Here is a 55386-nt window from a genome sequence, read left to right on the forward strand (position 1 = left end):
TGAACAGACGCTGTTCGGCGATGCGCGCGTTGTGGTGCCGGCCGAGGCCGACGCGGTCGGCGATGCGTTAAGCAAGCTGCTATCGGAGCCAGCCGAACGCATGCGCCTCGGCCGCATCGGCCGCGAGCGCATCGGCGAACCCGGCGCGGTGAATGCGATTATCGAGACGCTGGTGGAGGGCTAGATGCCCCTTCACCTCGCCCCTCCGGGGAGAGGTCGGCGCCTCGCGCCGGGTGAGGGGCCTTCCCCATGCACAACACCCACTGTCTTTCCTTCCCGTGTGCTTGACCCGCGGGCCACTCTCAACCTCGCACGAATGGCGAGAGGCCCGCGGATCAAGTCCGCGGGAAGAGCAGAAAGGGTAGGCGCGGGGAGATGCCTGTTCCCCCTATGCCTTATCCGTCTCCGGCTCCAGCAACCGGTGCAGATGCACGATAAAATACCGCGTCTGGGCGCTGTCCACGGTCATCTGCGCCTTCTGCTTCCACGCCGTATAAGCGGTGGCATAATTGGGATACAGCCCCACGATATCGACGGCGCTCAAGTCCGAAAAGGTCACGCCCTCGATGCTCGACAGCTCGCCGCCGATCACGAGATGGAGCAATTGTTTGGGTGAGTCAGTGGCCATTCTGCCGTCCGTCCTTAAGTTGTCACAGGCTGCGATAGCGGGGTTTCCGAAGGGCAGCCGTAGACCTTGATCAGCGCCGCATGCACCAAAGGTTGTAGGCTCATGTCGCCGAGCGCCGCAAGCGCACCGTGGCGCACATCACGTTTGTTGAAAACGGGGAACCCGGTGCACACGTCGGAAAAGTTGATGCCGGCCTCGTCCAGGATCAGCGCCGCCGCCGCGATATCCCAATCCTGCGAGCCGCGCCGCGATACCGCCGCATCGATCTTGCCCGTCGCCACCTGCACGAGCCGATAGGCCAGCGACGGATAGGCGGGGCCGCGCACATAATCCAGACCCGCCGCCTGCATTTCCTGATGCACCGCGCCCGGCGCCGGAATCAACGGTGCCGATCCGGCCCGTCGCCGCCGCACCAGCGGCTCGGCATTGAGCCGTGCGCCGCCACCCTTGACCGCGTCATACATCTCATTGCGTGCCGGCGCGAAAACGACGCCCGCGATCGGCACGCCGTTTTCCACCACCGCGAGGCACACCGTCCAGCTATCCTCGCCATTGATGAAGCCGCGCGTGCCGTCAATCGGGTCGACCACGAACACGCGCGTGCAGGACAGGCGGGAGGGATTGTCGACGGTCTCTTCGCTGAGCCAACCATAATCGGGCCGCGCGGCTAGCAGCGCTGCGGCCAGATAACGGTCCACCACGATGTCGGCTTCGCTCACCGGCGAGGCATTTTCCTTGGTCCAGGTCTTCAGTTCGCGCCGAAAATAGCTGCTCGCGATGATCCCCGCCGCCACCGCACAGGAGCGGAGCAGTTCAAGATCTTCTTTTGCGGAAGTGGGCGGCTTGGTCATCGCCGTGGCTTTTAGGCGGTGGCCGGGCTTTGGACAAGGGCGGCGCGCGCGGTGGCGATCAACACCCTGTTGGGTCTGCGTCCAGTATCTTCAAACAGATAGCGCACGATAGCTTCAACGTGGCGGAAATTTGCTGGTTAATGCCCCCGCAAAAGACCCGGTTAATTGCTTCCTACACCTGGTTATACCCTGCTAACCCTCTCGGAAAACAACATAAACTTAACCGAACCGATTAAGGGGGCAGGTAAGGGGACGCGCTATGGTGACCCCACGAAAGAGAGCGCCGACAAGTTCTCGAAGTTGACAGGAAGGCATACGAAAATGGTTCATGGCGTAGGAATGGAAGGCGGCTCGGTCGTACTGGCATTTGGCAAGCCGGCAGTGATCGACAAGCGCTTCATGGCGGCCAATGACAATGGACCCAAAGAGCCGGTCAAGACCGTGACGGTGCGCAAGCAGCTCGAAAAGAGCGGCGTGGCCATCAAGATCAAGGTCCCGGTCGATGAGTTCATCGGCGTAGCGGTATCCACCGCCATTTCGGAGGAGGGCGTGCTGACGTCCTCGATCGAACTGGTGCATGGCGATAGCGAACTGAATTATCGCGTGTTCGAAGAAATCGGCAATCACAACGTCGTCGCCGAATGGCAGAACTGGGGCCGCAAGCTGCGTCTGCCCCTGTTCATCAAGGCCGGCGACGGTGCCTATATGCCCTATTCGCAGCAGGTCGACGGCGTGGCGCTCGGCGCTTCCGCTTCCCGCCGCAAGATGGCCGCCGATGCCAACCGGCGCCCCCGCTTCCTCAACCGCCGCAAGCCCGGCCAGGAAGCCAACTAGTTTACCCGCCCCGACAGAGCGCTGCATCGCTCCCAAGGGTTTGCCTCCAAAGCACGCTAAAGCCGGTCCCTTGGGGCCGGTTTTTGGCGTTTTGGGTCACTGTCTCCGGTGCTTCCCCAACCTCTGTCCTTCCCGCGGGCTTGACCCGCGGGCCACTATCAGCGCTCGCTAGACTTTGTGGGTGTGGCGAGAGCCCCGCGGGTCAAGCCCGCGGGAAGGCCAGTGGTTGGGGGATGCGTGGTGGGAAAAGCGGCGCTTGGTGGAGGAGCCAGTGCTCAGCGCCCTACCAAACCCACTCCGCCAGCAGCGCCAGGCTCAGCGCAATGCCTACCAGATTGTTCGACAAAAACTTGGCCAGGACATTGCCGGGGACATCCTTGTCGAACGTCTGCACCTGCCAGGCCAGCAGCCCGGCGGCGATCAGCGACAGCACCGCGAACACCAATCCTGCTCCAGCCACGATTGCCGCCGCCAACCACAGCACATAGGCGATGCCGTAAAACACCCCGATCAGCAGCCTCGTCTGACTGCCGAACAGGCGGGCTGTGGATTTGACGCCGATCAGCGCGTCGTCCTCGATATCCTGCAGCGCATAGATGGTGTCGTAGCCAATGGTCCAGGCGATGCAGCCGAAATACAGCAGTAGCGGCGCGAGGCTCAGCCCCCCGGTCTGCGAACTCCAGCCCACCAGCGCGCCGTAGGAAAAGGCGAGCCCCAGAAACGCCTGTGGCCACCAGGTGACGCGCTTCATGAACGGATAGATCGCCACCAGTGCCAGCGACGCGACGCCCAGAATCACCGTGAAACGGTTGAACTGCAGCAGGATGAGGAAGCCCAAAATCGCCTGCGCGGCGAGGAAGGCGAAGGCCTCCCGCGTCGTCACCTGCCCGGATGGAATCGGTCGCGACCGTGTGCGGGCGACCTTTTCGTCGATATCGCGGTCCACCACATCGTTGAAGGTGCAGCCGGCGCCGCGCATCAGCACCGAGCCGATCAGCATCAGGATCGCCGCGCGCCAATCGAACCCGCGCGCAGGATCGGCGATCGCGGCCAGCGACAACCCAAAGACGCAGGGCCAGAACAGCAGCAGCAGAGGAATCGGCCGGTCCCAACGCGCCAGCCGGGCATAGGGTTTGAGCCAGTTGGGGGCAAAGCGGTCCACCCAATTGGTGTTGTGTGCATCGGCAACTTTGCCGGCCGGCGGAATAGTTTCAGACATCGGTAACAGACCTTCTGACGCGCTGGATGCCATCCCTCGCCCCTTGCGGGAGAGGGACAGATTTTCTGCGTTCAGCAGAAAATCAGGGTGAGGGGTTCTCTCGACGCATACAGTGGTTATGGTGGCTCGCAAACCCCTCATCCGCCCCTTCGGGGCACCTTCTCCCGCAAGGAGAGAAGGGAAAGTGCCCAGACCATGCCCCGCACCCACGCTTCCCTGCCGCGCCTCTATGTCGAGCCCCATCTGGGGCAGGGGGCCTCGATCGCCTTGGGCAAGGAGCAATCGCTCTATCTCGCGGCGGTGTTGCGCAAGACCGTCGGCGACGAAGTGGTGCTGTTCAATGGCCGCGACGGCGCCTGGCTTAGCCGCCTGACCAGTGATTCCAAGAAGTCCGTCACGCTCGAAACCGTCGAGCGGGTCGCTGCCCAAACGCCGGTATCCAATCTCTGGTACGGCTTCGCCCCGCTTAAGACCGAGAGGCTGGACTACGTGATCCAGAAGGCCACCGAAATGGGCGCCGGCACCATCGCGCCGGTGCTGACCAAATTCACCCAGGTCAGCCGCCTCAAGCATGAAAAGCTGGTCGCCAACGCGATCGAGGCGGCCGAACAATGCGAAGTGCTGAGCGTTCCGGTGGTGGCGGCCGAGATCACGTTCGCCAATTTGCTGGCGAGCTGGACCACCACGCAGGGCACCCGCAAGCTGATCGTGGCCGACGAAAGCGCCGCCTCCGCCTCACCGGTAGATGCCATCGCCGCACTGCGCGGCACTCCCATCGGCCTGCTCATCGGCCCCGAAGGCGGCTTTTCCGATGAGGAACGCGCTCAATTGCGCGCGCAACCCTTTGTGATCCCAGTCAGTTTAGGCCCGCGAATCCTGCGTGCCGATACTGCCGCCGTTGCCGCCTTGGCGGTGATTCAGGCAATCATCGGCGATTGGCGATAAAAGGCGATTGCTTTCATCCCGGCGGACGCTATGTTCGCGCCCACTCCTGACCCCTCAGCCTCAGAGGACTTTATGGCCGGCGCCGAAAGCATTTCTCCCCCCATCGAATCGCGTGCCGACCTGATCGAGGCGATGGCCAAGGGCAGCAAACCAGCATCGCAATGGCGCATCGGCACCGAGCACGAAAAGCACGTTTTCCATACCGATCCGCTGCGCCCCGTCGCCTATGAGGGGCCCAACGGTATCCGCGCTCTGCTCGATGGCATGTCCGCGGCGACTGGTTGGCAACCCTTCCTCGACGAAGGCAATCCCATCGGCCTTTGGGACAAGGACACGATGGGCGGCATTTCGCTCGAGCCCGGTGGCCAGTTCGAACTGTCCGGCGCGCCCCAGCCCGACCTGCATGCGACGGCGCATGAAACGGCCGAGCACATCCGCGTCGCCAAGGAAGTTGGCGCGCCCCTCGATATTCATTTCCTCGGCCTTGGCGTGACGCCGCTCTGGAGCGTGGCCGAAATCGAGCGCATGCCCAAGTCGCGCTACGGCATCATGGCGCCCTATATGGACAAGGTCGGCACGCTCGGCACCTCGATGATGTTCCGCTCCTGCACCGTCCAGACCAACCTGGATTTCTCGTCCGAAGCCGACATGGTCAAGAAGCTGCGCGTCTCGCTGGCGCTGCAGCCCGTGGCCACCGCACTCTTCGCCAATTCGCCCTTCGTCGATGGCAAGGACAGCGGTTATCTCAGCTATCGCAGCCATATCTGGCTCAATACCGACAACGACCGCACCGGCATGCTGCCCTTCGCCTTCGAAGAGGGTTTTGGCTTCGAGCAATATGCCGACTATGCGCTTGATGTGCCGATGTATTTCGTCCTCCGCGATGGCCACTACATCAACGTCGCCGGCGAGAGTTTTCGCGCTTTCCTCAAGGGCGAACTGCCGCAATTGCCGGGCGAAAAGCCCACCAAGCGCGATTGGAATTATCACCTCGGCACCATTTTCCCCGAAGTGCGCCTCAAGACCTTCCTCGAAATGCGCGGTGCCGATATGGGCGACGAAAAGTCCGTCACGGCATTGTCGGCCTTCTGGGTCGGCCTGCTCTATGACGAAATTTCGCTTGAAGCCGCCTATGAGATGATTAAGCCCTGGACCCAGGCGCAGCGTGAAGAAATGCGCCGCGAAGTGCCCAAGCACGGGCTCGCGACCCCGTTCGACCGTTCCAACCTCTACGACATCGCCGCCCAGGCCGTTGGCATCGCCGAAGCCGGCCTCGTCCGCCGCGGCATCCGCAACGCCGAAGGCAAGGACGAAACCATCCACCTGGCACCGCTGGAAGAAACCATCCGCCTGGCCAAGTCGCCGGCCGAGCGATGGCTGGATTTGTATCGCGGCGAGTGGAATGGCGATCTGACCAAAATCTTCAAGGCGGCAGAGATTTAGGCGGCACGCCCTCGTGGTTCGAGGCTCGTAAGAACTCGCACCTCACCATGAGGGCTACTGGAATACCGAGCCAGCAGTAGCCCTCATGGTGAGGTGCGAGCCTTCGCGAGCCTCGAACCACGAGGGCGTGGCACCGACCTCACTTCGTCTGCAGCTCGAACACTCGCTTGCCGGCCCAAGCCCCCAGCGCAATCAAGATCAGCGCCAGCATCAATCCCAGCCCCACCTCGAACGTCCCCACCTCGCCCCGGAACAGCGCCCGCACCGCATTGACGATGTGCTTGAACGGGTTGACGTCCGACAGCAATTGCAGCCATTGCGGCGCCAGGCTCATCGGCAGCAAAATGCCCGACAGCAGCAGGATCGGCAGCGACACCATGTTGACCAGCGGCGCAAAAGCGTCCTCGCTCTTCATCGCCAGCCCTGCCGAATAGCTGAAATACGAGAACGCCGCGCCCAGCAGCCCGATCATGATTATGCCCAGCACCGCCGCACCCACCGGGACGCGCAGCCCGAAAAACAGCGCGCAGACGATCAGGATGATCGCCTGGACCACCAGCACCACAACGTCGCGCAGCACCCGCCCGGTGATCAGCGCGGTGCGGCTGGCCGGTGACACCAGTTCCCGATCAATCACCCCAGACCGCCACTCGGCGATAATGCCGAAGCCGACGAACGCCCCGCCGAAAATGCCGAGCTGAACCAGCAGTCCCGGTACAAACACCGTCCACGCATCCCCGGGCGGAAACCCCGGCGCATTGGCCAGGGGCACCAGCAACGGCCCGAACAGCGTCAGATACAAAATCGGCTGCAACACCCCAATCGCCACCCACATCGGCTGCCGCAACGACAGCCGCATGGCGCGGGTAAACACAGTCCAGGTATCGGAGAAGAAGGTCATGATCTTGCTAGCCTCTATTTTGGAAGGCATTGAACTTGCAGTCGTCACCCTCCCCCTTCGCGGGGAGGGATCAAGGGTGGGGGATGTCTAGCCCCGATCTGGCATCGTGGCTCCGAACACCCCCACCCAACCTCCCCCGTCGAGGGGGAGGAGCCGCATCGCGGATGCGGCTACACGTGCGCTATTCCCGCAGCGACCGCCCCGTCAGCGTTAAAAACACATCATCCAGCGTCGGCCGGTTCACCTCGACGCCAATCGCTTCGATCCCCGCCTTGGTGAATTCCGCCAGCAGAACCGGCAGCGCCGAGCCACCATCCGGCACATGAAACCGCACGATATGCCCATCCGCCACCGGCACGTCCGCCCCCGGCAACATGCCTGCCACACCCGCCGCCTCGACTGCGTCCTCGGCTCGCCGCAGCGTCAGCGTGATCGTATCGCCCGAAACGCGCTTCTTGAGTTCCGCCGGCGTACCCTCGGCAACGATCTTGCCCTGGTCGATGATCAGGATGCGATCGCTCAGCGAATCGGCCTCGTCCATGTAGTGGGTGGTAATGAACACCGTGGTCCCCATCTCGTCGCGCAGCTTGCGGATATGGGTCCACAGGTTCGCCCGGCTTTGCGGGTCCAGCCCCGTCGACGGCTCGTCGAGAAACACCAGTTTCGGCTCATGGATCAGCCCCATCACGATATCCAGCCGCCGCCGCTGCCCTCCCGACAGCGAGCCGCAATTGCGGTCCCACACATCCGCCAGGTCGAGATCAGCCAACAGTTTTCGCGCCCGTGCCTCGGCGGTCTTGGGGTCGATGCCATAGAGCTTGGCATGGCTGACGATTTCCTCGCCCGCCCGCGCTTCCGGAGCCGTCGAGCCCGCCTGGCTGACATATCCAATCGCCCGGCGCACTCCCACCGGATCGCCGCGCAGGTCATGCCCCGCCACCACCGCAGTGCCGCCAGTCGGCTCCAGCAACGTGCACAGCATCTTGAGCGTCGTCGTCTTGCCGGCCCCGTTGGGTCCAAGAAAGCCGACGATTTCGCCGGCTCGCACCGACAGATCGACCCCGCGCACCGCCTCGATCGATTTGCCCTTCGCCTTGTAGGTCCGCTTCAAGTCCCGTGCTTCGATCATCGCCGTATCCATTCGAACTCTCCGTCGTCCCGGTGCACTCAGACAAATTGCTTAGGTCCCGCTCAGGGCAGAACATGTCAGCAGCCTTGCGCCGAGAACTATCTTGATCTATAATTATCTTATGAATCAAGATAACCAAACGTCAAGCGATAATTTGAATGCCGGCGTCTGGGCGACTCCGCAGGGGGCTCGTCTGCAGCAGGCGGTTCGCGCCAACCAGACCGCCAGCGACATGTTCGATGATTGCCTGGCTCGCTTCATGGGCATCAACCGCACCGACGCGCGCTGCATGGACATTATCGAGCGCCACGGTCGGGTCACCGCAGGCCAGCTGGCAAGCGACAGTGGCCTTACCACCGGGGCGGTGACCGTCGTCATCGATCGGCTCGAAGCCATCGGCTATGTCGTGCGCGAGCGCGATCCCGCGGATCGCCGCAAGGTCTGGATCAAAATCACGCAGCTGGCCGGAGACTTGTCGGACCGGCTGTTCAGCCATTTCCAGCTGATCGGACCGGCCATGCTGGCCCGCTTCACGCCCGATCAGCTCGCCGCCATCATCGAATTCCTCGAGGTCGGCAGCCAGATCAATCGCGATCTATCATTCCTACTCGAACAGCATGTCCAGCGCGGCACGCTCTCGGCGGAGACGCGCATGATCAACGCCCGCGCCTTCCAGCGCGATGCGGGCGTGAAGATGAAGGCCATAGTCGCGGCACTGGAAAATGGCGGAAAGCTGGAGGACTGAGGCGCTACTCCGCCGCTTCAGCCAGCGGCACGCGCGTATCCAGATTGCCCATGGACTGCACGATGTGGTTGGCCAGCACGTCGTAAATCCCGCCATAGGCGTGGCTGCCACGCATCAGCGCGATTTGCGCATCGCCCAGTCGGGGCAGGCCATGTTCTTCGCCCAGCACTCGCATGCCCGGCTGCAGTGCGCTTTCAGGCAAAAATCCGACGGCCAGGTCCGACAGCACTGCGCTCGAAATCGCCGTAGCGTTGGATGACGTATAGGCGATGCGGTAATCCTTGCCGACGCGGTTGAGCGCCTCCACGGCATCGACCCGCCAGATACAGGTCTGCGATCCGCTCGCCAGCGGCATCGGCTCGCTCGCCAGTGCACGCCCGCCATGGCTGGCCACCCAGAACATCTTTTCGGTGCGGAAGAGCTCGCCGAAATTCTGGTCGGTCCCCTGGGTGAAAACGATCAGGTCGTACTTCCCCGCCTTCATCCCCTCCAGCAATTGCTCGGACGCCATGCAGGCGACGTCGACGGCAATCTTGGGATGGGTGCGCTGAAAACTCGATAGAATCACCGGCAGCAACCGCACCGCATAATCGTCCGGCACCCCGAAGCGGATCGAGCCCGCCAGATCCCCTTCAGAGAAGTGGTCCATGATTTCGGCATTGGTGCGCAGCATTTTTCGCGCCCGCGCATACAGCACTTCGCCATGCTGGGTCAGCGACACGCTACGCCCGTCGCGCGTCAAAAGCGGGTGGCCCAAACGCTCTTCCAGGCGCTTGATCTGCATCGATACGGCCGATTGGGTCTTGTTCACCCGCCGCGCCGCTTCGGTGAAACTGCCGCAATCGGCGATAGCGCAAAAGCTCTGCAATTGGTCCAGATCGAGGGGGGCGGTCATCGGATGATCCCATCACTGAAATTGATCGAGTGAATGAAATCTATTTGTTAGACGAATGGATGTCCAGAGCGTTATCTCATACCCATCGGCGCCAAAACGGCGCTGAATCCCGCCGGTCCCTTCGGCAAAACAATATTTCTGGAGAATTCCCATGGCTCTCTCGCTTTCCGGCGAGCGGCCCTCCGCGGCCGCCATGCCCGTCAGTCCCTTCGCCGTGCTCGTCCGCTGGGTTGCCAAAACCCAAGCCGCGCGCACCCGCCGGACTGCGCTGGCCGCCCTATTGGAACTGGACCACAATCGCCTCAATGATCTTGGCATCGATCGCCAGGACGTGGTCGATGCCATGCGCCTCAATGGCACCGCTGCCGGCCGTAGGCTGACCGCCGCCCGCGCCGTCAAAGCCCGGCTCTGAGCGAATAGCACCAGCTTATCGCTGCGATCTGGTGTCGCAGCGTGATGGCTGCCTTGTTTCTGACGAAACCGGCGCTCACCACATCCGGACTGGAGTGCCCCCGGCTTCAGTCGCGCTTGAAATTGCGCATGGTTTTCGCCATGTGCCTCCTCGTTGGCATGAATTGTCCGTCCGGATTGCTCGTGCCATCTCCCGGGCCGGTTTTGCCACCGGCCTATCCTGATGACTTGCCGGATGAGCGCCTCGCGCTTGTCCGGCTTTTTTGTTGGGCCCGGCCAAAAAATCTGTCTCCTATGTCGGAAAGCATGTTGGTCACTCGTCGCTAGGGAAAGCCCGCCAACACGCAATCCTCTGGAGCCGCCTCCCATGACCCCGACCATCACTGCCTTTGAAAGCTCGCCCGATCGCGGCCGGGGACTGGCGCGTGACATGCGCGTTCGCTGGGCGCTCGAAGAAGTCGGCCAGCCGTACGATGTCCGGCTGGTTTCGTTCAAGACGATGAAGGAGCCTGCCCATCTGGCGCTCCAGCCGTTCGGGCAGATCCCCACCTACGAGGAAGGCGACCTCGCCCTGTTCGAGACAGGATCCATCGTGCTCCACATTGCCGAGCACCATGCGGGCCTGTTGCCGGAGGATGCCAATGGCAGGGCGCGCGCCATCACCTGGATGTTTGCAGCCGTCGGCACCGTGGAGCCGCCGATCCTTGAATTGGAGACCCTCAAATTCAGGGAGGGCGACAAGCCCTGGTTCGAACAGCGCCTGCCGCTGGTCAAGGATCGCATCCGCGACCGGCTGAACCAGCTTGCCGCTCGCCTTGGCGATGCCGATTGGCTCGACGGCGCCTTCACCGTCGGGGATTTGATGATGGTGCACGTGCTGCTTAGGGTGCGTCCATCGGGTCTGCTGGCGGAATTTCCGACCCTCGCCGCCTACACCGCCCGCGCCGAAGCCCGACCCGCCTACCTGCGGGCGTTCGCTGCACAATTGGCGGTTGCGACGGGCAAGTCACCAGTCAGCTAAAGCTGACGCCCAGCTCGGTCTCGCGCCGCCAGATCACCTTGCAGGCAAAGCTGCGCTTGTCGTCCAGCACTAGTTGGAATGTGTCGGGAACGCCGATGATGCTGGCCACACGCAATTGCGCGCCCGCATCCGAGAGATTGCGCACGGTGCAGGCAAAGGTCGAAAACCCGTCATTGACCACGATCCGCGCGCCCTTGAGCGTGCGTTGGCGGGGGAGGGCGCGTCGTTCCGCGTCCATGAGGCTACCTCGCGACTAGAGCGTTTTCACGGGAGTTGGGCGAACCCATCCTTGAAGCCGTTCAGCGACACCGGAATGCCGATGCCCTCCTCGGGGGTCTTGAATACCACGAAAATGGCGTCCTTGCCGGTCGACAGCGTGTCGATCATCTTGTCGTCGAGCACCACCTCGGCGACGCAGCCATTGGGCAGGCAGCGCACGAAGGCGACGCGGCCCATATCCTTGCCATCGACATTGAGGCCGAGCCCGTTCGGCAGCAGCACGCCGAGCGGCGCCAGCACTCGCAGCAGGCGCGCCTGTTGGTCGGCGGTCTTCAGCACAATCACCGATAGCCCCACATTGGGCTGGTCCTCGGCCATCACGTTCTGGATGATGGCGCATTGCTCGAAGCTCGCGCCCGGGGGCGTGTCGCAGCTCATCTGCCAGTCGCCGAACTGAGCGCGTACCACGCCCTGGCCGAGAGCGGCGCCCCCGGCGAGCGCCAAAACCGTCGCGGTCAGCCCTGCGAGGACCAGATTGCGCTTCAAAATCGCCATCACTCGATCAATTCTCCCGTCGAATCGCGCAAGCGCGAGGACTAATGCCTGTTTCCGACAGGTGCCTTGCCCTGTCAACCAAGCCCGATTTGCGGGCGATATGGGCTGCAAAGTGCGGCGAGGGTGAGGCCATTTTCAAGGGGTGGGCACATTATGACGCATGGGGATGGCGTATCGGCAGAATGGACTTGGCTCCGGCGATGTGATTTAGCTCGGAGTTGAGTTTAGCGCTCCGAGGTTGAGTCGGGGCGGCGTTTGCTATGCCGCACTTTACCCCTCAATCCTGGCGCCGCGCACCAATGGCAGTCTATAGGGGGTTTTCGGTGACCGGACAGTTCAACAGGCGTTTGGGAGCCGTAGCAGCCGCCGCGCTGTCGTTCCTGCCAGCAGTGGCATGGGCGCAGGAGGCAGTGCCCGAGAGTGGCAGCCAGCCATTGCCCGGCGAGTACTCGCTCCAGCGTTCCGTGACGCCGATCATGGACTCCATCGTCGCCTTCCATAACGGCATTCTGCTGTGGACATGCGGCCTGATCGTGGGCCTGGTCCTGGTTCTGATCATCATCGTGGCCGTGCGCTTCAATGCCAAGGCCAACCCGGTCCCCTCCAAGACCACCCACAATACCCTGGTGGAAATCCTCTGGACCGTGCTGCCGATCATCGTGCTGATCGTCATCGCTATCCCGTCCTTCGGCGTGCTGTCGGACCAGCTGACGACGCCTGACGGGCAGCGCAAATATCTCGGCTCCAACATCTTCTCGTTCGGCGATGTCGCGGTTCCTGCCCCTGAGCTGACCGTCAAGGCGACGGGCAACCAGTGGTACTGGGATTATGAATATGTCGACCAGGCCAAGAGCTTCTCGTCCAACATCCTTGGCGAAACCGATCCGAACGGCCAGGGCGTCGACCGTCCGACGCTGAAGCCGGGCCAACCGCGCCTGCTGGCGGTGGACAATGAGCTGGTCGTGCCGGTCAACACCACCGTGCGCGTTCAGGTGACTGCCGATCCGGGTGGCGTAATCCACGCCTTCGCGGTGCCTGCATTCGGCATCAAGATCGACGCCGTTCCCGGCCGTCTCAATGAAACCTGGTTCAATGCGCGCGAAACCGGCATATTCTATGGCCAGTGCTCGGAACTGTGCGGCAAGGATCATGCCTTCATGCCGATCGCTGTGCGGGTCGTGACCAAGGAAGAATTTACTGCGTTCATGGCGTCGTTCGAGAGCAGTGGCGACTATGCGACCGCCAATGCCACCCTCGCAGCAGTCAAATAAGAATAAGGGTTAGGGGACTTCAGCCATGGCCGACACTACTCATCTAGAAGCACATGCAACCGGCCACGATAGCGCCGCTTCGCATGACCACCACACCCCGACCGGCTGGCGGCGCTACGTCTACTCGACCAACCATAAAGACATCGGTGTGATGTATCTGTGGTTCGCCGTGATCGCAGGCATCGTCGGTGGTCTGCTCTCCGGCTTCATGCGCATGGAGCTGCAGGAACCCGGCATCCAGATTTTCCACGGCCTCGCAGCCATGGTCTACGGCATCAATGGCGACGCCGCCGTCGACGCCGGCAAGCACATGTACAATGTGTTCACCACCGCCCACGCCCTGATCATGATCTTCTTCATGGTCATGCCGGCGACCGTCGGCGGCTTCGGCAACTACTTTGCCCCGCTGATGATCGGTGCCCCCGATACCGCTTTCCCGCGTATCAACAACATCGCCTTCTGGCTGTTGCCCCCCGCTTTCATCCTGCTGCTGATGTCCTTCTTCTTTGCTGGCCCCGATGGCGCCAACATGAACGGCACCGGCGGCGGCTGGACCATCTATCCCCCGCTGTCGACCACCGGCCAGCCTGGTCCGGCCATGGATTTCGCGATCCTGGCGCTGCACGTCGCCGGTATCTCCTCGATCCTGGGTGCGATCAACCTGATCACCACCATCTTCAATATGCGCGCTCCGGGCATGACCATTCACAAGATGCCGCTGTTCGTGTGGTCGATCCTGGTCACCGCCTTCCTGCTGCTGCTGGCTTTGCCGGTGCTCGCCGGCGGCATCACCATGCTGCTGACCGATCGCAATTTCGGCACGGCCTTCTTCAAGTCCGATCAGGGCGGCGACCCGGTGCTGTTCCAGCACCTGTTCTGGTTCTTCGGGCATCCTGAAGTGTACATCATGATCTTGCCGGGCTTCGGCATCGTCAGCCACATCATCTCGACCTTCAGCCGCAAGCCGGTGTTCGGCTACCTCGCCATGGCCTACGCCATGGTGGCGATCGGCTTCGTCGGCTTCGTGGTGTGGGCTCACCACATGTACACGACGGGCCTCAGCCTCGACGTTCAGCGCTACTTCGTGGCCGCCACCATGGTCATCGCGGTGCCGACGGGCGTGAAGATCTTCTCCTGGATCGCCACTATGTGGGGCGGCTCCATCACCTTCAAGACGCCCATGCTCTGGGCCATCGGCTTCATCTTCCTGTTCACCGTCGGCGGTGTGACCGGTGTGGTGCTCGCCAATGCCGGCGCCGACCGCGTGCTGCACGACACCTACTATGTGGTGGCTCACTTCCACTACGTGCTGTCGCTGGGCGCCGTGTTCTCGATCTTCGCGGGCTGGTACTACTGGTTCCCGAAAATGTTCGGCTACATGTACAAGGAAACCCTGGGCAAGATTCACTTCTGGTCGATGTTCATCGGTGTGAACCTGGTGTTCTTCCCGCAGCATTTCCTCGGCCTAGCTGGCATGCCGCGCCGCTACATCGATTACCCCGACGCCTTCGGCATGTGGAACCGCGTCTCCTCGATCGGCTACTACATCACGTTCCTGTCCATGCTGGTGTTCTTCTACGCCACTTGGGAAGCGTTCCGGGCCAAGCGTCCGGCTGGTGATAGCCCGTGGGGCGATGGCGCGACGACGCTGGAATGGACGCTGAGCTCGCCTCCGCCGTTCCACCAGTTCTCGACCCTGCCCAAGATCGACTCGACCAACGTTCACTGACGAAACCATGGGCCGCCACTGGCGGCCCATCCAACAAAGGCAAGGCGCGTGGCATTTATCGACAACTCCAACAGCATTCCCGCTCCGGCGGGCGAGGCGCGGGTAGAGGACTACCTCGCGCTGCTGAAGCCGAGTGTCATGTCGCTGGTGGTGTTCACCGCCATTGTGGGCCTGGTGGTGGCGCCCGGCGCCATCAATCCGGTCATCGCCGTCATCGCCATCCTTTGTATCGCCATCGGGGCAGGGGCCTCGGGCGCGCTTAACATGTGGTACGATAGCGATATCGACGCCATTATGAGCCGCACCGCCAACCGTCCCATCCCCGCCGGCCGCATCACCCGCGAAGAAGCGCTGGTGTTCGGCCTCGTGCTCTCGGTGTTCTCCGTTGCCCTGCTTGGCCTCGCTACCAATTGGGTCGCGGGCGGCCTTCTCGCCTTCACCATCGTTTTTTACGCCGTCATCTACACGATGTGGCTCAAGCGCTCGACGCCGCAGAACATCGTCATCGGTGGCGCGGCCGGCGCTTTCCCGCCCATGGTCGGGTGGGCCGCCGTCACCGGCACCATCTCCATCGAGAGCGTGGCGCTGTTCATGATCATCTTCCTGTGGACCCCGCCCCATTTCTGGGCGCTGGCGCTCTACAAGCAGTCCGACTACGGCGCTGCCGGCATCCCGATGATGCCCAACGTCAAGGGCGAAGCCTCCACCAAGCTGCAGATCCTGGTCTATTCGGTACTGCTGGCCGCCTCGGCTCTGGTGCCGACGATCCTCGGTTTCTCCGGTCTCGTCTACACCGTGGTCGCGGTGCTGACCGGCGCCATGTTCCTCTGGCTCGCCTGGAAGCTGTTCCGCGCCGAGGATGGCGTGCCGATGCGCAAGGCCGCGCGCACGCTGTTCACCTATTCCCTCAGCTATCTCTTCATCGTCTTTTTCGCGCTGCTGACCGACAATCTGCTAACGCGTTTTGGGAGTGTCATCGGATGAGCGCGCCAAACGAAATCCGCGAAGTCATCATTTATCCGCCCGAGATCGAAGCCGCCCGCGCCAAGGTGCGCCGTCGCCGCTCGCTCGCGCTGGGCGCGGCCCTGGCGCTGTTCGCCATCACCTTTTACGTGCTGACCATCATCAAGATGGGTCCGGCGCTGTTCGACCGGGCGATCTGATGGCCACAACGACGACCCTCCCGCCGGTGACCCCGCAGATGCGCCGCAACCAGCGCGTCGGCTTCATCTGCCTTGCGGTCGTGGCCAGCATGGTGGGCGTCGCCTATGCGGCGGTACCGCTCTACCAAATGTTCTGCGAAGCCACCGGCTATGGTGGCACCACCCAGAACGCGTCGAGCAATCCCAAGGGCGTCATCGCTCGGTCGATGACCGTGCGCTTCGACAGCAATGTCGATAGCGGGCTGAACTGGACCATTGTGCCGTCCAAGCCGATCACCGACGACATCGGCAAGGTCGACACGGTCAATTTCGTGGCCACCAACAATTCCGACCACGCGGTCACCGGGCAGGCGATCTTCAACGTCTCGCCCGAACGCGCCGGCTACTACTTCAACAAGATCGAATGCTTCTGCTTCACCGAGCAGACGCTGCAGCCGGGTGAAACCGTGCAGATGCCGATCGTCTTTTTCGTCGATCCCGATCTGGCTCAGAACGCGGAACTCGACACACTCAAAGAGCTGACGCTCTCCTACACATTCTACCCAGTCAAAAAGGGAAGCTGAACAAATGGCCGCGATTGAGGTAAATCACGACTATCACATGGTAGAGCCGAGCCCGTGGCCGTTTGTCGGCTCGGTGGGCACGCTGATCATGGCGATGGGCGGCGTGTTCTGGATGCACCACTGGACGCCGTGGGTGTTCCTCGCCGGGCTGGCCATTGTGCTCTACACCTTCTTCGCGTGGTGGAGCGACGTCATCAAGGAATCCACCACCACCAAGGCGCATACGCCCGTGGTGCAGATGCACCATCGCTACGGCATGATGCTGTTCATCGCCTCCGAAGTGATGTTCTTCGTCGGCTGGTTCTGGGCGTATTTCGATGGCTTCTTCCGCCACAGCGATGTCGAGCAATATGCCCGCGTTGCTGCCACCGGCGCGTCCTGGCCTCCGACCGGCGTCGAACTGTTCGACCCATTCCACCTGCCCCTGTTCAACACCCTGATCCTGCTGACTTCGGGCACCACCGTCACCTGGGCGCACCATGCGCTGCTCGCCGGCGACCGCAAGGGCCTGCGCTGGGGCCTGGTGCTCACCATCGCGCTCGGCCTGCTGTTCTCCTTCGTGCAGTTCACCGAATATCGCGAAGCCGCGTTCTCGTTCGCCGGCAACATGTATGGCGCCACCTTCTTCATGGCGACCGGCTTCCATGGCTTCCATGTGATCATCGGCACCATCTTCCTGATCGTCTGCCTGATCCGCGCCGAGCGCGGCCAGTTCACCCCGGAAAAGCATCTCGGTTTCGAGTTCGCCGCCTGGTACTGGCACTTCGTCGACGTGGTCTGGCTGTTCCTGTTTGCCTCGATCTATGTCTGGGGCAGCTGGGGCGTTGCGGTCGGCCACGGCGGCTGATCGAACGGCATCGATTTTCTCGGGGCGCAGCACATGCTGCGCCCCGAATTTTTTGAAGGCACCCACGTGACGATTAGTCCCCAGCCGTCACCCTTCCTGGTCGGCCTCCTGTGCCGTTGCCCGCGCTGTGGCAAGGGCAAGCTGTTCTCCGGCTACCTCAAGATCGCGCCGGCCTGCTCGGTCTGCGGCCTCGATCTCAAATTCGCCGACAGTGGCGACGGCCCCGCTGTGTTCGTGATCTTCCTCGTCAGCCCGATCATCATCCTGCTGGCGCTGATCACCGGCGCCTTGGTCAGCATTCCGCCTTACATGCACCTGATCCTGTGGATACCCGCCACCATCATCCTGTCGGTTGCCTTATTGCCTCCGTTCAAGGCGACTTTGGTGGCGCTGCAATATCGCCACGACGCACATGAAGGGCATCAATGATGGCCGAAGCAGTTTCAGCAAAACGTCTCAGCCCCGTGCTGCGCTGGAGTTTCGTTGCCCTGATGGCGGGCCTGACCATGGTCTTCGCCTGGCTCGGCGTCTGGCAGATCGAGCGGCTGGCCGAAAAGGAAGCGCTGATCGCCGCCGTCGCCGAACGCCTCAACTTGCCCCCGGTGCCCCTGCCGACCCAGGCGCAATGGGCAACGCTGGATCTGGAGAAACTCAATTTCTCTCCCATGTCGCTCACCGGCACCTTCAAGAACGACCAGGCCGTCACCGTCTTCACCAGTCTGGTTGACGGCAAGGGCCCGGCCTCCGGTCCCGGCTATTGGGTCGTCACCCCCTTCGTGCTGCAAGACGGCGGCACTGTCTTCGTCAATCGCGGCTTCGTGCCCGAAGACCTGCAGGAAGCCGCGCTCAACGACCCCGGTGCGCCGCAGGGCCTCGTGACCATCACCGGCTTGCTTCGCCCGGCCGAAACCGCCGGCTGGTTTGTGCCCGAAGCCAATACCTCCGATCGCATCGAATGGGTCCGCGACCCCGCGCGCCTCGCCGCCATGGTCGATCCGGCTCTCGCGCCCTTCGCCCCGTTCTACATCGACCAATCCGCCGGCGCTCCGGGCGTGCTGCCGCAAGGCGGCGAGACGATAGTCGAGTTCCCCAACAACCACCTCGGCTACGCCTACACCTGGTTCGGCTTCGCCATCATCACCCCGATCATGCTGGGGTTTTGGTTGTGGCGACAACGGCGGGTGAAGCCGTAGGTCCAACAGTCGTCACCCCTCTCCCCTTGCGGGAGGGACAGCTTGCGACGCGTTCAGCGGAGCAAGCAGGGTGAGGGGTTTGTCCCCCCACGCGCGGTGATTGTGCCTAGCCGCGATCCCTCCCAACCACCGGCCCTTCCCGCGGACTTGATCCGCGGGTCTCTAACAACTCGTGCCGTATTGAGAGTGGCCCCCGGATCAAGTCCGCGGGAAGGGCCGGTGGGTGGGAGAGTGGGAGAGTGGGTGCCAAGAGCATCACCCACATGCCAGAAGAAGGGGACGCGGCGGTAGAGGTTGCGCCTCGCCCCTCGTTTGACTAGGTTGCAACAATTCTAAAAGGGCTCTTCCCCTCGATGCAGTTTGTTTCTACGCGCGGCCAGGCGCCGTCGCTCGGCTTCTCCGATGCAGTGCTGGCCGGCCTTGCCACCGATGGCGGACTCTATGTTCCGCAATCCTGGCCCCAGATCAGTCCCGACGAAATCGCCGGTTTCGCCGGCAAGCCCTATAGCGAGGTGGCCTATGCCATCATCTCGCGCTTCGTCGGCGATGAGATTGCCCCGGCCACGCTGAAGTCGATCATCGACGGCGCCTATGCCGGCTTCCGCCACCCGTCGGTCGCGCCGCTGGTGGAACTGGAGCCCGGCCACTTCGTGCTCGAGCTGTTCCACGGTCCCACCTTGGCCTTCAAGGACGTGGCCATGCAGTTCCTCAGCCGGGTAATGGACCACATCCTCACCACGCGCAAACTGCGCGCCACCATCGTCGGCGCCACCTCCGGCGATACCGGCTCTGCCGCCATCGAGGCCTTCCGCGGCCGCGACACCACCGATATTTTCATTCTGCATCCGCTTGGCCGCACCTCCACCGTGCAGCGCCTGCAGATGACCACCGTACTCGATGCCAACGTCCACAATATCGCGCTGCAAGGCACGTTCGACGATTGCCAGAACGTCGTCAAAGCCCTGTTCAACAATCATCGCTTCCGCGACTCGGTGCGCCTCTCGGGAGTGAACTCCATCAACTGGGGCCGCATCGTCGCGCAGATCGTCTATTATTTCACTGCAGCCGCTTCCCTCGGCAGCCCGCAGCGCAAAATCAGCTTCACTGTGCCCACCGGCAATTTCGGAGATATCTTCGCCGGCTACGCCGCCAAGCGCATGGGTCTGCCGATCGATCGCCTGATCATCGCCACCAACGCCAATGATATTTTGGCCCGCACCATGGCCACCGGCCGCTACCAGATGGATGGCGTCGAGCCCACCATCAGCCCCTCCATGGACATCCAGATTTCCTCGAACTTCGAGCGCCTGCTGTTCGACGCCGCCGGCCGCGATGCCGCCGCCGTCAACCGCATGATGGATAGTCTCAAACAATCCGGCGGCTTTGCCCTGCCGGACTCCGCGCTGGCCAATATCCGCGCCGAATTCTCCGCTGGCACCACCGGCGAGGCCGAGACCCGTGCTGCCATCGCCGCGACCTACAAGAATTCCGGCTATCTGCTCGATCCGCATACCGCCGTGGGCGTGCATGTGGCCCGCAATGAACGTCAGGGCAGCACCCCCATGGTCACGCTTGCCACCGCCCATCCGGCCAAATTCGCCGATGCGGTGACAGAGGCTAGCGGCATCGCGCCGGCCCTGCCGACATGGCTCGCCGATTTGCATCAGCGCGAGGAACGTCTCAGCGTCCTTGCCAACGACCAGGCTGCGGTCGAAGACTTCATCAGGGCGCGCACGCGTGCCGCATAACACAAGCATCGGGTGGTCGCTGACCGCCGGTGCCGGGAGGATTGCGTGAGTCTACAATCGACAACCCTGGACAACGGCATGGTGGTCCTCACCGATGACATGCCCCATCTCGAAAGCGCCTCGCTGGGCGTCTGGGTCCGGGCCGGCGCTCGCAGTGAGCGCAAGGCCGAGCACGGCATTTCCCACCTGCTCGAACACATGGCGTTCAAGGGCACGACCTCCCGCACCGCCCTGCAGATCGCCGAGGCGATCGAAGACGTCGGCGGCGATCTCAATGCCGCGACCTCGATCGAGCACACCGGCTATTTCGCCCGCGTGTTGAAAGAGGACGTGGTGCTCGCCGCCGATATCCTCAGCGATATCCTCCAGAATTCCCTGTTCGATGAGAAGGAGCTGGAGCGCGAGCAGCAGGTTATCGTCCAGGAAATCGGCGCCGCGCGCGATAATCCCGACGATCACGTGTTCGACCTGTTCCAGGCCGCCGCCTTCCCCGAACAGCCGATCGGCCGCACCATTCTGGGCACGGTCGAATCCGTGCGCGAATTCAAGCCGGAAGTGATCCGCAAATACCTGAACCGCAACTATGTGGGCGACCACATGGTCATGGCCGCCGCCGGGAATGTCGATCACGACGGGCTGGTCAAGGTCGCCGAACAGCGCTTTGCCACCCTCAAGGCCAATGGTGCGCCCGCGCCCCAGCGCGCCGAATATAAGGGCGGCGAGGAGCGTCTCGTCTCCGAGCACGAACAGGCCCATATCGTCATCGGCTTCGAAGGCCGCGCCTATAATTCGGACGGCTTTTACGCCGCCCAGGTGCTGGCTTCCATTCTGGGCGGCGGCATGAGCTCGCGCCTGTTCCAGGAAGTGCGTGAAAAGCGCGGCCTCTGCTATTCGGTCTACGCCTTCCACTGGGCCTTTGCCGATAGCGGCGTCTTTGGCGTCGCCGCCGCCACCGGCGAGGAGGAGGTCGGCGCCCTGGTGCCCGTCGTCATCGACGAGTTGCGCCGCGCCACCCAGACCATCACCGACGAAGAAGTGATCCGCGTCCGCAACCAGATCCGCGCCGGCCTGCTGATGTCGCTGGAAAGCCCCTCCGCCCGCGCCGGCCAGCTCGCCCGCCAGCAGATCCTGTGGGGCCGTCCCATCCCGATGGCCGAAACCGTGGAGCGCATCAACCGCATCACCGCCCAGCGGGTCAAGGATGTGGCCGAGCAGATTTTCCTGTCCGGCACGCCCACCCTGGCGGGCATCGGCCCCATCGCCGCCTTGCCCGATCTCGAGGCCGTTGGCGGCCTGCTCAAGCGCTGAGCGGGCCCACGCGATGATTTGGCCCTGGTCATCGCCGGCATCTCTGATCAGCCTCAAGGGCCCGCGCCTGCTGCTGCGTCTGCCCCAGCATGGCGATTACCAGGCCTGGTACGGCCTGCGCAAAACCAGCCGCGACTTCCTCAAGCCGTTCGAACCACGCTGGACCGAGGCCGATCTGGCGCGCTCGGTCTTCACGGCCCGCGTCAAGCGAGCGCGTCAGGAGGCCGAAGACGGCAGCGACTATTCCTTCCTGATCTTCACCACCACCGGCGGCAAGGAAACCCTGGTCGGCGGCATCACCCTCTCCAATATCCGCCGCCGCGCCGCGCAGTTCGGCAATCTGGGCTATTGGATGGGCCGCCAATTCGCCGGGCAGGGGATGATGACCGAAGCGGTCGGCATCACTTTACCCTTCGTCTTCGATAGCCTCGACCTGCACCGCCTCCACGCCGCCTTCCTCCCCGGCAATGCCGCCTCCCGACGCGTGCTGGAAAAGAATGGCTTTGTGGAGGAAGGTTTTGCCACCGGCTACCTGCAGATCGACGGTCGCTGGGAGGACCACGTGCTCTTCGGCCTCACCCGCGAACGCTACGAAATGCGCCGCCGCACCCGGCATGCCTGAGTGTTGTTGCCAAACGGCAACATGGCTCAACGCTTGTCGCATGGGGCAATCCCCGCTACCAAAGAGCGCTCCCCTCAAGAGGACACCGTCATGGCCGCGACGCCGAAACAGTCGAGCGCCGTTTCGCTGCCATAATGAAGCCTAGCGCAGGATATAATCGCCTCTGATGCGTCACCTTTTTGCACTCGCGATGTGTCTTGCGTTCGCGCTCGGAATCCTCGCTCCAGCCGCTGCCTTCGAAGTGATTTCCGTCCCCGAGGACGTCAACGCCGTCAATCTGTCCGATGTCGTCGAAGTCCAGCAGGGCGCCGAGGGCAAGGTGCAATTGTCGACCGCTCCCGGCGAAGATGGCATCATCCGCCGCATCGAAGTTTTGGCGACCCAGCAGGGCAGCAATCCCGATTGGGCGCTGTTCGCGCTCAAAAACGAAAGTGACCAGCAGATCGAGCGCCTGCTCGTGGCGCCATTCTTCCGACTGCCCGGCTCCGGCGTCTTCAGCCCCGATCTGGGCGATGACCGCATCAATGCCCTCACTCCTAGCGCCGGCATTCGCCCGGTCCGGCTGGCCGATCCCGAAGCCGACGTCTTCGAGGTCACCCTCGATCCCGGCGCCACCGTCACGTTCGTGGCCGAACTCACCTCCGGCCAATTGCCCGAACTCTATCTGTGGCAGCCCAATGCCTACCGCGACTATGTGAACTCGTTCACCCTGTTCCGCGGCGTGGTGCTCGGCGTCGCCTCGCTGGCCGCGGTGTTCCTCACCATCATGTTCGTGGTCAAGGGCCGCGGCGTCTTCCCCGCGACCGCAGCCTTCGCCTGGGCGGTGCTGATCTACCTGCTGATCGATTTCGGCGTCCTCGGCCGCTTGCTCGGCCTGAGCAGCGGCGGCATGCAGCCCTTCCGCGCCGCCTCGGAGGCTGGCATAGCCACGACTCTGGCCGGATTCCTGTTCATCTACCTCAACCTCCACCGATGGCATCTGCGCTTCATCCATCTGGCGCTCGGCCTCGCGGCGCTGTTCCTCGCGCTCTTCGCCTTCGCCTTCTTCCAGCCCGCCATCGCCGCCACCATCGCCCGGCTGGTTCTGGCGCTGCTCGGCGTCTCCGGCTTCTTCCTGATCCTGCTGCTGGCGCTGCGCGGCTACGACCGCGCCGTGCTGCTGGTCCCCACCTGGATCATCCTCATCGCCTGGCTGTTCTATGGCTGGCTGGTCATCACCGGCCAGGTCTCCAATGACATCGCCCAGCCCGCCGTCGCGGGTGGCCTCGTGCTTCTGGTCATGCTCCTCGGCTTCACCTCGGTGCAACACGCCTTCTCGGAAGGGCAGGTGTCCATCGGTACCCTCTCCGAAGTCGAGCGCCGCGCCCTGGCCCTCACCGGCTCCGGCGATTTCGTCTTCGATTGGAACATCGAGCGCGACCGCGTCTCCGTCTCCGACGAACTCGCCACCCGCCTCGGCGAAAAACGCGGAGCCCTCCGCGGCGCCATCAAACGCTGGCTCGATCGTGTCCATCCCGATGACCGCGACCGCTTCCGCACCGCCTTCGATACCCTGGTCGAACTGCGCCGCGGCAAGGTCTCGGCCGATATGCGTATCGCCGGCCACGACGGCAGCTACCGCTCCTTCCGCATGCGGGTAAAACCCGTGCTGGGCGGCGACGGCCAGGTCAACCGCATTGTCGGCACCCTGCAGGACGTCACCGAGGACCGCGCCTCGCGCGAGCGCCTGCTGCACGACGCCGTGCATGACAGCCTCACGGGCCTGCCCAACAAGCAGTTGCTGCTCGACCGGCTGGAGCGCGCCCTCGTACGCGCCCGCACCCCCGGCGGCACCAAGCCGGCCGTGTTCCTCATCGATATCGACCGCTTCATGGACCTTGAGGAGCGCATCGGCCATTCCGCCGCCGATTCGGTGCTGCTGGCCGTATCGCGCCGCATTGCGCGCATCATGCGCCCGCTTGATACTGTGGCGCGTGTGTCCGGCGACCAGTTCGCCGTCATCCTCGCCTCCGAACAAGCCGCCGGCAAAATCGCCGAAACCGCCGAGCAAATCCGCAAGGCCCTCAAGGCCCCGTTCAATTTCGGCGACCGCGATCTCACCCTCTCAGCCTCCATCGGCGTCACCATCTATGACAGCAATCCCGCGAGCGCCGCCGACGTGCTGCGCGATGCCGAACTGGCCATGTATTATGCCAAGCGCCTCGGCGGCGACCGCATCGAGGCCTATCGCGCCTCGGCCCGCTCGATTTCCGCCTATAACCGCGCCAGCGAAGAAGACCTCGAACGCGGCATGAAGCAGGGCGAATTGCAGGTCCAGTTCCAGCCGATCATGGATATCGTCTCGGGGCGCATAGCCGGGGCCGAAGCCCTGATGCGCTGGCTGCACCCCACTCGGGGCATCGTCGCGCCCTCCGAATTCATCACCCTGGCCGAACGCTCCGGCCAGATCGAACGCCTGGGCCGCATCGCCTTCGAGCAGGCCGCCTACCAGACGCGCGACTGGATGACCTCGATTCCGGGCCTGCCGGAAGAATTCTTCGTCTCGGTCAATCTGTCCCCCGGTCAGCTCGCCGCGCCGAGCCTGCTCAACGATATTCGCGCCGTGATTGCCCAAAATCCGGGGATTGCCAATCACCTCAAGCTTGAACTCACCGAGTCCCAGGTGATGACCAATCCCGAGCATTCCGCCTACATGCTCGAAGCGCTGCGCGGCATGGGCCTCGGCCTGGCGCTGGACGATTTCGGTACTGGCCATTCGTCGCTGAGCTACCTGCACCGCTTCCCCTTCGACACCATCAAGATTCCAGCCGATTTCGTGAAGATGGGCGATACCAATGGCATCGGCCACACCCAAGGTCCGATCATCAGGGCCATCGTAGCCCTCGCCAACGATCTCGATCTCGCGGTGATCGCTGAGGGCGTCGAAACGCCCGAGGAAGTCGAGCGCCTGCGCCAGTTCAATTGCCGCTTCGGCCAGGGCTTCGCCTTCGGCGCCGCCATGACCGCCCCCGAATTCGGCAAACAACTAGCCGCCCAGGTCGCGCGCCTGCCGGCTCGTGAAACGGCCAGCTAGACAAGCCGTGCCGATGGGCCGAACGACGCGGCTCACCAGGCTCAATCGACACTCAGAATTTCTGCAGTGTTGCGGCGCTACCAACTAGCCCCACCCGCCGTCCTTCCCGCGGGCTTGACCCCCGGGCCACTAACAGTCCGGCACGCATGGGCGTGGGCCCGCGGATCAAGTCCGCGGGAAGGCAGTGGGTGGGTGAAATCGGTCAACTAGACGCGCGCTTGGGGCAAGTCCTTAGGCGTGCCCAGCATCCGGGCTCAACGTCGCCCGCGTAATATTCAACATCCCCAGCGCGGCGTCGTAGCGCCGTTCCACCGGCGTCTCGAACAACAGTTCGCGCGAGAACGGCACAGTCAGCCAGCCATTTTGCGCGATCTCGCCCTCGAGTTGCCCTGGCGCCCAGCCGCAGCAGCCCAGCGCGAACAAGGCCGCTTTGGGTGCCGGCCCGAACGCCATCGCCTTGAGAACTTCCAGCGTCGCCGTCAGGCAGATATTGTTGGCCACCTCATAGGTGTTGCCGCTGTTGAAATCGGGCGAATGCAGCACGAAGCCGCGCCCCTTTTCCACCGGGCCGCCGCGCATCACCGCGCGCTCGCGGATCGCGTCGGGCAGTCGGATGATCATGTCCGGATCGCCCAGGTCCAGCTCGTCCAGAATATCGGCGAAGCGCATGTCCAGTTCATGGTTGACCACGAGGCCCATGGCGCCATCATCGCTGTGACCGACGAGAAAGATCACGCTCTCGGCGAAGCGCTCATCTGCCATGTCGGGCATGGCCACCAGGAATTGTCCTTCGAGTGAGTTCATGGCGTCATTCTAAAGCCTACGGCCCGCCCTGCCAAGCGAGTGCGCGCCCATGCACCCCTGCCGGCTTCACGAAGCCATGAACATCGGGCGCTAGGCGGCGCCGATATCCTGGGTTACACGAGTGCCCATGCGCATTTACCCTAAAGCTATTTTGCTGCTCAGCCTGATCGCCACGCCGCTCGCGGCAGCCGAAACACCGTGGCAAACGGTGGCGCCGGGGGTCACCATGCGCCTCGTCAGCGCCGGCACCGTCAAGCCCGATGGCACCACTTGGGTCGGCGTGGAATTGAACATGCCCCAGAACACCAAAACCTATTGGCGTATCCCGGGCGAGACCGGCCTGCCCACGCAACTCGATTTCGCCGGGTCGCAGGGCGTTACCGGCGACGCGATTTCGTGGCCCTATCCCGAACGCGACCAGTCTGAGCGCTATCTCGATTACGTCTATCGCGGCCCCACGCTACTGCCCGTCCAGCTGACCCTCGATGCCGCCACCGCGCAGATCGAGGTCGCCGTGGTGATGGGCGTCTGTTCCGATATCTGCGTGCCCGCCCAGGCAAAGTTCAGCCTGCCGGTGGATGGCGCCAAGGACATGCCCAATGGCCTGCGCATCCGCCAGGCCGTGGCCATGGCGCCGATCGCCTGGGCAGACGCAGCCCAGCCCATTGGCGATGTGCAATACCGTGCCGCCGATCAGATGCTCCTGGTGCACGTCACCAATCCCGCCGTCGATCCGGATTCCCTGATCGTCGCCACCGCGGATGGCGCGCCCTTCTTTGGCGCGCCGCAAAAAAGTCCCGAACCCGATCTAGTTCTGATCCCGGTTTTGGGCAAAACCCATGAAATTAACTTGGAAAACCGCCCCGTTCAGCTCACATTCACTACTGATATGGGAGCATATGAAATCACCCGGCCGGTTCAAACGGCCGAATAAGGTCACGAGGGCGATCGGGAGCAGGGCGCAATGCCTTGCATGCGGGGGCAAAGCCGCATATCCGGGTTCCCAACAATTCAAGCGTCGCCGGCAGCGGGCAAAGCCGCCGGTAATGAAGGGGCATATTCCTATATGATCGAGCGCGGTAATCCGGTCCCGTCGGTGCGGGTCAAGCTTGTCGATGCCAATGGCATTGCCGATACCACCAGCGACACCGTCCTCGGCACCGGCTTGGTGGTGTTGTTCTCGGTTCCCGGCGCCTTCACCCCCACTTGCCACGTCAATCACCTGCCGGGCTTCATCGCCAACCATGCCAAGCTGCGCGCTGCCGGGATTACCCGCATCGTCTGCGCGGCGACCAATGACCATCACGTCATGAAGGCCTGGGCAGAGGCCACGGGCGCCCTCGGCAAGATCGATTTCATCGCCGACGGCAATGCCGAACTCGCCAAGGCCTTGGGCCTGGCCAAGGATTTCAGCGGCAGCGGCATGGGCACGCGCTATGCCCGCGCCGCCATGATCATTCGCGACGGCATCGTCGATAACGTGTTCGTCGAAGACGCGCCCGGCGTGTCGGCCAGTGGCGCACCGGCCATCCTGATGGCGCTCGAAACCGCCAACAGCTAGTATCTGCGTTAGGAGACGATTTCATGTTCAAGTCCACCCTGACCCTGGCTGCGCGACGTGGTCTTGCCCTTGGCGCCACCGGGCTCGTCGCGGCAGCGCTAGCCGGTTGCAGCATGGGCGGCATGTTTGGCGGCGGCTCACCCGCAGCTGACGCCAACCTGGCCAATTCCAGCCCCAGCGCTACCGCGATGGCCCAGGCCCAGACCAGCGCACTTCCGGCAATCGCCACCGCCTGTCCGCCCATCAAGGTACGCACCGGTACCGAAGCGATGTTCTATTATGGCAATGGCAAGGTCGGCGATCCGCGCACGCTGCAATATCAGGGCGTCATCGATAAGAGCACCCGCAATTGCGTGGTCTCCAATGGCCTGATCACCGTGCAGATGGGCGTCGAGGGCCGCGTCCTGCTTGGCCCCGTCGGCACCCAGACCTCGGTCACCGTGCCGATCCGTTTCGCCGTCGAGCGCGACAAGCAGGCCGTGTTCTCGGAAAAATATCAGATCCCGGTCGCCATCACCCCGCCGGCGCAATCGGGCGACTTCATCAAGGTTGTTCAGAACGTCGCCATCCCCTATCTGGGCGGCGAGGACATCACCATCTGGGTCGGGTTTGATACCGGCAAGTAAGCGGCTGGCCTCTGTGATGGTCCAGTAGGGCACATCCCACCCGCCACGTTGGGGGCACCATCGCATCCCACCCCCCGTTCTTCCCACGGGTTTGACCCGTGGGCCTCTAACCCCACCCACAAACCTTCGGTGTGCGAGGATAGCGACCCGCGGATCAAGTCCGCGGGCAGCATCGTGGTTGGGGAACGCTCGCTGACAACCGGCGAAGTTACTCCGCCGCTTGCGGCAGCTCTTCCGGCCGTTCCCAGCGCAGGATTGGCGAGCGCGCCGCCCGCGTCTCGTCCAACCGGCGCCGTGGCGCCTTCATCGGCGCGGCGGTGAACCGTTCCGTATTCCCCGCCTTGGCGTCGGCGGCCAGTTCTTCCATCACCTCACAGAACCGGTCCAGCGTCTGCTTGCTTTCGCTTTCAGTCGGCTCGATCAGCATCGCCCCATGCACCACCAGCGGGAAGTACATCGTCATCGGATGGAAACCCTCGTCGATCAGCGCCTTGGAAAAGTCCAGCGTGGTGACGCCAGTGCCGGCCAGGAACGTATCGTCAAACAGTGCCTCATGCATGGTCGGATAGTCGCCGAACGGCACCGAGAAGGCATGGGCGAGCCGCGCCTTGATGTAGTTGGCATTGAGCACCGCATCCTGCGCCGCCTGCGCCAGCCCGTCGCCACCGTGCGACAACATATAGGTCAGCGCCCGGACATACATGCCCATCTGGCCCTGGAACGCGGTGATGCGCCCCAAAGAGTCACCCTCGGCATGCTCGACCAGTTCAAGAACTCCAGCATGCTGGCGCACGAACGGCACCGGAGCGAACGGCGCCAGCGCCGCCGACAGCACCACAGGCCCCGCACCCGGACCCCCGCCGCCATGCGGCGTCGAGAAGGTTTTGTGCAGGTTGATATGCATCGCATCGATGCCCAGATCACCCGGCCGCACCACGCCCATGATAGCGTTGAAGTTGGCGCCATCGCAGTAGAAGAACGCCCCGGCATCATGCACAGCCTGAGCGATTTCAATGACTTGCGGCTCGAACAGGCCGCAGGTATTGGGGTTGGTCAGCATAATCGCCGCCACGTCGGGCGACAGCGCATCCTTGACCGCCTGCACGTCCACCGTGCCATCGTCGCGCGCCGGGATCGGCTTGACGGTGTAGCCCAGGAATGCCGCCGTGGCCGGATTGGTGCCGTGCGCACTCTCGGGCACCAGCACGATACGGCGATGGCTCTGCCCCGCCGCATCCTGCGCCGCCTTGATCGCCATCATGCCGAGCAGTTCGCCATGCGCGCCGGCCTTGGGCGTCAACGCCACGGCCGCCGTATTCGTCAGCGTCATCAACCAGTTAGCGAGCTGGTTCATCAGCTCCAGCGCGCCCTGCACGGTCGAAACCGGCTGCAGCGGATGGATATCGGCGAAGCCCGGCAGGCGGGCGATCTTCTCGTTCAGCCGCGGATTGTGCTTCATCGTGCACGATCCCAGCGGATACATGCCGCTGTCGATTGAGTGGTTCAGCCGGCTCAGCCGCACATAATGCCGCATCGCCTCCGGCTCGGTCAGCCCGGCCAGATCCAGCGCCGACTTGCGCTCGAAGCCGCCGAGGCGACTGGTTGAAATCTCCGCATCCGGCAGATCAACGCCCGAATGCTCGGTATCGCCAATCTCGAACAGCAGCGGCTCGTTCGGCAGCATCGAGGAGCCCGAGGTGGAGGCGAAGCCAGAAGTGCCGGTGCCGGTCGGACGGCCTTGCGTATTCATGCTCATGCCAATTCCTCCGTCAGCGCCGCCACCAGGGCCGCGATATCCTCGTCGGTCGTCAGCTCCGTCGCCGCCAGTACCAACAGGTTGGCAACATTGGGATTTTCCGGCTCCAGCCGGCTGACTGGCACGCCAGCCAAGATGCCCCGTGCGGCCAAGGCCTCGACCAATGGCGCTGCCGGAACAGCCACGCGAATGGTCATTTCGTTGAAGAACGTCTTGTTGAGCAGTTCTACGCCCGGAATACCGGCCAGAGCGTCAGCCAGCGCACAAGCCCGCGCATGGTTGAGCCGCGCCAGCTTGGTAAAGCCGGCCTCGCCCAGCAGCCCCATATGGATCGAGAACGCCAGCGCGCACAGCCCGGAATTGGTGCAGATATTGCTGGTCGCCTTCTCGCGGCGGATGTGCTGCTCGCGGGTCGACAGCGTCAAAACAAAGCCGCGCTGCCCGTCGGCATCCACGGTTTCGCCGCACAGCCGCCCCGGCATCTGCCGGATGAATTCCTTGCGCGTCGCCATCAGCCCCAGATACGGGCCACCGAAGTTCAACGCATTGCCGATCGACTGGCCCTCGGCCACAACGATATCGGCGCCATAGGCACCCGGAGATTCCAGCAGGCCCAGCGAGACGATCTCGGTGACGACTACGATCAGCAACGCGCCCTTGGCATGGGCGGCGTCGGCGGCGGTCTTGAGATTGCGCAGATGGCCGTAAAAGTCCGGCGTCTGGATGACGATGGCGGCAGTCGTCTCGTCGATATGATCGAGAATATCGCCTTGGCCTTCCGGCGACGCCGACAGGCATTCCAGATCAGCGTCGTCCTTGAGATAGGAGCGCACCACATCGCGATAATGCGGATGCAGCCCACCCGACAGCACGATCTTGTTGCGCCGCGTCAACCGCCGCGCCATCAGCACAGCCTCGGCCGTGCCGGTCGAACCGTCATAGAGGCTGGCATTTGCCACATCCATGCTGGTAATCTTGGCCACCTGGGTCTGGAATTCGAACAGCATCTGCAGCGTGCCCTGCGAGATTTCCGGCTGGTACGGCGTATAGGCCGTCAGCCATTCCGAGCGCTGGATCAGATGATCGACCGTCGCCGGCACATGGTGGCGATAAGCGCCGGCACCAACGAAAAATGGGCCATCGCTGCCCGCCCGGTTCTTGCCGGCCAGCGCCTTCATATGCGCCTCGACGAGGTATTCTGGGCTGTGCTGGGGCAGGTTCAGGTCGAACGTTTTCAGTGCCTTGGCCGGCACGGCGCTGAACAGCGCCTCGATCGAGCTCGCGCCGATCACGCCAAGCATCTCGGCGCGTTCGGCATCGGAATGGGGGAGGTAACGCATGGGATCTCTTGCTTCTTACTTCGTCAAATCGGCATAGGCCGCGTCATCGAGCAGGCCATCCAGCTCGCCCGCTTGGCTGATGGCGATCTTGTAAATCCAGCCGCTGGCTTCCGGATCAGAATTGATGAGGCCGGGATTGCCGGACAGTTCGGCGTTCACTTCGGTCACCGTGCCCGACACTGGCGCGTAGATTTCCGAGGCGGCTTTGACCGACTCGACCACCGCGGCCTCATCGCCCTTTTTCAGCACCTTGCCGACGCTGGGCAGTTCGACAAAGACGATGTCGCCCAGGGCGTTCTGGGCGTAGGGCGTGATGCCCACAATGCCGGTTGAGCCCTCGACGCGAATATACTCGTGGTCCGGGGTGAATTTGGTGGTCATGATCGATCCCTCAACTAGGATTTGGCTTTGCGGAAATAGCGGTGTGGTACGAAGGGCGTGGCAGTCACCTGTGCCGGTTGCATGCGGCCGCGAACGCTGACCTGCAATTGCGTGCCCGGCGCGGCATGCGCTGGCGGCACAAACCCCAAGGCAATTGCCCGGGCTAGGCTAGGGGCAAAGCCGCCGCTGGTGACCTTGCCCACGACCATGCCCGAGGCATCGAGAATTTCGGTGCCCTCACGCGCTGGCGCGCCTTCGACGAACAGGCCGACGCGGACGCGAGACAGCTCTCCGCCGAACTCTTTCAGGATGCGCGCGGCGCCCGGAAAGTCGGCGCTCTCGCGGCGGCGCTTGGCGACGGCGAAATTGAGTCCCGCTTCAGTTGGAGAGACCGTTTCGTCCAGGTCATGCCCATAAAGCGGTAGCCCGGCTTCAAGACGCAGGCTGTCGCGCGCGCCGAGCCCGATCGGCTTGACACGTTCGTCGGCTAGCAGGGCATCCCACATCGCTTCGGCCATGCTGGCCTCGCAGAGGATTTCGCAGCCGTCCTCGCCGGTATAGCCCGAGCGGGCGATGATCAGCTTGGTGCCGTTCCACTCGAACGGCGCATAGGTCATGAAGCCCAGCTCGGCAACACCGGGAACAATGGTGTCCAGAACGGCAACTGCCTCGGGTCCCTGCAGGGCCAGAAGGGCGCCGTCATCGGCGCGAGTCAGCTTGGCTTTGTCGCCGGCAGCCTTGGCGATGATGTCGAAGTCATTGTCCTTGGTGCCGGCATTGACCACGATATAGAGCGAACCGGGGAACAGCGGCGAGCGAGCCACCATCAGGTCGTCGATTGCGCCGCCGGTCTCGTTCAGCAACAGGGTGTAGCGTACCTGACCGGGCTTCAGCCCCTTGATGTCGCCGCAGACCAGCGGCTCCACCAGCGCCGCGACTGCAGCATGATCGGCATCGGCGTCGCCGCTTGGATTGTTCAGCGTCAGGAAGCTCGGCCCCATGTGGCTGACGTCGAACAGGCCCGCATGCTCGCGGGTCCATTTATGCTCGCCCATGATGCCCGTGGGGTACTGCACCGGCAGGTTATAGCCGCCAAACGGCACCATGCGGCCACCGGCGGCGACGTGCTTGGCATAAAGCGGGGTGGTTTTGAGGTCTTCGACTGGTTCGGACAAGCGGCGCTCCCGGCAAATGGACACTGCGGACATTCGTTCCCGAACGCCGTGGTGCCCCCTCTGTCCGCTGAACCTGAGAGATTTCCCGGCCGCCTATGGGCCGGTTGCTCCTTCGGTGAGGCGTGTGCGCCTGCTTTCCAGAGTTTTCGTCGAACTGCGGTCCATTTGCCTGAGAGTTTCCGGGGCGGTTGCTCCTTCGGCGCTGGACTGAACCAGCTCTCCCGCAGTCATCGGCACCATGGGGGAGATTCCTCAGGGCGTCAATCGCGCTGCGGGGCAGGGCACAGGGAATTGTGCCACGCCCTCGTGGTTCGAGGCTCGTAAGAACTCGCACCTCACCATGAGGACTACTAGAACCTCGCAATTCCAGCAGTCGTCCTCATGGTGAGGTGCGAGCCCTTCGCGAGCCTCGAACCACGAGGACGTGGCACAATGTGCCCGCCCAAACAAAAAGGCGGACCTTGTGGCCCGCCCCTAATTCTCACGCTTGTCGCCAAACCTTAGTTCAGCTGCGTACCAACATCCTTGATGGCCTTGCTGACCAGATCGTCGCCCTTGCTGGCCATTTGCTGGCTGAGCACGATGCGAGCGGCTTCCACGGTCAGGTCGGCGGCGCGGGCGCGCACTTCGCCGAGTGCCTGGGCTTCAGCCTGGGCGATCTTGTCCTGCACTGACTTGGTGCGGCGGGCGATCAGGTCGGTCAACGCCACATTGGCTTCTTCGGCAAGGCGCTTGGCCTCTTCCTGGGCGGCAGTCACGATGCCGGCGGCTTCGCCTTCGGCAGCGACGCGCTTGTTTTCATAGTCGACCAGCAGGGCTTCGGCTTCCTCGCGGAGGCGCTTAGCTTCGGCCAGGTCGGTTTCGATCTGAGCGATGCGAGCGTCGAGCATCTTGGTGATCATCTTCGGCAGGCCGAAATAGATCATGATGCCGATGAAGATCACCAGCGAGATGGTGGCCCAGATGGTTGCCCAGCTGGTTGCGTCGATTGTCGAGAAGTCCATCCGAGCTACTCCTTGGCCGCGGTGGCGACAGCGTTGCGCGCCTCATCGGCCGAAGCCGAACCGGTGAGCTGAGTGACCAGCGCCTGCACGGTATCGGCGGCGATTTCGGACACATGGCCAAGGGCCTCGGTCTTGGTCGCCTGGATGCTGGCTTCGGCATCGGCGACCTTCTTGGAGAGGTCGGCCTCGACCGCTTTGCGCTTGCCGTCGATATCGGCCTTGATGGCGTTGCGGGTTTCTTCGGCAATGGAGTGCGACTTGGCGCGAGCCGCGGCGTGGGCGGCCTCATAGGCTGCAATCGCCGCGTCGGTCTTCTGGCGGGCCCCGTCGGCTGCGCTCAGATCGCCATCGATCCGGCTCTTGCGGTCTTCGAGGATGGAGCCGATGCGCGGCAGAGCCAGCTTGCTCATCGCGAAATACAAAATTGCGAAGGTGATCGCCAGCCAGATCAGCTGGGTGCCAAAGCTCGAAGGATCGAACGGCGGAAATACTTCGGAATGTTCACCGCCATGCGCCTCTGTGGTCGCGTGGACAGCACCACCCTCGGCAGATGCATCGACAGCCGCCTGGGCGACGAGCATCACTGGAGTTTCGGTTGCCATATTGGTCTACCCATTGGTGAGCCGGCTCGAAAGCCTTCGAAAAAAGCGGCAGCCCGGAGAAATTTCCCCCCGGCCGCCGCTCCTAATGAACGAACGCTGATATCACACTGCGAACAGCAGGAGCAGGGCGATCAGGAACGAGAAAATGCCCAGAGCTTCGGTCACGGCGAAACCGAAAATCAGGTTACCGAACTGGCTGCCGGCGGCAGAAGGATTACGCAGGGCGCCCGACAGGAAGCTGCCGAAGATGTTGCCCACGCCGATAGCCGCACCGGCCATGCCGATAGCTGCAATACCGGCACCGATGTACTTGGCGGCAATTGGATCCATTTGAATACTCCTTGGAGACCGAAGATTTGGGTTTCTGCCGTCCGGCCACCGTGGCCGCACGAATAGCTAGGCAGTCAGATTAATGCGACGGATGGATCGCATCATTGATGTACATCGAGGTCAGCACCGCAAACACATAGGCCTGCAAGGCTGCCACGAGGAATTCGAGCGCCGTGATGGCGACCGTCATGATCAACGGCAGCGATGCGCCGAGGAACCCGAGAACGCCCAGCGAGCCGAGCGAATAGATGAAGCCCGCGAACACCTTGAGCGTGATGTGGCCCGCCAGGATATTGGCGAACAGACGCACGGAGAGCGAAATCGGGCGCGACAGGAACGAGACAACCTCGATCGGCACCACGATGGGCAGGACATAGCCGGGAACGCCAGCCGGCACGAACAGCTTGAAGAACTTGAAGCCGTTGCGATAGAGGCCGTAGCCGATCACCACGACGAACACCAGGATGGCCAGGGCGGCCGGCACGATGATGTGCGAAGTGGTGGTGAAGAAGAACGGGATCATGCCGAACATGTTGGCCATCAGCACGAACATGAAGAGCGAGAACACGAAGGGGAAGAACTTCATCCCCTCGGAGCCGGCGGCCCCTTTGACCATATTGGCCACGAAATCATAGAGTAGTTCGGACACTACCTGTGCCCGGCCGGGCACCAGACGGCGGCCGGCGGTCGAGCCGAGCAGGAAGATGACGATCAGGCCGACCGTCAGCACCATGAACAGGGCCGAATTGGTGAAAGCGAAGCCGCCTTCGCCGCCGAGCGAGAAGATATTGGTCAGTCCAAACTGATGGATCGGATCGACTTTATTCGGATCGGCCACGCCCAAACCCCGGTCTAGTTATCGTCTTCATCATCCGTGCTCGAACCTAGGTCCGAACCCGGTGGCGGCGGCGCCGCCTTGTTCATTTGTGTCACCACGCGGATGACATTGAGAATGCCTGCGGCGAAGCCCACCAGTAGGAGGATGAGCAAGCCCCACGGCCGGGTTCCCAAGCCGAGATCGACCAGATAACCCAGGCCCGCTCCCACCAGAATAGCGGCGATGAACTCGGTGCCGATGCGCATGCCGCGCGCCATACCGCTCATGTCGCTGGGAGACATGTTCGAGGCTCTGTTGGCCTCGACATTGCGTTCCCTCTGGGCTGAGGCAATACGCGATGCAAGATCGCGCGTCACCCCTTTGGCACTATCGGGCTGACCGTCGGTATCTTGCGGTTTTGGCATCCGCTCGCTCCCCTTGGCCGGCCACTCCCGTGTGTTCCGGGGCGCCTTTATTAGTCGCGCGCAACATAGGGAAGGGCAGTTGGAGTGTCAAGACGAGGCTGATCGGCTTAACATACTGATGTGTATGGTATTTTTGGCTTGGCAGCAGGGTGCGGCATGCTGTCCACAGCTAATCGTGGCGAAGTCTGGGCAGGGCGCAGAGGATTCTCTGGCTAAACCGCCTCGCGGAAGCTCTCGGCCGTGGTCAAATCCACCGAAACCAGTTGGCTGACCCCACGCTCAGCCATCGTCACGCCGAACAGGCGATCCACCCGGCTCATCGTGATCGGATTATGCGTGATCACCATGAACCGCGTCTGCGTCCGCTGGCGCATCGAATCCAGCAGGTTACAGAATCGCTCCACATTGGCGTCATCCAGCGGGGCGTCGACCTCGTCGAGCACGCAGATCGGCGCGGGATTGGTCAGGAACACCGCAAAGATCAGGCTCATGGCGGTCAGCGCCTGCTCGCCACCCGAAAGCAGCGTCATGGTCTGCGGCTTCTTGCCGGGCGGGCGGGCGATGATTTCGAGGCCCGCTTCCAACGGATCGTCGCTTTCCACGAACTGCAATTCCGCCGTGCCGCCGCCGAACAGCGTGGTGAACAGCTCCTGGAAATGCGCATTGACCTTGGCAAAGGCCTCGTTGAGCCGAATGCGGCCCTCGCGATTGAGCGATGCAATGCCCTGGCGCAACTTGGCGATGGCCTCGATCAGGTCGTCCCGGTCCTTGACCATCAGGTCGAGCTTTTCCTGCACCTCGACAGCTTCCTTTTCCGCCGACAGGTTCACCCCGCCCAGCCGCTCGCGCTCAGCCTTGAGCCGGTCCACCTTCTGTTCGATGGCATGCTCATTGGGCAGGGCTTCTTCCGGCTTGATGCCCGAGGCCTCGAGCGTCCGGCTGGCTTCGATATTCAGCGTCTCCTCGATCTGGCGCTCGATCTGCTGGCGCTGGACGATGAAGCCCTTGAGCCGCTCCTCGATGCGCGTCAGCTCGATTCGCGCCGCCGCCAGCGCTTCGCTCGCCAGCCGCAAAGCCTTGTCGGCCTCGCGATAAGTCGTCTGCGCCACGCTCAAACTGTCGCTTGAAGCCTTGTGCTCAACCTTGGCGCGCTCGATCTGCTCGTCCAGCGCCGCGCGGCGGGCGGCAAAGCCATCCGGTGTTTCATTGACATTAGCGAGCTGGCTGGTGACTTCGGCGGTGCGGCTATCGAGTGTTGCCAATTGCGCCATCGCGCCCTCACGGCGGCGTTGCCAACTGCTGCTATCTCTTTCCAATTGCGCCAACCGACTATCGCGCATCCGCGCCGCAGTCTCGAACGAGCCCAGTTTCAGCCGCGCCTGATCGGCCCGCTCGCGCAACTGCACTAGGCTCGCTTGCCTTGCTTCGGCGAGCTCGCCGGCATCGTCCTCGTCGCCGGCCTCTTCAAGCGCCTGTTCGGCATCGTCGCGGATCGCCTCGGCTTCACTCAGGCTGGAGGCCAGTCGCACGCGCGCTTCTTCCAGCGCACTCTGCCGCGTGGTCAAATCGCCGATGGCGCGCTGGGCCTTGTCGACTTCGATCTGCGCCGCGCCGATGGCGTGCTGGGCTGCGCGCCAGCCATCGCGCTGCTGCTTTTCGGACTGCCGTGCCTCGGCCAATGCCGTGGTCAGGGCGTCGATATCGCGCTTCCAGCCGTTGCGCTCGGCCCGGGCCCGCGTGACTTCCTCGTCCAGTTCTGCCAGCCGATTGCGCTGTGCCAGCCGCTGTGCGGCGGCGCTCGGTGCGTCGGCGGCGGCCACAAATCCGTCCCAGCGCCACAGCGCGCCCTCAAGCGTCACCAGCCGCTGCCCCGGTTTCAACGCATGCATCAATGCCGGACCATCCGCATCGCTAACCAAGCCGATCTGGTCCAGCCGCCGCTTCAATAATGGATTGCCTGAGACATAGCGCGACAGCGGCTCGGCGGCCTGGGGCAGGGCGGCATCATCATATCCGTCGATAGCCGCCGCCCAATGCATCGGCGCTCCAGCGTCAGACGAGGCCTCGAGGTCGTCCCCCAGCGCCGCGCCCAACGCGGTTTCGTATCCCGGCGCCACCTTGAGTTGATCGACAATCGCCGGCCAGAGCGAAGCCCCGACATTGAGCATCTTGCCAAGCGTAGTTGCCTCGGCCTCCAGCCGGTTCAACGCGGCTTCGATCTCCTGCAATTTCGGCCGCGCCGCGTCGAGCCTGGCTTGCGCTGCAACGGACACTTCCTCCGCCGCCACTGCGCCTTCTTCCGCCTCGGCCGTGTCCGCCTGCGCTTTGGCCAGAGCCGCGCGCTTGCGCGTCAGTGTCTCATCGGCATCGAGGCTCGCCGTAATCGTCGCCGCTTCGCGCTCGACTTCGGCCACCTGCTGGCTCAACCGCGCTATGCGTGTCGCCGCATCCTCCGCGCTGCGTTGCGCCTGTACCCGTCGAGCGCGAACCTGCGCCAGTGCATCGGCCGCCGCGCGTGCTTCGGCCTCGGCGGTAAACACCAGTGCTCGCGCCGCGTCGGCGGCAATCCGCGCGTCGTCAAATTCCGCCTGCGCCGCCTCGCCCTCGTCCTGTAGCTGCGCCTGCTCCTCGCCATAGACCGCCAGCGTCGTTTCGCTTTCGGCCACCAGATCGCGCTCACGCGTCCCGTCGGCGGCCAATTGCCTGATGCGGTCTTCCAGCTCGACGCGCCGCTGGCTATTGCGCCGGGCCTCTTCCGCCAATTGCTCGGACAGGATCGTGTAGCGCTGCAGCACCGCCCCGGTCACCGCCTCGCGGTCGCGCAATGGCTGCAGCGCCGCGTCCGCCGTTTCCAGCGCGCGCTGCGCCTGCAATTGCTCATGGTTGGCATCGGCCAAGCCACGGATCAGAACCGCCTGTTGCGCCTCGGCCTCTTTTTCTGCAAAGCGCGCTGCCACCCAGCGAATGTGGAACAGCGTCGCCTCGGCGCGGCGGATATCGCCGGAAATCGCCCGATAGCGCATCGCCAGCCGGGCCTGCCGCTTCAGCGTTTCGAGCTGCGTGTCGACCTGGCCGATAATATCATCGACGCGTTCCAGATTGCTTTCGGCCGCCCGCAACCGCAATTCGGCCTCGTGCCGGCGCGAATGCAGCCCGGAAATCCCGGCGGCTTCTTCGAGCAAGGCCCGTCGCTGCGTCGGCTTGGCGGCGATCAATTCGCCGATCTGCCCCTGCCGCACCATGGCCGGCGAATGCGCGCCGGTCGAGGCATCAGCGAACAGCAATTGCACGTCGCGGGCGCGTACTTCCTTGCCGTTGACGCGATAGACCGAGCCACTTTCGCGCTCGATGCGGCGGGTGATTTCAAGGATGTCGGCATTGTTGAGCGCGGCCGGCGCGGTGCGGTCCGAATTGTCCAGCACCAGCGTGACTTCGGCGGAGTTGCGCGCTGGGCGCCCGCCAGAGCCCGAAAAAATCACGTCATCCATGCCCGAGGCGCGCATCGCCTTGTATGAGCTTTCGCCCATCACCCAGCGCATCGCCTCGACCAGGTTCGACTTGCCGCAGCCATTCGGCCCGACAATACCGGTCAGCCCCGGCTCCATATGGAGCACGGTTTCATCGGAAAAGGATTTGAAGCCGTGTAGCTTGAGGCGGGAGAATTTCATCGCCTCTCACCCCCCCTTCTCCCCTTGTGGGACTTCGAACCGTCCCGAAGGGCAAATCGCTCCTGTGGAGCGATTTGAGGAGAGAAGGCCGAGAGGGCTGTGCCCGAACGGCTGGTGGCGCGCAGCGCCGGATGAGGGGGCCGTGATGGCTGAGAGAGACCCCTCACCCTGTTCTTCCGCTGCACGCGGAAGAACTGTCCCTCTCCCGCAAGGGGAGAGGGTAAGCAGTAGAGATTAGGGAGCAGCAGGCACGGCAGGTGCAGGCTCAGCAGGAGCGACGGGTGTTGCCGTCTCGGCCGGTGCAGCGGGAGCAACTGGCGTTGCAGTTTCAGCCGGCGTAACCGGGGTTGCGGTCTCACCCGTTGGGGCAGGGGCAGCAGGAGTCGTTCCCGCGGCAGGAACGGGTGCGGTTCCGGCGGGCAGCAGCGGGTCGATTTCGGCCGCAAGCTGTTCAAGAGACTGTTCCCCGGAGAGCGTCTTGCCATTGATGTAGAACGTGGGCGTGCCGGCAAGGCCAAACTCGTTCAGCGCCTGATCGCGCAGCGATTCCATCCCGGTGAACAGCGCCTGATTCGTCAAGGCGGCGTCGAAGGTTTCCTGGGTAAAGCCGAGCTGCTTGGCGATTTCGAGGATCGCGTCGCGCGGCTTGTCCGAAGTGCCCCAGGTCTGCTGGGTTTTGAAATAGGTCGAGATGACGTTGTGGTAATTGGTTTCGCCGGCCGCGTCGGCCAGCATGAACACCGCGGCGTCCAACACATTGCGCACGAACGGGCGCAGGATGAACTTGACGTGGCCGGGCTTGACGTAAGTCTCTTCGAATTGCGCGAGGACCGTGTTGGAGAAGGTCGCGCAATGCGGGCAGGTCGGCGATGCGTATTCAATCACCGTGACCGGCGCATCGGGCGAGCCCTGCACCTTGTCGGTAAAGCCGGTGGGGGCCATCAACTTGGCCATATCCACGGTGTCGCCATCGGCGGCCAAAGCCGGAGCCATCCCGCTAAGGCTGAGCGCCGAGGCGGCAGCGGCTAAAACGAGGGTGTCACGACGGGTAAACTTCACTGGGAACGCTCCTGATGGCTTTGTGGCGACACTACACATCGCCAAAGTGTCGGCAAGTGGGCACATGCATCAACAGGGAGTGAACGTCTACTTGTTCTTGCCTTCCGGCCTGCTGGACAGCGCGTGGCCCAATGCCCGCAACGCCTCCCTCAGGCCTTCGTCCTCAACCCCGGCGAGCGAGGCTCCGACCTTCGCGATAGTGCTCTGGCTCGGTTGACGACGCTTATCGTCCCCCTTGGCTGAATGCCCGCTGAATGGCTCTGCCGACAAGCGGACAGCCCCCACCAGCACATAACCGAAGTATCGGTTCACCGCCGCCGCGATCGCCGGCCCTTCATGGGAAATGGCCAGCGCATGGCCGGCAATGCAGCGCAGGTAGAGCGTCGCCCCCTCGGCGCTGCGCTCGCCCCGCGGCCAGGTCAATTTGTCTGGAATAGCGACCGCATCATATGGCTTTGGCGCCATCGCGCCCCAATGGGTGATGATATCGCGACTGGCAAAGCCTCGTTTCTTCAGCACCGGATCGAGCGCCCCCGCGAGCGCATCAGCCAGCGACATAGACCGATTGCGGCGCTTGGGTTCGGGCGGAGATTTGGGGGCGGTGGTCATGGCGGGACACTAGCATTTGGATAACGCCGCGACACCCCCTCCCAACCTCCCCCATCAAGGGGGAGGTGCCTGCCGGTGGGCTGAACTGGATCGAGTCCCAAGAGTGGAGAGAAACCTCCCCCTTGATGGGGGAGGTAGGAGGGGGTGCGCTTCGATCCTGTTGATGTGAACCCAACTCCGCTTGCACCAATCGCCGCCTTCCCCCAATTCTCCCCTATGCATCTGCCGTCCCCCGCTCCCATCGACGCTCCATCGGTCCTCGCCTGGTATGATCGCCACGCCCGCGATCTCCCCTGGCGCATTTCCCCCGCCGACCGCGCGCGCGGCGTCGCGCCCGATCCCTATCGCGTCTGGCTCTCCGAGGTGATGCTGCAGCAAACCACCGTCGCAGCCGTCCGCAAATATTTCGAGCGCTTCACCTTTCTCTGGCCCACCGTGCAGGATCTCGCCGCCTCGCCCATCGAGGCCGTGCTCGTCGAATGGGCCGGCCTCGGCTACTACGCCCGCGCCCGCAACCTGCACGCCTGCGCCGTCGCCGTGGTCTGCGACCACAACGGCGTCTTCCCTAATACCTCCGTGGGCCTGCAAGCACTCCCCGGCGTCGGCGCCTACACCTCCGCCGCCATCGCCGCGATCTGCTTTGACGAACCCATCGCCGTCCTCGACGGCAATCTTGACCGCGTCCTCGCCCGCTATTACGCGCTCGACGTCCCCGTCCGCGACGCCAAAGAGGAGCTGCGCGCGGCCCTGCAAGCCTCAGTCCCGACGCGCGCCGGCGATTTCGCCCAAGCCATGATGGACCTCGGCGCCACCATCTGCGCTCCGCGCAATGCCCTCTGCATGCTCTGCCCGATCCAGCCCGGCTGCATCGCCACGCGCACCGCCGACCCGACGATCTACCCCATCAAGCCCCAAAAAGCCGACCGCCCCACCCGCAAGGGCCACGCCTATGTGATGACCGACGCCGACGGCGACGTGTACCTGCAAACCCGCCCCGGCAAGGGCCTCCTCGCCCAAATGACCGAAGTCCCCGGCTCTGACTGGGCCGCTACTCTCCCAGCCCCCGATTACCCCACCCCCACAACTTGGCGCCACCGCGGCCAGGTCATCCACGTCTTCACCCATTTCCGGCTGGAACTGGAAGTCTGGTCGGCGACGGTTGATCCCCAAGGCATGGACAAGGGCTGGTGGTCCGACCCCAAGACCCTCAAAGGCGAAGCGCTACCGACGCTGTTTCGGAAGGTTCTGGCCGCGGCGGGGCTAGACTAAGATCAGGGAGCAAGCTGAAAGTTCGGGCCGCCGTCTTCCTCAACAATGTCCAGGCCCGCAACCGCTATGTTGGCCGGAATCGTCTTGGCATCCTTGGGACACTTGGAGCTGTTGATCACAAGTTTGGTGATCTCGCTCAAAAGATATGGAACTTGTCGTTTAAAAGATATGGAACTTGTCGTTTAATTGAGGGCGATGCGGGAGGCACGATGGTGACAGTCGCCTGCGCATCGCTATATCGGACTATCAGCCGTCGTTGTTGAGCCCAAGCCTGCGCTTGCTGGGAAACAGCTATCTCCTGACCCAGCAGAAATCGAAGCTGACCATTGGTGCACAACTGACCCATGCGCGCCGTTAGCTGGACTATTCCTGCTTCCGGTAGCTTGGCCATTTGAGCCGAGGCCGAGTTCTGCCACGGGACGGCCGCCATCGCCAGGAGCGCTAGTAGAATGCGTGACCAAGTCATACCGGAGGTTCCTTTGTGGTCTAGGCAGCGTTGCCAAACATAGACCCAAAAATCAGGAGGCGTCACGGACCGACACAGCAAACAAAAAGGCCGCCGGGGCAAACCGGCGGCCGAAGTAAGAGCCTGATTGATTGGAGGTCAGGATCAGGCAGAAAGCAAATCAAGTTTCGCACGTATATCCGTACGAAGATCGTCTATCGGGGCGACGCCTCGGGCAGTATCGTGATGCCAAAATGTCCACCCGTTGCATGCCTCGGAACCCTGAACCAGCGCCCCCACCTTGTGGATGGAGCCCTGGTGAGAACCCGAGACGAGTGAGCCGTCGGCACGAACCATGGCAGAGTAACGTTTTGTTAAGTCAAACAGTTGCGCCCCCGGCTCGATTAATCCCTGCTCGATCAGCGAGCCAAACGGAATGCGGGTTTCCTTGCGCTTTGGCGTCACCGATTGCAGAGCTTCGAACACACCCGGCCGGATCGCCGCGATCCGCTTGAGCGCCGCCGCGATGTAAGTGTCCTCGCGTTCGATGCCGATAAAGTGACGGCCCAGCTTGCGCGCCACGGCGCCGGTCGTGCCGGTGCCGAAGAACGGGTCGAGCACGATATCGCCTGGCTTGGTGGTCGCGTTCAAAATCCGGAACAGCAGCGCTTCGGGCTTCTGCGTCGGATGTACCTTGTCGTCGGCATCGTCCTTGAGCCGCTCGGCGCCGGTGCAGATGGGGAACAGCCAGTCGCTGCGCATCTGCGTGTCGTCGTTGGCCAGTTTCATGGCTTCATAATTGAAGGTGACGCGGCTCTTCTGGCTCTTGGCGGCCCAGATCAGCGTTTCATGCGCATTGGTAAAGCGCGTGCCACGGAAATTCGGCATGGGGTTCGCTTTGCGCCAAACAATATCGTTGAGCATCCAGAAATCGAGATCCTGCAGCGCCGTGCCGACGCGGAAGATATTGTGATAGCTGCCGATCACCCACAGCGCCCCATCGGGCTTGAGCAGGCGACGCGCAGCCGCCAGCCAGGCGCGGGTGAATTTGTCGTAATGGGCAAAGCTGTCGAACTTGTCCCAAGCGTCATCCACCGCATCGACCTTGGATTGGTCGGGACGGGTCAGCCCCTGCTCGAGCTGCAGGTTATAGGGCGGATCGGCAAAGATCAGGTCGATCGAGCCGGCCGGCAGTGCGTTCATGTGGTCGATGCAATCGCCCACCAGAATAGTATCGATCGGGAGCCTTGTGGGCTCTTCCGCAGCGGCCACCGGGGCCGTACGCGCGGTACGCAACATACACTTAACCCTAACAAAGGACTAACTATCCTGTTGTAGCGCGGTAGGGTTAAAGTGGAATGAATAGAATGGGTTAGCGAGAGGTTAAGAGGCCAGGTCGATGATCGTCGCGCTCACCGTCAGGCGCAGCCGGGCCTCGACGACCGGGGCGAAATCCGCCCTGTGGTGCCGGCAGGGGCCATGATCGGTCAGCGCCCGCAAATGCTGGGGCGTTCCATAGCCCTTATGCGTCGAAAAGCCGAAATGGGGCGCGTCGCAATCCATGATGCGGCACATCCGGTCGCGCGTCACTTTGGCGACGATCGAGGCCGCGGCGATCGACACGCTGCGCCCGTCGCCGCCGATCAGCGCAATACCTTCGCAGGGCAGGCCGGGCGGAATATCGCGTCCATCGATTAGCGCCCGGTCCGCCGCCACCGATAGCCCGCGCACCGCCTGGCTCATCGCCCACAGCGTGGCGCCCCGAATATTGCGGCTGGCAATGATGGTCGGCGGTGCGACCACGACCGACACGATAGCGCCGCTGACCACGATCAGTTCGAACAACGCCTCGCGCTGCTCCTCGGTCAGCTTCTTGGAATCGTTGAGGCCCGGCGGAATATTGTTCGGGTTCAGCACCACGGCAGACACCACTACCGGCCCGGCCAGCGGTCCGCGGCCGGCCTCGTCGACGCCGGCAACAATCCGCGCCCCGCGCGCCTGGGCCGCGAGCTCGTGGGTATAGTCGGGTTCGGTCTGCTCAATTGATTCGAACAACATGGGCGCAGCATCTGCGCCCGCGCTGCGATGTCAACTCAAAGCCGCCAGCATGGCCGCGCGATCTGGTGCAAAAATATGCCGGCCGACCTTGTTGGTCTCATAGACGAAATCGCGCAGCGCCGTGCTGGCGGCGACCGCAGCGCTGACATCGCCGAGGATCACCAGGCGGCAATGATAGTTCTGCAATTTCTGGATAAAGGCGCCGGCCAGCCCGCTGCGCAGCCGCAGGAAGTCCGGATCAAGCCGCTCGGCGGGCAGCACGATCACGGTCGCGTCGCTCGAGAACGCCTCGCTCAGAATATCGCTGGCGTCGCGATCGCTGCCCAGTGGTGGGCCCATGGGCTCCAGTTCCAGCACGGCTAAGCCGTTGATTTGCGCCACCTGCACGCTAATCTCCTCAAAAACTCCTAGACGCCGGCCTGTATTCTTCGCCGTCGCTACTGTAAACAGAACTGCGCCGGGGGCGGCACGTAGAGTTTGTCGATGATCGCTAAAATCAGCCTCGCCGTCATTCTGGCCGCCTTGTCGGGCCTGCCGATTGTCGCCGCGCCGTTCCATCATTCCTTTGGCGAATGGCGGGAGTACAATCAGGATTGGCTGGCCGCCTGTCCCGATATCATCAATGAGGACGCCACCGACTATTACGGCACGTCCTGTTTTGCCAGCACCGGCAGCGAAGAACTCAACAGCACCAACCTGCCGGCCTGGAAGCTGACGCTGATCTTGAATCGGCTGACCGGGGTGATCGATGTCGCCTTCACGGGCGCAGCCGACGCCGTAGAGATCGACACGACCCGGCCGTTGCGGATCGCTTTTGGCGGAGATGCCCCGCTGTTGTTCGACTTCACCACCGATCTGCAAACCCGCTACAACACTGTCAATCAGTGGTTCGTCGCCGATCCGGCACGGCGAGATAGCCTGATCGGCACGATGAAAACGCGCAATGCGGCGACGCTCACCGTGCCGCTGACCGAGCTTGACGAGCAGACCCGCAGTGTCTGGCTGTCCCTGCGCGGCGTGACCGCCTCGCTGGATTTCATGGCTAGCTACGCCCGCAAGGTCGCCCAATATTGAATTATTGCCGTCCCGCCCAATTGGCGTAAAATCCCAGCAATGTCGGCAGCAGCGCGCCGTCTGCCTCCCAGGCCACTTCGGTCAGATGCAGGATGCCGGTCAGCAGGTTGATCCGCTCGCGGTCGAGCACTCGCCCGGTCAGCGCCTCGTATTCGGTCACGATCCGCGCCGTCAGGTCAGGCGAGACCAGGCTGGGATAGACGAATTCCTAGTGCAGCGGTCCGAACCCTGAATCGGCGAAGTCATAGATGCCATTGAGCCGCCGGCGCTCATGATCGAACGCCATGTTCCAGCCATGGCCGTCGAAAAAGCCGTAGATCGTCCCCAGCGGGTCAGGCGGAAGCTCTTGCCATGCAGTGATCGTGCGCTCGGCCAGCGCCCGCTGTTCGGCCGGCAGCAGCGGCGCCGCGCGCTGCAAAATGTAGTCCGGCTCCGGCCAGCCATCGAGCGGCGCAGCGCCGGCACCCGCCATCGTCTGGGAATCAAGCGCGTGCAATTGCGCAAAGAAGGCCGCCATTTCCCCCGCCAGATGCTGCCGGTCCTCGTCCGGCAAGCGCTCATAGTCCGCCGTCAGCAGGTGTTCACCCGTCAGCTTGCGATGGCGCGAAAACAGTCGGGGACTGCGGAATAGCTCAAGCTCCGGCACCGGTGTGGTGATGGCGGGCCCGATGACGGCCAGCAGCCGCGCCTCCATGGCGAGCGCCGTTGCCGCGTCCTCGCTGCGCGGGAATTTGAAGATCAGTTCATCATCGACATCGACCGCCAGACTGTCCCAGCCCTCCGCCAAAAGGCCGAACCGGCTCCCGGCAAGCTCTGGAAACGCTTCGACGAGGATGGCCCGCAGCGTCTCAAGGCTCAACTCTGGTGGTGGCATTGGCAATCCCCGCGGCACTCACAGCGCCTTGCGCATCTCCAATACATCGAAATCGTCGCGCCCCGAAGCCGGGTGCTGCTCAAAGGGAAATGGATGATGCCGGCCGGTCTGCACATAACCGCGCCGTTCATACCAGGCGATCAATTCGTGGCGCAGGTTGATCACATAGAGCGTCATGACGTTGCATTTCCACAGCGTGCCCACGCTGGTCTCTAGCTGCGCTAGCAGCGCCCGGCCAATTCCGGCGGTCTGCACCGCTGGATCGACCGATAGCATCCCGAAATACCCGGCCTCGCCGCGCCGTTCGATCATGGCGCATGCGACCAGCTTGCCATCGCGTTCGCCCAGCACGAAGCGATGATTGTCGTCCGCGATCAGGCCGGCGACTTCCGCCAGACTGGTGCGCGGCTGGCTGAGCAGATCGGCTTCGCTGGTCCAGCCGGCACGCGCCTCCGGGCCGCGATAAACCCGCTCCACCAAGGCATGGATCGCCCCGACATCGGCCGACGCTGCATATCTGAACGCGATCTCACCCACGCCAACACTCCCGACAGATCAGCGGAAGCCGTGCCCGCAACAAATCCAGGGACAGAAAAGACAGAAAGTGCCGGCGCTGACAACTAGTGCGCCGATCATTGTAGCCTCTTAGAACAGGCTCATCTGCTTGTTCTCGGGCCGGGGCGGCTCGAACAGGTCGGTGCGGATGGCCGGCAGTTTCTCGTCCAGCCCATAGCGCTCGCGCGCTTTCTCGAAGCGCTGCTGCAACAGCGTTGCATAGGGGCCTTCGCCGGTCATGCGCGTACCGAAGCGCGGATCGTTGTCGTAGCCGCCGCGTGTATCGCGCACCAGCGACAGCACATGGCGCACCCGGTCGGGGAAATGGCGCAGTAGCCATTCGCGGAAAATGTCGCGCACCTCTCCGGGCAGGCGCAGCAGCACCATGCCGGCGCCCTTGGCGCCCTGCGCTGCCGCCGCATCGAGAATGCGCTCCAGCTCCATATCGTTGATCGCCGGAATCATCGGCGCCGCCAGCACCGAAACCGGCACGCCGGCTTCGCTCAGCAGGCGGATCGCTTCCAGCCGCCGCGCGGGGGAGGACGCGCGGGGCTCCATCTTGCGGCTGAGCTTGTGGTCCATCGAGGTCATCGAAATGCCCACCTTGACCAGCCGCAGCTTGGCCAGTTCGGTCAGCAGATCGAGATCGCGCACGATCAGTGCCGATTTGGTGACGATGCTCACCGGATGTTTGGTTTCCAGAATTACTTCCAGGATGCCGCGCGTCAGCTTGTGCTTGCGCTCGGCCGGCTGGTACGGGTCGGTATTGGTGCCCATGGCAATGCGCTTGACCTTGTAGCTCTTCGCCGCCAGCTCCGCGCGCAAAGCTTCCACCGCATTGGTCTTCACATAGATATCGCGCTCGAATTCTATCCCCGCCGAGTGGCCAAGATAGGCATGCGTTGGCCGCGCAAAGCAGTACGAGCAACCATGCTCGCAACCACGATAAGCATTGATCGAGCGATCGAAGCCGATATCGGGGCTGTCATTGCTGGTGATGATGGTCTTGGCGCGTTCGAGATGTTCGATGGTCTCGAAAATGGGCAGTGGCTCGACGCTGTTCCAGCCATCGTCGAACCCTTCGCGGCTCTGCTTCTCGAAGCGGCCGCTGCGATTGGACTGCGCGCCACGGCCGCGATTGCGGCTCGGGTCGACCAGTTCGCGCCGCGCCAGATCGGCGTCGCGGCTGCGGCTGAGCTTTTCCAATGCTTCGAAAGACGGGGCCTGATAGAGGGCCATTGCTGTTCTCCTGCCGGCGAAACCACAGTCGAATCGTGAATTCAACGTCCCCCGAACATAGGGGTTGCATAAGAACATAACAAGAACAGATTTGCAGGCGCACCGCTGCTGCCCACCACATGGGAATCGGGAGCGCCTGCTTCAATCCCCAAGTCCGTTTCTACCACCGCAAGGCAGAACTGCACCTGCGTGGCTGGACAGGGCGGGGCCACCGGCATAAACCAACCAGCCCTTTCGAGACTGCCGGAAGGCGACATATCCTTAAGCAGTCGATTTAGTATTGACCCTCGGGGGAGGGCGGTTTACTAAACAATGCGCTTAACTATTAAACTCGGCCTGCTGACACGCGCTGTCGTGGATTTGTTGCACCACCGTGTCGAAGTGAACCGCCGTCATTCGTCTTTATGGCGATACTGATCGTATGAAGGGAAAGCCCCATGACCACCGATGCTCCAACCTTGGCCGATTTCGAGGCTACTGCCCCTGTCGAGGACCATAGCGCCCGCAACAAGCTCGTCATCGGGCTGCTGCTGGTCTCGGCCTTCGTCGTCATTCTCAATGAGACCATCATGGGCGTGGCGCTGCCGCACCTGATGGCCGATCTCGACATCACCGCCAGCGCCGCGCAGTGGCTGACCACCGCCTTCATGCTGACCATGGCCGTGGTCATCCCGATCACCGGTTTCCTGTTACAGCGCCTTAATACGCGGCCGGTGTTCATTCTGGCTATGTCGCTGTTTTCCGCCGGTACGTTGATTTCGGCGCTGGCGCCCGGTTTTGGCGTGCTTGTGATCGGCCGCATCGTGCAAGCTTCCGGCACCGCCATCATGATGCCCCTGCTGATGACCACCGTGATGAACCTGGTGCCACCGGAATCACGCGGCAAGACCATGGGTAATATCTCCATCGTCATCTCGGTCGCTCCCGCCATCGGGCCTACCATTTCCGGGCTGATTCTGTCGGTGCTCGAGTGGCGCTGGATGTTCATCCTGGTGCTGCCGATCGCCTTGGCGGCGCTGGCGCTTGGCGCGTCGCGCATCAAGAATGTCACCACGCCCACGGACGCCCCGATCGATATCCTATCGGTCATCCTCTCCGCCATCGGCTTCGGTGGCTTGGTCTATGGCCTCAGCGGCCTTGGTGAAGCCGCGATCCATGCGCCGCTCGTATCGCCCTTCATCCCGCTGGCGGTGGGCGTGGCCGCCATCGTCATCTTCGTGCTGCGCCAGTTGCAGTTGCAGAAACAGGATCGCGCACTACTCGATCTGCGCACGCTCGCCATCCCGGCCTTCACCATCTCGGCGGCCATGATGTCGATCCTGATGATGGCAATGTTCGGCGCCTTCATCCTGCTGCCGATCTATCTGCAGAACGTGCTCGGGCTGACCACGCTCCAGACCGGTCTGCTGCTGCTGCCGGGTGGGCTGATCATGGGCCTCTGCGCGCCCACCGTGGGCAGCCTGTTCGACAAATACGGCCCCGTGCCGCTGGTTATTCCCGGCGCCATCCTCACCAGCGCCGCCTTGTGGGGCCTCACCTTCATCCAGGTCGACACCCCGTTCTGGGCGCTGCTGATCGCTCACCTGGGGCTCAGCGTCGGCTTGGCACTGATGTTCACGCCGCTGTTCACCGTCAGCCTCGGCTCGCTGCCGCCAAATCTCTATTCGCATGGCAGCGCGGTGATCGGCACCACCCAGCAAGTCGCCGGCGCGGCGGGCACGGCCCTGTTCGTCGCCATCCTGACCCTGCAGTCGGCGGGTCTTGCCGCCGGTGGAGCTGATGTGCTGACCGCGACGACTGGCGGTATCAAGGCGGCGTTCCTCTGCGGCGCCATCATCTCGCTGCTGGCGGTGGTTGCGGCCTTCTTCATCCGCAAGCCCGCCGGTGGCGCGCCCGGCATGGGCCACGGCCACTAACTACAGCAGCCGCAACAGTTCGGCGGCAACACCATCGAGGGGGGCGACGCTCCCCTCGGCCCGGCACAGGATCAGTGCCCCCTCCATCCCCGCAACCGTCGTCAGCGCAATCGCCGCGGCGCGGGCAGGGGGCAGGCCCGCGGTTTCGAGCTGTTCGGTCAGCAATCCTACCCAGGCCCTGAACGTTTCCCGCACCACCCCGATCAACTGATCCCCGGGCGCCGTATCGATCGCAGTGCCCGCCACGGCGCAGCCCGATGCCCCGTTCGACGCGATTACCACGCGCCGCCACAGCTCCACGAACCCGTTGATGACCTCCACCGCACTGGCCCCATCCAGCGCCCGCTGCCGCGACAGCACGAATGCCCCCGTGGCCTGCACCGCGGCCTCTGCCAACTGCGCCTTGCCCTCGGGAAAATGGTGATAAATCGAGCCGCGCGGCGCGCCGCTATCGGCCAGCACGTCGGAAAACGACGTTGCATTGACCCCGCGCGCCGCGATGAGCGCCACGGCACTGCGCACCATCTTGGCCCGGCTATCGTTCTCCATCACGCAATTCCTTGACTATGACGACCGTCATATGGCATCGATTGTCCATTGACTATGATGACCATCATAATTCCTGGAGAAGCTCTCATGCCCATGATCGATGTCTACGCTGCCAAGGGAACGTTCGGCAACAAACCCGCGCTGACCAAGGCGCTCAATGCCTGCCTGATGGCCTGGGAGAAGGTGCCGCCGATATCCTGGTTCACTGATAACACTGCCGCTTTTATCCACGAAATGGACACGGATTCGTTAGCTAATGCTAACGGCGACAGTAGCTTTATACGCATTCAGGTACTCACGCCGGTCGGCATTCTGGATCGCGATAAAAAGCTGGGTGTCACCCGCGAGATGACCGACATCATCGTTGCGGCATCGAGCAATGCGACGCCGAAGGAGCATGTCTGGGTGCAGATCGTGGAAGCGCCAGATGGTGGCTGGGGCATTGGCGGCCACGCCTATCTCAATGACGAAATCGCCACCGAAGCGCGTCGCCGTCTTGGCATCGCGTAGGGCCCAATCGGCCCAGCGCCGGTCTAGCTGACCGGCGCGACTGCCTGATTCTAGCGGAAGCGGTAAGTAAGGCGACCCTTGGTCAGGTCATAGGGTGTCATTTCGCACAACACCTTGTCGCCGGCCAGCACGCGGATGCGGTTCTTGCGCAGCTTGCCGGCGGTGTGGGCGATAATCACATGATCATTCTCCAATTTGACCCGGAAGGTCGCATTGGGCAGCAATTCGGTAACAACGCCCGGAAATTCGAGCACGTCTTCTTTGGCCATGTAGGCTCCTGAGTAGCCCCGAAGCAGGGCCTCGGCAGACGCCGGGCGGGTTCGGGTATGTTGGGATCATCACGTCTGGCAACCGGGTTTCCCCAGAGGCGTCGACAGGCAGAATGGTCTGGTGGACGTTATATAGTGTAGTTCACCTGCTTTGTGAACCACTTGCCGGTTTTCAGCGCGCAATGCAGCCATCTATTCGCTGCGACGCGCAATGACTGCTTGTTCCAGGTCGATATTCTCCAGCATTTCGCGCACGATTTCGTCGTCCAGCCGCTCCGCGTCGCGCTCGGCGATCAGCGCCCCGCGGCGCGCCGCCTGCATTTCGCCGACAATGACCATCATTTTTTCGCGGCCCACGCTGGTATCTGCGCCCCGGCCTGCCGGACTGAGGCCAAAGTCGCGCTTCACATTGGCCAGCATGCGCTCGCTGAACGCCTTCCCCGCTTCGTCCTCCTGGGCGTCGCGGATTTCCTCCAGCTTGTCGATCGAAGCCTTTTGAGTTGCCACCCGTGCCAGCGCCACCTGCTCCTGGCGAAAGGCTAGGTCGCCGTCATTAGTAATGCCCAGCCACTTGATCAGCCAGGGCAGGGTCAATCCCTGCAGGATCAGCGTTCCCAGTGCCACCGCGAAGGCGATGGTGACGATCAGGTCGCGTTCGGCCAACGGCGCCCCGGCGGCAGTGACCAGCGGCGTACCGGCTGCGGCCGCGAGCGTCACCACGCCGCGCATGCCCGACCACGACAGCACCAGGTTTTCGCGCCAGCCCAGCGGCTCGGCCAGCTTCGCGTCCGGGCTGCGACCGCGCCGGCCGCGCCGCGTCGGGCGCGCATTGATGCTCGCCAGGCGCCGCTCGAACCCCTCCTTGCGCCGCGGATGGCTCCATTTCGATAGCACGGCACTGAACATCACCCAGACGATACGGACCAGGATAACCGCCACCAGTGTCAACGCGGAAAGGCCCGCCAGTGTGCCCAGGGTATAGCCGTGCTCGATCGCGTCCTCGACCACAAAGCGGAACTGCAGCCCCATATAGGCGAACACGAACGCCTCCAGCAGCGCATCGACGACACGCAGGAATTCGCGCTGCTGAATGCGGCCGTCGAATTTGAGATCCGACGAATTATGCCCCAGCGACAGCCCGGCAAACACCACCGCCATGACACCCGAAGCGGTCAGTTCTTCCGCCAGCATATAGGCCGCGAAGGGGGTGATGATGGTCAGCGCCGTGACCATGGTCGGGTTATGCAATTGCCGGCGCAATTGATGCACGATCCCGCCCATGAAGACGCCCAAAATGGCGCCGACGCTCGCCGCGAACAGGAAATACAGCGCCGCGTTATCGATCGGCATCGATCCGCCGGTGGCCCCCGCTACCGCCGCGCTGAACAAAGCCAGCGCTGCCGCGTCGTTGATCAGGCTTTCACCCTTGAGCACCGTCATCAGCCGGTTGGGCAACTTGAGCTTGGTGCCGATGGAGACTGCGCTGACCGCGTCGATAGGCGCGATCACCGCGCCCAGGATCAACGCCGCCGGCAGCGACATCACCGGGTAAAGCCATCCCAGCAGTGCGCCCACCGCCACCGTGCTGACCAGGATCAGCGCCACGCCCATGTTGAGGATCGAACCGATCCGCTTCATGAAGCTGAAAAACGAGAAATTCACCGCCGCCGAAAACAGCAATGGCGGCAGCACCAGCCCGAGGATGATATCCGGCTCCAGCTCGGTGCGCGGCAATCGCGGCACGAAGGACACCGCAATGCCCACCATGGCGAGGAACAGAGCGGACTGATATCCCTTGCGCTCCGCAAAGATCGTCAGCCCGATAGCCGCCATCATCACGATCAGGATTTGGGATGCGCCCATGTGCCGTCTCCGTCGCCGAATGTGTCGTCCACCGGCTAACTCAGAAAGCGCCCCACACAAAGGGATTTTCCTTCTTTCTCCCGCTTGTGGAATTCTGTCTTGCTTGAACATCGTGCCACGCCCTCGTGGTTCGAGGCTCGCGAAGGGCTCGCACCTCACCATGAGGGCTGCTGTTGATTTCGCGATGTTCCAACAGCCCTGATCATCTCAGTAGACCTCATGGTGAGGCGGGAGGCGCAGCCGACCCTCGAACCACGAGGACGTGGCGCTGTGGGCGGTCTCCGCTTGCTTGAACAGTTCAAAGAGCACCTCCCTTGCCAAATCCCACACGCGGGCATATACCCGCATCCATGGATCAAACCTGCCTCTGCATTGCTGTCCGCAAAGCCTCGCGCCGCATGACCACAGTCTACGACGATGCGTTGGCGCCGGTCGGCATCAATCTCGCGCAATACAGCCTGCTCAAAAAGATTCGCCGTATGGCGCCGGTTTCCCTGACGGACCTTGGCACCGCCATGGACCTCGACCGCTCTACCATCGGCCGCAACGTCAAGGTGCTGGACCGGATGGGCCTGACCCAAGCCGTTACCGGCAGGGATCATCGCGAAGCCACCGTCGAGCTCAGCGAAACGGGGCAGGGCATCCTGTCCACCGCGATCCCGCTCTGGGAGCGGGCGCAGGGCCAAATCAACACAAAGCTGGGTGCCGATAAGGTCGCCCAGCTCGAACAACTGCTGGCCGAACTCTGATTTTTTCACGCACAAACGGGTATATACCCGAAAATGGACGCCAAATGACCTCATGCCCAGGATGCCAGCCATGATTTCCAACCGTCTCGCCGCCTTCCTCGCGGCTCGCGGCATCCATTATGGCTGGGTCGCCGCCGGCACCACCTTCCTCGTCATGCTCGCCACTGCCGCCGCCATGGGTTCGGCCGGCGTGCTGATCGAGCCGCTGCAAAAGGAGTTCGGCTGGAGCACCGCGGAAATCTCCACCGCCTTCGCCATTCGCCTTGTGCTGTTCGGCCTGCTCGGACCCTTCGCCGCCGCCTTCATGAACCGCTTCGGCGTTCGCGCCGTCGTTGCCACAGCGCTGTTGTTCATCTCGGGCGGCATTCTGGCCTCCTTCGTCATGACCCAGGTCTGGCAGCTCGTCCTGCTCTGGGGCGTCGTGGTCGGTGTCGGCACCGGCATGACCGCGCTGGTGCTGGGCGCCACCGTCGCCGCCCGCTGGTTCGACAAGCGGCGCGGCCTCGTCGTCGGCATGATGACCGCCAGCAATGCCACCGGCCAGCT

59 protein-coding genes and 2 riboswitches (2 of these 61 running past the window's edge) are annotated in these 55386 nt (G+C 63.1%); of the genes, 28 read left to right on the forward strand and 31 right to left on the reverse strand.

What is annotated here, in order from left to right:
• A protein-coding gene (locus tag JWR51_RS09760) for a hypothetical protein (protein ID WP_299746824.1) crosses the window boundary here: on the forward strand, positions 1-184 show its end. 965 nt of this gene lie to the left of the window's left edge; the window shows 184 of its 1149 coding nt (coding positions 966-1149); its start codon lies beyond the left edge, outside the window; it ends in the stop codon at positions 182-184.
• A gap of 204 nt (positions 185-388) precedes the next feature.
• On the opposite strand, the gene JWR51_RS09765 is transcribed toward JWR51_RS09760, so the two are convergent.
• Both JWR51_RS09765 and JWR51_RS09770 read right to left on the reverse strand, forming a co-directional pair.
• Complete coding sequence (locus tag JWR51_RS09765; protein ID WP_299746826.1) at positions 389-628, reverse strand: DUF4170 domain-containing protein; 240 nt, start codon at positions 626-628, stop codon at positions 389-391.
• Positions 629-642: 14 nt separating this feature from the next.
• Complete coding sequence (locus JWR51_RS09770; protein ID WP_299746828.1) at positions 643-1479, reverse strand: 3'(2'),5'-bisphosphate nucleotidase CysQ; 837 nt, start codon at positions 1477-1479, stop codon at positions 643-645.
• A 321-nt stretch (positions 1480-1800) separates the two neighbouring features.
• Here JWR51_RS09770 and JWR51_RS09775 point away from each other — a divergent pair, with 321 nt between their 5' ends.
• Positions 1801-2313: a DUF6101 family protein gene (locus JWR51_RS09775; RefSeq protein WP_299746830.1), complete on the forward strand. Its 513-nt coding sequence runs from the start codon at positions 1801-1803 to the stop codon at positions 2311-2313.
• A 283-nt stretch (positions 2314-2596) separates the two neighbouring features.
• Here JWR51_RS09775 and ubiA read toward each other — a convergent pair whose 3' ends face one another.
• Positions 2597-3532, reverse strand: a complete 936-nt coding sequence (gene ubiA, locus JWR51_RS09780) for a 4-hydroxybenzoate octaprenyltransferase (RefSeq protein ID WP_299746832.1) — start codon at positions 3530-3532, stop codon at positions 2597-2599.
• Positions 3533-3727: 195 nt separating this feature from the next.
• On the opposite strand from ubiA, the gene JWR51_RS09785 reads away from it, so the two are divergent.
• Both JWR51_RS09785 and JWR51_RS09790 read left to right on the forward strand, forming a co-directional pair.
• Complete coding sequence (locus tag JWR51_RS09785) at positions 3728-4477, forward strand: 16S rRNA (uracil(1498)-N(3))-methyltransferase (RefSeq protein ID WP_299746835.1); 750 nt, start codon at positions 3728-3730, stop codon at positions 4475-4477.
• A 72-nt stretch (positions 4478-4549) separates the two neighbouring features.
• Complete coding sequence (locus JWR51_RS09790) at positions 4550-5920, forward strand: glutamate--cysteine ligase (protein ID WP_299746838.1); 1371 nt, start codon at positions 4550-4552, stop codon at positions 5918-5920.
• Positions 5921-6059: 139 nt separating this feature from the next.
• On the opposite strand, the gene JWR51_RS09795 is transcribed toward JWR51_RS09790, so the two are convergent.
• A complete protein-coding gene (locus tag JWR51_RS09795; protein WP_299746841.1) occupies positions 6060-6821 on the reverse strand; it encodes an ABC transporter permease in 762 nt (253 codons plus the stop codon).
• A 181-nt stretch (positions 6822-7002) separates the two neighbouring features.
• Positions 7003-7962: an ATP-binding cassette domain-containing protein gene (locus JWR51_RS09800; protein ID WP_299746843.1), complete on the reverse strand. Its 960-nt coding sequence runs from the start codon at positions 7960-7962 to the stop codon at positions 7003-7005.
• Positions 7963-8182: 220 nt separating this feature from the next.
• On the opposite strand from JWR51_RS09800, the gene JWR51_RS09805 reads away from it, so the two are divergent.
• Positions 8183-8695 carry a MarR family transcriptional regulator gene (locus JWR51_RS09805; RefSeq protein WP_299747083.1) on the forward strand — a complete coding sequence of 171 codons (513 nt, stop codon included), beginning with the start codon at positions 8183-8185 and terminating at the stop codon, positions 8693-8695.
• Between the two features lie 4 nt (positions 8696-8699).
• Here JWR51_RS09805 and JWR51_RS09810 read toward each other — a convergent pair whose 3' ends face one another.
• A complete protein-coding gene (locus tag JWR51_RS09810) occupies positions 8700-9590 on the reverse strand; it encodes a LysR family transcriptional regulator (protein WP_299746845.1) in 891 nt (296 codons plus the stop codon).
• A gap of 151 nt (positions 9591-9741) precedes the next feature.
• On the opposite strand from JWR51_RS09810, the gene JWR51_RS09815 reads away from it, so the two are divergent.
• Both JWR51_RS09815 and JWR51_RS09820 read left to right on the forward strand, forming a co-directional pair.
• Entirely contained in the window at positions 9742-10002 is a 261-nt protein-coding gene (locus JWR51_RS09815; RefSeq protein ID WP_299746846.1) for a hypothetical protein, read from the forward strand.
• A gap of 366 nt (positions 10003-10368) precedes the next feature.
• Positions 10369-11022 (forward strand): glutathione S-transferase family protein, encoded by a 654-nt coding sequence (locus tag JWR51_RS09820; protein WP_299746848.1) that lies wholly within the window; start codon positions 10369-10371, stop codon positions 11020-11022.
• Here JWR51_RS09820 and JWR51_RS09825 read toward each other — a convergent pair.
• Both JWR51_RS09825 and JWR51_RS09830 read right to left on the reverse strand, forming a co-directional pair.
• Positions 11015-11260 (reverse strand): PilZ domain-containing protein, encoded by a 246-nt coding sequence (locus tag JWR51_RS09825; RefSeq protein WP_299746851.1) that lies wholly within the window; start codon positions 11258-11260, stop codon positions 11015-11017. The genes JWR51_RS09820 and JWR51_RS09825 overlap by 8 nt on opposite strands.
• A 26-nt stretch (positions 11261-11286) precedes the next feature.
• Entirely contained in the window at positions 11287-11796 is a 510-nt protein-coding gene (locus tag JWR51_RS09830; RefSeq protein WP_299746853.1) for an invasion associated locus B family protein, read from the reverse strand.
• A gap of 299 nt (positions 11797-12095) precedes the next feature.
• Here JWR51_RS09830 and coxB point away from each other — a divergent pair, with 299 nt between their 5' ends.
• The 12 genes from coxB to JWR51_RS09890 all read left to right on the forward strand — a co-directional run bounded on the left by coxB (position 12096) and on the right by JWR51_RS09890 (position 25313).
• Positions 12096-13067 carry a cytochrome c oxidase subunit II gene (coxB, locus tag JWR51_RS09835; protein WP_299746856.1) on the forward strand — a complete coding sequence of 324 codons (972 nt, stop codon included), beginning with the start codon at positions 12096-12098 and terminating at the stop codon, positions 13065-13067.
• Positions 13068-13092: 25 nt separating this feature from the next.
• Complete coding sequence (gene ctaD, locus JWR51_RS09840) at positions 13093-14796, forward strand: cytochrome c oxidase subunit I (protein WP_299746859.1); 1704 nt, start codon at positions 13093-13095, stop codon at positions 14794-14796.
• Between the two features lie 75 nt (positions 14797-14871).
• On the forward strand, positions 14872-15780 hold the full coding sequence (locus tag JWR51_RS09845; RefSeq protein ID WP_299747085.1) for a heme o synthase: 909 nt from the start codon (positions 14872-14874) through the stop codon (positions 15778-15780).
• Complete coding sequence (locus JWR51_RS09850) at positions 15777-15959, forward strand: hypothetical protein (protein ID WP_299746861.1); 183 nt, start codon at positions 15777-15779, stop codon at positions 15957-15959. The genes JWR51_RS09845 and JWR51_RS09850 overlap by 4 nt, the downstream gene beginning before the upstream one ends.
• The gene (locus tag JWR51_RS09855; RefSeq protein WP_299746864.1) at positions 15959-16522 is read left to right on the forward strand and encodes a cytochrome c oxidase assembly protein; all 564 of its coding nucleotides are present in this window, start codon (positions 15959-15961) and stop codon (positions 16520-16522) included. The genes JWR51_RS09850 and JWR51_RS09855 overlap by 1 nt, the downstream gene beginning before the upstream one ends.
• Positions 16523-16526: 4 nt before the next feature.
• The gene (locus tag JWR51_RS09860; protein WP_299746867.1) at positions 16527-17369 is read left to right on the forward strand and encodes a cytochrome c oxidase subunit 3; all 843 of its coding nucleotides are present in this window, start codon (positions 16527-16529) and stop codon (positions 17367-17369) included.
• A 33-nt stretch (positions 17370-17402) separates the two neighbouring features.
• Entirely contained in the window at positions 17403-17798 is a 396-nt protein-coding gene (locus JWR51_RS09865; protein ID WP_299746870.1) for a DUF983 domain-containing protein, read from the forward strand.
• Complete coding sequence (locus JWR51_RS09870) at positions 17798-18562, forward strand: SURF1 family protein (protein WP_299746873.1); 765 nt, start codon at positions 17798-17800, stop codon at positions 18560-18562. The genes JWR51_RS09865 and JWR51_RS09870 overlap by 1 nt, the downstream gene beginning before the upstream one ends.
• Before the next feature lie 353 nt (positions 18563-18915).
• Positions 18916-20310, forward strand: a complete 1395-nt coding sequence (gene thrC, locus JWR51_RS09875) for a threonine synthase (protein ID WP_299746875.1) — start codon at positions 18916-18918, stop codon at positions 20308-20310.
• A 45-nt stretch (positions 20311-20355) separates the two neighbouring features.
• The gene (locus JWR51_RS09880) at positions 20356-21618 is read left to right on the forward strand and encodes a pitrilysin family protein (RefSeq protein WP_299746877.1); all 1263 of its coding nucleotides are present in this window, start codon (positions 20356-20358) and stop codon (positions 21616-21618) included.
• A 13-nt stretch (positions 21619-21631) separates the two neighbouring features.
• Complete coding sequence (locus tag JWR51_RS09885; RefSeq protein ID WP_299746879.1) at positions 21632-22240, forward strand: GNAT family protein; 609 nt, start codon at positions 21632-21634, stop codon at positions 22238-22240.
• Between the two features lie 166 nt (positions 22241-22406).
• Positions 22407-25313, forward strand: coding sequence for an EAL domain-containing protein (locus JWR51_RS09890; RefSeq protein WP_299746881.1), 2907 nt, complete (start codon positions 22407-22409; stop codon positions 25311-25313).
• A 231-nt stretch (positions 25314-25544) separates the two neighbouring features.
• Here JWR51_RS09890 and JWR51_RS09895 read toward each other — a convergent pair whose 3' ends face one another.
• Entirely contained in the window at positions 25545-26117 is a 573-nt protein-coding gene (locus JWR51_RS09895; protein WP_299746883.1) for a YqgE/AlgH family protein, read from the reverse strand.
• Positions 26118-26244: 127 nt separating this feature from the next.
• On the opposite strand from JWR51_RS09895, the gene JWR51_RS09900 reads away from it, so the two are divergent.
• The 3 genes from JWR51_RS09900 (at position 26245) to JWR51_RS09910 (ending at position 28304) form a co-directional block, all read left to right on the forward strand.
• Positions 26245-27051, forward strand: a complete 807-nt coding sequence (locus tag JWR51_RS09900; RefSeq protein ID WP_299746884.1) for a protein-disulfide reductase DsbD domain-containing protein — start codon at positions 26245-26247, stop codon at positions 27049-27051.
• Between the two features lie 132 nt (positions 27052-27183).
• Entirely contained in the window at positions 27184-27678 is a 495-nt protein-coding gene (locus JWR51_RS09905) for a peroxiredoxin (protein ID WP_299746886.1), read from the forward strand.
• Between the two features lie 23 nt (positions 27679-27701).
• Positions 27702-28304 (forward strand): hypothetical protein, encoded by a 603-nt coding sequence (locus JWR51_RS09910; RefSeq protein WP_299746889.1) that lies wholly within the window; start codon positions 27702-27704, stop codon positions 28302-28304.
• Between the two features lie 208 nt (positions 28305-28512).
• Here the strand turns inward: JWR51_RS09910 and gcvPB are convergent, their stop codons facing one another.
• From gcvPB to JWR51_RS09970, 12 genes are all read right to left on the reverse strand, one after another.
• Positions 28513-30060: an aminomethyl-transferring glycine dehydrogenase subunit GcvPB gene (gene gcvPB / locus JWR51_RS09915; RefSeq protein ID WP_299746891.1), complete on the reverse strand. Its 1548-nt coding sequence runs from the start codon at positions 30058-30060 to the stop codon at positions 28513-28515.
• Positions 30057-31400, reverse strand: a complete 1344-nt coding sequence (gene gcvPA, locus JWR51_RS09920) for an aminomethyl-transferring glycine dehydrogenase subunit GcvPA (protein ID WP_299746894.1) — start codon at positions 31398-31400, stop codon at positions 30057-30059. The genes gcvPB and gcvPA overlap by 4 nt, the downstream gene beginning before the upstream one ends.
• Positions 31401-31415: 15 nt before the next feature.
• A complete protein-coding gene (gcvH, locus tag JWR51_RS09925) occupies positions 31416-31781 on the reverse strand; it encodes a glycine cleavage system protein GcvH (RefSeq protein WP_299746896.1) in 366 nt (121 codons plus the stop codon).
• 14 nt (positions 31782-31795) lie between these two features.
• Positions 31796-32956, reverse strand: a complete 1161-nt coding sequence (gene gcvT / locus JWR51_RS09930; protein ID WP_299746898.1) for a glycine cleavage system aminomethyltransferase GcvT — start codon at positions 32954-32956, stop codon at positions 31796-31798.
• A gap of 50 nt (positions 32957-33006) precedes the next feature.
• Positions 33007-33103: riboswitch (glycine riboswitch) on the reverse strand.
• Positions 33104-33190: riboswitch (glycine riboswitch) on the reverse strand.
• Between the two features lie 266 nt (positions 33191-33456).
• Complete coding sequence (locus JWR51_RS09935; protein WP_299746901.1) at positions 33457-33960, reverse strand: ATP F0F1 synthase subunit B; 504 nt, start codon at positions 33958-33960, stop codon at positions 33457-33459.
• A gap of 5 nt (positions 33961-33965) precedes the next feature.
• On the reverse strand, positions 33966-34562 hold the full coding sequence (locus JWR51_RS09940) for an ATP F0F1 synthase subunit B (protein WP_299746902.1): 597 nt from the start codon (positions 34560-34562) through the stop codon (positions 33966-33968).
• A gap of 102 nt (positions 34563-34664) precedes the next feature.
• The gene (locus JWR51_RS09945; protein ID WP_299729516.1) at positions 34665-34892 is read right to left on the reverse strand and encodes a F0F1 ATP synthase subunit C; all 228 of its coding nucleotides are present in this window, start codon (positions 34890-34892) and stop codon (positions 34665-34667) included.
• Positions 34893-34971: 79 nt separating this feature from the next.
• Positions 34972-35730 carry a F0F1 ATP synthase subunit A gene (locus tag JWR51_RS09950; RefSeq protein WP_299746904.1) on the reverse strand — a complete coding sequence of 253 codons (759 nt, stop codon included), beginning with the start codon at positions 35728-35730 and terminating at the stop codon, positions 34972-34974.
• Positions 35731-35744: 14 nt separating this feature from the next.
• The gene (locus JWR51_RS09955) at positions 35745-36134 is read right to left on the reverse strand and encodes an AtpZ/AtpI family protein (RefSeq protein WP_299746907.1); all 390 of its coding nucleotides are present in this window, start codon (positions 36132-36134) and stop codon (positions 35745-35747) included.
• 212 nt (positions 36135-36346) lie between these two features.
• A complete protein-coding gene (gene smc / locus JWR51_RS09960) occupies positions 36347-39802 on the reverse strand; it encodes a chromosome segregation protein SMC (protein WP_299746909.1) in 3456 nt (1151 codons plus the stop codon).
• Positions 39803-40036: 234 nt separating this feature from the next.
• Entirely contained in the window at positions 40037-40861 is an 825-nt protein-coding gene (locus JWR51_RS09965; RefSeq protein ID WP_299746912.1) for a thioredoxin domain-containing protein, read from the reverse strand.
• Between the two features lie 87 nt (positions 40862-40948).
• Positions 40949-41470, reverse strand: coding sequence for a DciA family protein (locus tag JWR51_RS09970; RefSeq protein WP_299746915.1), 522 nt, complete (start codon positions 41468-41470; stop codon positions 40949-40951).
• Positions 41471-41710: 240 nt separating this feature from the next.
• On the opposite strand from JWR51_RS09970, the gene JWR51_RS09975 reads away from it, so the two are divergent.
• Positions 41711-42739 carry an A/G-specific adenine glycosylase gene (locus JWR51_RS09975; RefSeq protein WP_366525570.1) on the forward strand — a complete coding sequence of 343 codons (1029 nt, stop codon included), beginning with the start codon at positions 41711-41713 and terminating at the stop codon, positions 42737-42739.
• A 610-nt stretch (positions 42740-43349) separates the two neighbouring features.
• Here JWR51_RS09975 and JWR51_RS09980 read toward each other — a convergent pair.
• The 3 genes from JWR51_RS09980 to JWR51_RS09990 form a co-directional block, all read right to left on the reverse strand.
• Positions 43350-44483 (reverse strand): site-specific DNA-methyltransferase, encoded by a 1134-nt coding sequence (locus tag JWR51_RS09980; RefSeq protein ID WP_299746921.1) that lies wholly within the window; start codon positions 44481-44483, stop codon positions 43350-43352.
• 84 nt (positions 44484-44567) lie between these two features.
• Positions 44568-45242, reverse strand: coding sequence for a ribonuclease HII (locus JWR51_RS09985; protein WP_299746924.1), 675 nt, complete (start codon positions 45240-45242; stop codon positions 44568-44570).
• A gap of 30 nt (positions 45243-45272) precedes the next feature.
• The gene (locus JWR51_RS09990; RefSeq protein ID WP_299746927.1) at positions 45273-45629 is read right to left on the reverse strand and encodes a DUF4180 domain-containing protein; all 357 of its coding nucleotides are present in this window, start codon (positions 45627-45629) and stop codon (positions 45273-45275) included.
• Between the two features lie 96 nt (positions 45630-45725).
• Between JWR51_RS09990 and JWR51_RS09995 the strand changes: the two genes are divergently transcribed.
• Positions 45726-46316, forward strand: coding sequence for a hypothetical protein (locus JWR51_RS09995; RefSeq protein ID WP_299746930.1), 591 nt, complete (start codon positions 45726-45728; stop codon positions 46314-46316).
• 1 nt (position 46317) lies between these two features.
• On the opposite strand, the gene JWR51_RS10000 is transcribed toward JWR51_RS09995, so the two are convergent.
• The 4 genes from JWR51_RS10000 to JWR51_RS10015 form a co-directional block, all read right to left on the reverse strand.
• A complete protein-coding gene (locus JWR51_RS10000; protein ID WP_299746933.1) occupies positions 46318-46476 on the reverse strand; it encodes a hypothetical protein in 159 nt (52 codons plus the stop codon).
• 48 nt (positions 46477-46524) lie between these two features.
• Entirely contained in the window at positions 46525-47190 is a 666-nt protein-coding gene (locus JWR51_RS10005; protein ID WP_299746936.1) for an aminoglycoside phosphotransferase family protein, read from the reverse strand.
• An 18-nt stretch (positions 47191-47208) separates the two neighbouring features.
• Positions 47209-47727, reverse strand: a complete 519-nt coding sequence (locus JWR51_RS10010) for a GNAT family N-acetyltransferase (protein WP_299746939.1) — start codon at positions 47725-47727, stop codon at positions 47209-47211.
• Between the two features lie 108 nt (positions 47728-47835).
• Positions 47836-48984 (reverse strand): PA0069 family radical SAM protein, encoded by a 1149-nt coding sequence (locus JWR51_RS10015; RefSeq protein ID WP_299746942.1) that lies wholly within the window; start codon positions 48982-48984, stop codon positions 47836-47838.
• Positions 48985-49421: 437 nt separating this feature from the next.
• Between JWR51_RS10015 and JWR51_RS10020 the strand changes: the two genes are divergently transcribed.
• Complete coding sequence (locus JWR51_RS10020) at positions 49422-50900, forward strand: DHA2 family efflux MFS transporter permease subunit (RefSeq protein WP_299746945.1); 1479 nt, start codon at positions 49422-49424, stop codon at positions 50898-50900.
• On the opposite strand, the gene JWR51_RS10025 is transcribed toward JWR51_RS10020, so the two are convergent.
• Positions 50901-51449, reverse strand: a complete 549-nt coding sequence (locus tag JWR51_RS10025; protein ID WP_299746948.1) for a TetR/AcrR family transcriptional regulator — start codon at positions 51447-51449, stop codon at positions 50901-50903. It lies immediately after the preceding gene.
• An 87-nt stretch (positions 51450-51536) separates the two neighbouring features.
• On the opposite strand from JWR51_RS10025, the gene JWR51_RS10030 reads away from it, so the two are divergent.
• Positions 51537-51959: a hypothetical protein gene (locus tag JWR51_RS10030; protein ID WP_299746951.1), complete on the forward strand. Its 423-nt coding sequence runs from the start codon at positions 51537-51539 to the stop codon at positions 51957-51959.
• 50 nt (positions 51960-52009) lie between these two features.
• On the opposite strand, the gene infA is transcribed toward JWR51_RS10030, so the two are convergent.
• Positions 52010-52228 (reverse strand): translation initiation factor IF-1, encoded by a 219-nt coding sequence (infA, locus tag JWR51_RS10035; protein ID WP_299729566.1) that lies wholly within the window; start codon positions 52226-52228, stop codon positions 52010-52012.
• 192 nt (positions 52229-52420) lie between these two features.
• Complete coding sequence (locus JWR51_RS10040; RefSeq protein WP_299746954.1) at positions 52421-54091, reverse strand: sodium:proton antiporter; 1671 nt, start codon at positions 54089-54091, stop codon at positions 52421-52423.
• 350 nt (positions 54092-54441) lie between these two features.
• Between JWR51_RS10040 and JWR51_RS10045 the strand changes: the two genes are divergently transcribed.
• Both JWR51_RS10045 and JWR51_RS10050 read left to right on the forward strand, forming a co-directional pair.
• A complete protein-coding gene (locus JWR51_RS10045; protein ID WP_299746957.1) occupies positions 54442-54840 on the forward strand; it encodes a MarR family winged helix-turn-helix transcriptional regulator in 399 nt (132 codons plus the stop codon).
• 70 nt (positions 54841-54910) lie between these two features.
• Positions 54911-55386, forward strand: partial view of an MFS transporter gene (locus JWR51_RS10050; protein ID WP_299746960.1) — the start only. Its footprint extends 817 nt past the window's final position; 476 of the gene's 1293 nt are visible here — the first part of the coding sequence; it begins with the start codon at positions 54911-54913; the stop codon falls past the right edge of the window.

Origin of the sequence: Devosia sp., from assembly GCF_028290625.1 — a bacterium.
Classification (GTDB): Bacteria; Pseudomonadota; Alphaproteobacteria; order Rhizobiales; family Devosiaceae; genus Devosia.

Excerpts from the sequence above, each read along its gene's own strand:
- JWR51_RS09765 (WP_299746826.1), bottom strand. The coding sequence starts at position 628 with ATGGCCACTGACTCACCCAAACAATTGCTCCATCTCGTGATCGGCGGC.
- JWR51_RS09770 (WP_299746828.1), bottom strand. The coding sequence starts at position 1,479 with ATGACCAAGCCGCCCACTTCCGCAAAAGAAGATCTTGAACTGCTCCGC.
- JWR51_RS09775 (WP_299746830.1), top strand. The coding sequence starts at position 1,801 with ATGGTTCATGGCGTAGGAATGGAAGGCGGCTCGGTCGTACTGGCATTT.
- ubiA (WP_299746832.1), bottom strand. The coding sequence starts at position 3,532 with ATGTCTGAAACTATTCCGCCGGCCGGCAAAGTTGCCGATGCACACAAC.
- JWR51_RS09785 (WP_299746835.1), top strand. The coding sequence starts at position 3,728 with ATGCCCCGCACCCACGCTTCCCTGCCGCGCCTCTATGTCGAGCCCCAT.
- JWR51_RS09790 (WP_299746838.1), top strand. The coding sequence starts at position 4,550 with ATGGCCGGCGCCGAAAGCATTTCTCCCCCCATCGAATCGCGTGCCGAC.
- JWR51_RS09795 (WP_299746841.1), bottom strand. The coding sequence starts at position 6,821 with ATGACCTTCTTCTCCGATACCTGGACTGTGTTTACCCGCGCCATGCGG.
- JWR51_RS09800 (WP_299746843.1), bottom strand. The coding sequence starts at position 7,962 with ATGGATACGGCGATGATCGAAGCACGGGACTTGAAGCGGACCTACAAG.
- JWR51_RS09805 (WP_299747083.1), top strand. The coding sequence starts at position 8,183 with ATGTTCGATGATTGCCTGGCTCGCTTCATGGGCATCAACCGCACCGAC.
- JWR51_RS09810 (WP_299746845.1), bottom strand. The coding sequence starts at position 9,590 with ATGACCGCCCCCCTCGATCTGGACCAATTGCAGAGCTTTTGCGCTATC.
- JWR51_RS09815 (WP_299746846.1), top strand. The coding sequence starts at position 9,742 with ATGGCTCTCTCGCTTTCCGGCGAGCGGCCCTCCGCGGCCGCCATGCCC.
- JWR51_RS09820 (WP_299746848.1), top strand. The coding sequence starts at position 10,369 with ATGACCCCGACCATCACTGCCTTTGAAAGCTCGCCCGATCGCGGCCGG.
- JWR51_RS09825 (WP_299746851.1), bottom strand. The coding sequence starts at position 11,260 with ATGGACGCGGAACGACGCGCCCTCCCCCGCCAACGCACGCTCAAGGGC.
- JWR51_RS09830 (WP_299746853.1), bottom strand. The coding sequence starts at position 11,796 with ATGGCGATTTTGAAGCGCAATCTGGTCCTCGCAGGGCTGACCGCGACG.
- coxB (WP_299746856.1), top strand. The coding sequence starts at position 12,096 with ATGGCAGTCTATAGGGGGTTTTCGGTGACCGGACAGTTCAACAGGCGT.
- ctaD (WP_299746859.1), top strand. The coding sequence starts at position 13,093 with ATGGCCGACACTACTCATCTAGAAGCACATGCAACCGGCCACGATAGC.
- JWR51_RS09850 (WP_299746861.1), top strand. The coding sequence starts at position 15,777 with ATGAGCGCGCCAAACGAAATCCGCGAAGTCATCATTTATCCGCCCGAG.
- JWR51_RS09855 (WP_299746864.1), top strand. The coding sequence starts at position 15,959 with ATGGCCACAACGACGACCCTCCCGCCGGTGACCCCGCAGATGCGCCGC.
- JWR51_RS09860 (WP_299746867.1), top strand. The coding sequence starts at position 16,527 with ATGGCCGCGATTGAGGTAAATCACGACTATCACATGGTAGAGCCGAGC.
- JWR51_RS09865 (WP_299746870.1), top strand. The coding sequence starts at position 17,403 with ATGCTGCGCCCCGAATTTTTTGAAGGCACCCACGTGACGATTAGTCCC.
- JWR51_RS09870 (WP_299746873.1), top strand. The coding sequence starts at position 17,798 with ATGGCCGAAGCAGTTTCAGCAAAACGTCTCAGCCCCGTGCTGCGCTGG.
- thrC (WP_299746875.1), top strand. The coding sequence starts at position 18,916 with ATGCAGTTTGTTTCTACGCGCGGCCAGGCGCCGTCGCTCGGCTTCTCC.
- JWR51_RS09885 (WP_299746879.1), top strand. The coding sequence starts at position 21,632 with ATGATTTGGCCCTGGTCATCGCCGGCATCTCTGATCAGCCTCAAGGGC.
- JWR51_RS09890 (WP_299746881.1), top strand. The coding sequence starts at position 22,407 with ATGCGTCACCTTTTTGCACTCGCGATGTGTCTTGCGTTCGCGCTCGGA.
- JWR51_RS09895 (WP_299746883.1), bottom strand. The coding sequence starts at position 26,117 with ATGAACTCACTCGAAGGACAATTCCTGGTGGCCATGCCCGACATGGCA.
- JWR51_RS09900 (WP_299746884.1), top strand. The coding sequence starts at position 26,245 with ATGCGCATTTACCCTAAAGCTATTTTGCTGCTCAGCCTGATCGCCACG.
- JWR51_RS09905 (WP_299746886.1), top strand. The coding sequence starts at position 27,184 with ATGATCGAGCGCGGTAATCCGGTCCCGTCGGTGCGGGTCAAGCTTGTC.
- JWR51_RS09910 (WP_299746889.1), top strand. The coding sequence starts at position 27,702 with ATGTTCAAGTCCACCCTGACCCTGGCTGCGCGACGTGGTCTTGCCCTT.
- gcvPB (WP_299746891.1), bottom strand. The coding sequence starts at position 30,060 with ATGAGCATGAATACGCAAGGCCGTCCGACCGGCACCGGCACTTCTGGC.
- gcvPA (WP_299746894.1), bottom strand. The coding sequence starts at position 31,400 with ATGCGTTACCTCCCCCATTCCGATGCCGAACGCGCCGAGATGCTTGGC.
- gcvH (WP_299746896.1), bottom strand. The coding sequence starts at position 31,781 with ATGACCACCAAATTCACCCCGGACCACGAGTATATTCGCGTCGAGGGC.
- JWR51_RS09935 (WP_299746901.1), bottom strand. The coding sequence starts at position 33,960 with ATGGACTTCTCGACAATCGACGCAACCAGCTGGGCAACCATCTGGGCC.
- JWR51_RS09940 (WP_299746902.1), bottom strand. The coding sequence starts at position 34,562 with ATGGCAACCGAAACTCCAGTGATGCTCGTCGCCCAGGCGGCTGTCGAT.
- JWR51_RS09945 (WP_299729516.1), bottom strand. The coding sequence starts at position 34,892 with ATGGATCCAATTGCCGCCAAGTACATCGGTGCCGGTATTGCAGCTATC.
- JWR51_RS09955 (WP_299746907.1), bottom strand. The coding sequence starts at position 36,134 with ATGCCAAAACCGCAAGATACCGACGGTCAGCCCGATAGTGCCAAAGGG.
- smc (WP_299746909.1), bottom strand. The coding sequence starts at position 39,802 with ATGAAATTCTCCCGCCTCAAGCTACACGGCTTCAAATCCTTTTCCGAT.
- JWR51_RS09970 (WP_299746915.1), bottom strand. The coding sequence starts at position 41,470 with ATGACCACCGCCCCCAAATCTCCGCCCGAACCCAAGCGCCGCAATCGG.
- JWR51_RS09980 (WP_299746921.1), bottom strand. The coding sequence starts at position 44,483 with ATGTTGCGTACCGCGCGTACGGCCCCGGTGGCCGCTGCGGAAGAGCCC.
- JWR51_RS09985 (WP_299746924.1), bottom strand. The coding sequence starts at position 45,242 with ATGTTGTTCGAATCAATTGAGCAGACCGAACCCGACTATACCCACGAG.
- JWR51_RS09995 (WP_299746930.1), top strand. The coding sequence starts at position 45,726 with ATGATCGCTAAAATCAGCCTCGCCGTCATTCTGGCCGCCTTGTCGGGC.
- JWR51_RS10005 (WP_299746936.1), bottom strand. The coding sequence starts at position 47,190 with ATGCCACCACCAGAGTTGAGCCTTGAGACGCTGCGGGCCATCCTCGTC.
- JWR51_RS10015 (WP_299746942.1), bottom strand. The coding sequence starts at position 48,984 with ATGGCCCTCTATCAGGCCCCGTCTTTCGAAGCATTGGAAAAGCTCAGC.
- JWR51_RS10020 (WP_299746945.1), top strand. The coding sequence starts at position 49,422 with ATGACCACCGATGCTCCAACCTTGGCCGATTTCGAGGCTACTGCCCCT.
- JWR51_RS10025 (WP_299746948.1), bottom strand. The coding sequence starts at position 51,449 with ATGGAGAACGATAGCCGGGCCAAGATGGTGCGCAGTGCCGTGGCGCTC.
- JWR51_RS10030 (WP_299746951.1), top strand. The coding sequence starts at position 51,537 with ATGCCCATGATCGATGTCTACGCTGCCAAGGGAACGTTCGGCAACAAA.
- infA (WP_299729566.1), bottom strand. The coding sequence starts at position 52,228 with ATGGCCAAAGAAGACGTGCTCGAATTTCCGGGCGTTGTTACCGAATTG.
- JWR51_RS10040 (WP_299746954.1), bottom strand. The coding sequence starts at position 54,091 with ATGGGCGCATCCCAAATCCTGATCGTGATGATGGCGGCTATCGGGCTG.
- JWR51_RS10045 (WP_299746957.1), top strand. The coding sequence starts at position 54,442 with ATGGATCAAACCTGCCTCTGCATTGCTGTCCGCAAAGCCTCGCGCCGC.